This window comes from Bacillus sp. CD3-5 (assembly GCF_006349665.1).
GTDB lineage: Bacteria > Bacillota > Bacilli > Bacillales > Bacillaceae_G > Bacillus_A > Bacillus_A paranthracis.
On sequence record NZ_VEPX01000006.1, the window covers coordinates 1 to 57,118 of the forward strand.

The 57,118-nt window shown below is 36.2% G+C and carries 64 protein-coding genes, 1 pseudogene, 2 riboswitches and 1 other annotated feature (1 of these 68 cut by a window edge); of the genes and pseudogenes, 22 read left to right on the top strand and 43 right to left on the bottom strand.

The annotated features are described in order from the left end of the window. Positions 1-98: 98 nt before the first annotated feature. From FH036_RS13260 to spoIIM, 5 genes are all read right to left on the bottom strand, one after another. Complete coding sequence (locus FH036_RS13260) at positions 99-842, bottom strand: FixH family protein (protein ID WP_001993299.1); 744 nt, start codon at positions 840-842, stop codon at positions 99-101. Positions 843-985: 143 nt separating this feature from the next. Next, positions 986-1,876: a site-specific tyrosine recombinase XerD gene (xerD, locus tag FH036_RS13265; RefSeq protein WP_000390084.1), complete on the bottom strand. Its 891-nt coding sequence runs from the start codon at positions 1,874-1,876 to the stop codon at positions 986-988. 6 nt (positions 1,877-1,882) lie between these two features. Then, the gene (locus FH036_RS13270; RefSeq protein ID WP_001250432.1) at positions 1,883-2,113 is read right to left on the bottom strand and encodes a YqzK family protein; all 231 of its coding nucleotides are present in this window, start codon (positions 2,111-2,113) and stop codon (positions 1,883-1,885) included. Between the two features lie 103 nt (positions 2,114-2,216). Further along, the gene (gene fur / locus FH036_RS13275) at positions 2,217-2,672 is read right to left on the bottom strand and encodes a ferric iron uptake transcriptional regulator (RefSeq protein WP_000392655.1); all 456 of its coding nucleotides are present in this window, start codon (positions 2,670-2,672) and stop codon (positions 2,217-2,219) included. Between the two features lie 106 nt (positions 2,673-2,778). Then, complete coding sequence (spoIIM, locus tag FH036_RS13280; RefSeq protein WP_223290733.1) at positions 2,779-3,396, bottom strand: stage II sporulation protein M; 618 nt, start codon at positions 3,394-3,396, stop codon at positions 2,779-2,781. 155 nt (positions 3,397-3,551) lie between these two features. Here spoIIM and FH036_RS13285 point away from each other — a divergent pair, with 155 nt between their 5' ends. Then, the gene (locus tag FH036_RS13285) at positions 3,552-4,103 is read left to right on the top strand and encodes a GNAT family N-acetyltransferase (protein WP_000803491.1); all 552 of its coding nucleotides are present in this window, start codon (positions 3,552-3,554) and stop codon (positions 4,101-4,103) included. 23 nt (positions 4,104-4,126) lie between these two features. Here the strand turns inward: FH036_RS13285 and FH036_RS13290 are convergent, their stop codons facing one another. After that, entirely contained in the window at positions 4,127-4,666 is a 540-nt protein-coding gene (locus tag FH036_RS13290) for an NUDIX hydrolase (RefSeq protein ID WP_000067038.1), read from the bottom strand. Positions 4,667-4,740: 74 nt separating this feature from the next. On the opposite strand from FH036_RS13290, the gene mciZ reads away from it, so the two are divergent. Together mciZ and FH036_RS13300 are read left to right on the top strand one after the other, a co-directional pair. Continuing rightward, positions 4,741-4,869, top strand: a complete 129-nt coding sequence (gene mciZ / locus FH036_RS13295; RefSeq protein WP_000870299.1) for a Z-ring formation inhibitor MciZ — start codon at positions 4,741-4,743, stop codon at positions 4,867-4,869. A 65-nt stretch (positions 4,870-4,934) separates the two neighbouring features. Further along, positions 4,935-5,849, top strand: a complete 915-nt coding sequence (locus tag FH036_RS13300; protein ID WP_139895859.1) for an aldo/keto reductase — start codon at positions 4,935-4,937, stop codon at positions 5,847-5,849. Between the two features lie 29 nt (positions 5,850-5,878). Here the strand turns inward: FH036_RS13300 and FH036_RS13305 are convergent, their stop codons facing one another. The 3 genes from FH036_RS13305 to FH036_RS13315 form a co-directional block, all read right to left on the bottom strand. Further along, positions 5,879-6,706, bottom strand: coding sequence for an aldo/keto reductase (locus FH036_RS13305; protein WP_139895860.1), 828 nt, complete (start codon positions 6,704-6,706; stop codon positions 5,879-5,881). A gap of 137 nt (positions 6,707-6,843) precedes the next feature. Continuing rightward, positions 6,844-7,359, bottom strand: coding sequence for a GrpB family protein (locus tag FH036_RS13310; RefSeq protein WP_139895861.1), 516 nt, complete (start codon positions 7,357-7,359; stop codon positions 6,844-6,846). Between the two features lie 68 nt (positions 7,360-7,427). Further along, positions 7,428-7,691 (bottom strand): YqkE family protein, encoded by a 264-nt coding sequence (locus tag FH036_RS13315; protein ID WP_000727551.1) that lies wholly within the window; start codon positions 7,689-7,691, stop codon positions 7,428-7,430. Positions 7,692-7,892: 201 nt separating this feature from the next. Here FH036_RS13315 and FH036_RS13320 point away from each other — a divergent pair, with 201 nt between their 5' ends. Beyond that, a complete protein-coding gene (locus tag FH036_RS13320; protein ID WP_139895862.1) occupies positions 7,893-9,482 on the top strand; it encodes a bifunctional metallophosphatase/5'-nucleotidase in 1,590 nt (529 codons plus the stop codon). Positions 9,483-9,605: 123 nt separating this feature from the next. Here the strand turns inward: FH036_RS13320 and FH036_RS13325 are convergent, their stop codons facing one another. Continuing rightward, a complete protein-coding gene (locus tag FH036_RS13325; protein WP_000151910.1) occupies positions 9,606-10,082 on the bottom strand; it encodes a ribbon-helix-helix domain-containing protein in 477 nt (158 codons plus the stop codon). A gap of 121 nt (positions 10,083-10,203) precedes the next feature. Between FH036_RS13325 and FH036_RS13330 the strand changes: the two genes are divergently transcribed. Then, complete coding sequence (locus FH036_RS13330; RefSeq protein WP_139895863.1) at positions 10,204-11,202, top strand: alpha/beta fold hydrolase; 999 nt, start codon at positions 10,204-10,206, stop codon at positions 11,200-11,202. 131 nt (positions 11,203-11,333) lie between these two features. Continuing rightward, on the top strand, positions 11,334-12,653 hold the full coding sequence (locus FH036_RS13335; RefSeq protein ID WP_000994774.1) for a Na+/H+ antiporter family protein: 1,320 nt from the start codon (positions 11,334-11,336) through the stop codon (positions 12,651-12,653). 23 nt (positions 12,654-12,676) lie between these two features. On the opposite strand, the gene FH036_RS13340 is transcribed toward FH036_RS13335, so the two are convergent. Both FH036_RS13340 and FH036_RS13345 read right to left on the bottom strand, forming a co-directional pair. Then, positions 12,677-13,540 (bottom strand): LacI family DNA-binding transcriptional regulator, encoded by an 864-nt coding sequence (locus tag FH036_RS13340; RefSeq protein ID WP_139895864.1) that lies wholly within the window; start codon positions 13,538-13,540, stop codon positions 12,677-12,679. A gap of 102 nt (positions 13,541-13,642) precedes the next feature. Then, entirely contained in the window at positions 13,643-14,122 is a 480-nt protein-coding gene (locus FH036_RS13345; protein ID WP_139895865.1) for a GNAT family N-acetyltransferase, read from the bottom strand. An 81-nt stretch (positions 14,123-14,203) separates the two neighbouring features. Here FH036_RS13345 and FH036_RS13350 point away from each other — a divergent pair, with 81 nt between their 5' ends. After that, complete coding sequence (locus tag FH036_RS13350) at positions 14,204-15,127, top strand: alpha/beta hydrolase (protein WP_000819218.1); 924 nt, start codon at positions 14,204-14,206, stop codon at positions 15,125-15,127. Between the two features lie 10 nt (positions 15,128-15,137). On the opposite strand, the gene FH036_RS13355 is transcribed toward FH036_RS13350, so the two are convergent. Then, positions 15,138-15,383, bottom strand: a complete 246-nt coding sequence (locus FH036_RS13355; RefSeq protein ID WP_000360809.1) for a YqkC family protein — start codon at positions 15,381-15,383, stop codon at positions 15,138-15,140. Positions 15,384-15,522: 139 nt separating this feature from the next. Between FH036_RS13355 and FH036_RS13360 the strand changes: the two genes are divergently transcribed. The 5 genes from FH036_RS13360 to ribH all read left to right on the top strand — a co-directional run bounded on the left by FH036_RS13360 (position 15,523) and on the right by ribH (position 19,796). Continuing rightward, positions 15,523-15,729 carry a CDGSH iron-sulfur domain-containing protein gene (locus tag FH036_RS13360; protein ID WP_001151582.1) on the top strand — a complete coding sequence of 69 codons (207 nt, stop codon included), beginning with the start codon at positions 15,523-15,525 and terminating at the stop codon, positions 15,727-15,729. A gap of 189 nt (positions 15,730-15,918) precedes the next feature. After that, a riboswitch (FMN riboswitch) is annotated at positions 15,919-16,062 on the top strand. Between the two features lie 309 nt (positions 16,063-16,371). Continuing rightward, the gene (gene ribD / locus FH036_RS13365) at positions 16,372-17,484 is read left to right on the top strand and encodes a bifunctional diaminohydroxyphosphoribosylaminopyrimidine deaminase/5-amino-6-(5-phosphoribosylamino)uracil reductase RibD (protein ID WP_139895866.1); all 1,113 of its coding nucleotides are present in this window, start codon (positions 16,372-16,374) and stop codon (positions 17,482-17,484) included. After that, complete coding sequence (ribE, locus tag FH036_RS13370; RefSeq protein WP_139895867.1) at positions 17,466-18,110, top strand: riboflavin synthase; 645 nt, start codon at positions 17,466-17,468, stop codon at positions 18,108-18,110. The genes ribD and ribE overlap by 19 nt, the downstream gene beginning before the upstream one ends. 12 nt (positions 18,111-18,122) lie before the next feature. After that, complete coding sequence (ribBA, locus tag FH036_RS13375; protein WP_139895868.1) at positions 18,123-19,316, top strand: bifunctional 3,4-dihydroxy-2-butanone 4-phosphate synthase/GTP cyclohydrolase II; 1,194 nt, start codon at positions 18,123-18,125, stop codon at positions 19,314-19,316. 18 nt (positions 19,317-19,334) lie between these two features. After that, positions 19,335-19,796, top strand: a complete 462-nt coding sequence (gene ribH / locus FH036_RS13380) for a 6,7-dimethyl-8-ribityllumazine synthase (protein ID WP_000230900.1) — start codon at positions 19,335-19,337, stop codon at positions 19,794-19,796. A gap of 23 nt (positions 19,797-19,819) precedes the next feature. Here ribH and FH036_RS13385 read toward each other — a convergent pair whose 3' ends face one another. From FH036_RS13385 to FH036_RS13420, 8 genes are all read right to left on the bottom strand, one after another. Then, positions 19,820-20,140: a hypothetical protein gene (locus FH036_RS13385; protein WP_000549778.1), complete on the bottom strand. Its 321-nt coding sequence runs from the start codon at positions 20,138-20,140 to the stop codon at positions 19,820-19,822. 331 nt (positions 20,141-20,471) lie between these two features. After that, entirely contained in the window at positions 20,472-21,470 is a 999-nt protein-coding gene (bioB, locus tag FH036_RS13390; RefSeq protein WP_000815866.1) for a biotin synthase, read from the bottom strand. 1 nt (position 21,471) lies between these two features. Then, positions 21,472-22,281, bottom strand: coding sequence for a malonyl-ACP O-methyltransferase BioC (gene bioC, locus FH036_RS13395; RefSeq protein ID WP_000608938.1), 810 nt, complete (start codon positions 22,279-22,281; stop codon positions 21,472-21,474). Beyond that, entirely contained in the window at positions 22,247-22,987 is a 741-nt protein-coding gene (locus FH036_RS13400; protein ID WP_000661274.1) for an alpha/beta fold hydrolase, read from the bottom strand. The genes bioC and FH036_RS13400 overlap by 35 nt, the downstream gene beginning before the upstream one ends. After that, entirely contained in the window at positions 22,984-24,171 is a 1,188-nt protein-coding gene (gene bioF, locus FH036_RS13405; protein WP_139895869.1) for an 8-amino-7-oxononanoate synthase, read from the bottom strand. Before bioF ends, FH036_RS13400 begins: the two co-directional genes overlap by 4 nt. Then, complete coding sequence (gene bioD, locus FH036_RS13410; protein ID WP_044793845.1) at positions 24,137-24,865, bottom strand: ATP-dependent dethiobiotin synthetase BioD; 729 nt, start codon at positions 24,863-24,865, stop codon at positions 24,137-24,139. The genes bioF and bioD overlap by 35 nt, the downstream gene beginning before the upstream one ends. Further along, positions 24,865-26,253: an adenosylmethionine--8-amino-7-oxononanoate transaminase gene (gene bioA / locus FH036_RS13415; protein ID WP_139895870.1), complete on the bottom strand. Its 1,389-nt coding sequence runs from the start codon at positions 26,251-26,253 to the stop codon at positions 24,865-24,867. The genes bioD and bioA overlap by 1 nt, the downstream gene beginning before the upstream one ends. Before the next feature lie 122 nt (positions 26,254-26,375). Next, positions 26,376-26,732 (bottom strand): hypothetical protein, encoded by a 357-nt coding sequence (locus FH036_RS13420; protein WP_139895871.1) that lies wholly within the window; start codon positions 26,730-26,732, stop codon positions 26,376-26,378. A gap of 140 nt (positions 26,733-26,872) precedes the next feature. Next, positions 26,873-27,092 (top strand) — a binding site (T-box leader). 277 nt (positions 27,093-27,369) lie between these two features. Between FH036_RS13420 and nhaC the strand changes: the two genes are divergently transcribed. Next, positions 27,370-28,743 carry a Na+/H+ antiporter NhaC gene (nhaC, locus tag FH036_RS13425; protein ID WP_139895872.1) on the top strand — a complete coding sequence of 458 codons (1,374 nt, stop codon included), beginning with the start codon at positions 27,370-27,372 and terminating at the stop codon, positions 28,741-28,743. A 49-nt stretch (positions 28,744-28,792) separates the two neighbouring features. On the opposite strand, the gene cpdB is transcribed toward nhaC, so the two are convergent. Then, positions 28,793-31,135 carry a bifunctional 2',3'-cyclic-nucleotide 2'-phosphodiesterase/3'-nucleotidase gene (cpdB, locus tag FH036_RS13430; RefSeq protein WP_139895873.1) on the bottom strand — a complete coding sequence of 781 codons (2,343 nt, stop codon included), beginning with the start codon at positions 31,133-31,135 and terminating at the stop codon, positions 28,793-28,795. Between the two features lie 356 nt (positions 31,136-31,491). Between cpdB and FH036_RS13435 the strand changes: the two genes are divergently transcribed. Further along, entirely contained in the window at positions 31,492-32,271 is a 780-nt protein-coding gene (locus FH036_RS13435) for a GDSL-type esterase/lipase family protein (RefSeq protein ID WP_044793842.1), read from the top strand. A gap of 72 nt (positions 32,272-32,343) precedes the next feature. Continuing rightward, a complete protein-coding gene (locus tag FH036_RS13440) occupies positions 32,344-32,790 on the top strand; it encodes a MarR family winged helix-turn-helix transcriptional regulator (RefSeq protein WP_000445817.1) in 447 nt (148 codons plus the stop codon). Between the two features lie 24 nt (positions 32,791-32,814). Here FH036_RS13440 and FH036_RS13445 read toward each other — a convergent pair whose 3' ends face one another. From FH036_RS13445 to argC, 7 genes are all read right to left on the bottom strand, one after another. Next, positions 32,815-33,012, bottom strand: a complete 198-nt coding sequence (locus FH036_RS13445; RefSeq protein WP_000291952.1) for a hypothetical protein — start codon at positions 33,010-33,012, stop codon at positions 32,815-32,817. Between the two features lie 58 nt (positions 33,013-33,070). Beyond that, the gene (locus FH036_RS13450; RefSeq protein ID WP_002028428.1) at positions 33,071-33,631 is read right to left on the bottom strand and encodes a DUF2062 domain-containing protein; all 561 of its coding nucleotides are present in this window, start codon (positions 33,629-33,631) and stop codon (positions 33,071-33,073) included. 177 nt (positions 33,632-33,808) lie between these two features. Then, the gene (gene argF, locus FH036_RS13455; protein WP_139895874.1) at positions 33,809-34,759 is read right to left on the bottom strand and encodes an ornithine carbamoyltransferase; all 951 of its coding nucleotides are present in this window, start codon (positions 34,757-34,759) and stop codon (positions 33,809-33,811) included. Positions 34,760-34,771: 12 nt separating this feature from the next. After that, a complete protein-coding gene (gene argD / locus FH036_RS13460; protein WP_139895875.1) occupies positions 34,772-35,932 on the bottom strand; it encodes an acetylornithine transaminase in 1,161 nt (386 codons plus the stop codon). Further along, entirely contained in the window at positions 35,929-36,696 is a 768-nt protein-coding gene (gene argB, locus FH036_RS13465) for an acetylglutamate kinase (protein WP_001286781.1), read from the bottom strand. Before argB ends, argD begins: the two co-directional genes overlap by 4 nt. Before the next feature lie 11 nt (positions 36,697-36,707). Continuing rightward, a complete protein-coding gene (argJ, locus tag FH036_RS13470; RefSeq protein WP_138321130.1) occupies positions 36,708-37,931 on the bottom strand; it encodes a bifunctional glutamate N-acetyltransferase/amino-acid acetyltransferase ArgJ in 1,224 nt (407 codons plus the stop codon). A 10-nt stretch (positions 37,932-37,941) separates the two neighbouring features. Then, positions 37,942-38,979 (bottom strand): N-acetyl-gamma-glutamyl-phosphate reductase, encoded by a 1,038-nt coding sequence (gene argC / locus FH036_RS13475; RefSeq protein WP_139895876.1) that lies wholly within the window; start codon positions 38,977-38,979, stop codon positions 37,942-37,944. A 224-nt stretch (positions 38,980-39,203) separates the two neighbouring features. On the opposite strand from argC, the gene FH036_RS13480 reads away from it, so the two are divergent. After that, positions 39,204-39,389: a YqzH family protein gene (locus FH036_RS13480; protein WP_001003230.1), complete on the top strand. Its 186-nt coding sequence runs from the start codon at positions 39,204-39,206 to the stop codon at positions 39,387-39,389. A gap of 183 nt (positions 39,390-39,572) precedes the next feature. On the opposite strand, the gene FH036_RS13485 is transcribed toward FH036_RS13480, so the two are convergent. Both FH036_RS13485 and FH036_RS13490 read right to left on the bottom strand, forming a co-directional pair. Beyond that, positions 39,573-40,367: an SDR family NAD(P)-dependent oxidoreductase gene (locus tag FH036_RS13485; protein ID WP_000147803.1), complete on the bottom strand. Its 795-nt coding sequence runs from the start codon at positions 40,365-40,367 to the stop codon at positions 39,573-39,575. 9 nt (positions 40,368-40,376) lie between these two features. Then, positions 40,377-41,330, bottom strand: a complete 954-nt coding sequence (locus FH036_RS13490) for an MBL fold metallo-hydrolase (protein ID WP_000125138.1) — start codon at positions 41,328-41,330, stop codon at positions 40,377-40,379. Positions 41,331-41,495: 165 nt separating this feature from the next. On the opposite strand from FH036_RS13490, the gene proI reads away from it, so the two are divergent. Next, the gene (gene proI / locus FH036_RS13495; RefSeq protein ID WP_138321128.1) at positions 41,496-42,335 is read left to right on the top strand and encodes a pyrroline-5-carboxylate reductase ProI; all 840 of its coding nucleotides are present in this window, start codon (positions 41,496-41,498) and stop codon (positions 42,333-42,335) included. Positions 42,336-42,385: 50 nt separating this feature from the next. Here proI and sdaAA read toward each other — a convergent pair whose 3' ends face one another. The 4 genes from sdaAA to rnz all read right to left on the bottom strand — a co-directional run bounded on the left by sdaAA (position 42,386) and on the right by rnz (position 45,609). Continuing rightward, a complete protein-coding gene (gene sdaAA, locus FH036_RS13500) occupies positions 42,386-43,264 on the bottom strand; it encodes an L-serine ammonia-lyase, iron-sulfur-dependent, subunit alpha (protein ID WP_000489463.1) in 879 nt (292 codons plus the stop codon). 18 nt (positions 43,265-43,282) lie between these two features. After that, complete coding sequence (sdaAB, locus tag FH036_RS13505) at positions 43,283-43,942, bottom strand: L-serine ammonia-lyase, iron-sulfur-dependent subunit beta (RefSeq protein WP_000877446.1); 660 nt, start codon at positions 43,940-43,942, stop codon at positions 43,283-43,285. A gap of 45 nt (positions 43,943-43,987) precedes the next feature. Beyond that, complete coding sequence (locus FH036_RS27120) at positions 43,988-44,134, bottom strand: hypothetical protein (protein WP_001998205.1); 147 nt, start codon at positions 44,132-44,134, stop codon at positions 43,988-43,990. Between the two features lie 551 nt (positions 44,135-44,685). Further along, complete coding sequence (rnz, locus tag FH036_RS13515) at positions 44,686-45,609, bottom strand: ribonuclease Z (RefSeq protein WP_000397444.1); 924 nt, start codon at positions 45,607-45,609, stop codon at positions 44,686-44,688. 189 nt (positions 45,610-45,798) lie between these two features. Between rnz and FH036_RS13520 the strand changes: the two genes are divergently transcribed. The 3 genes and pseudogenes from FH036_RS13520 to FH036_RS13530 all read left to right on the top strand — a co-directional run bounded on the left by FH036_RS13520 (position 45,799) and on the right by FH036_RS13530 (position 50,212). After that, positions 45,799-46,050, top strand: a complete 252-nt coding sequence (locus FH036_RS13520) for a DUF3932 family protein (protein WP_000656494.1) — start codon at positions 45,799-45,801, stop codon at positions 46,048-46,050. A gap of 182 nt (positions 46,051-46,232) precedes the next feature. Continuing rightward, a riboswitch (M-box (ykoK) riboswitch) is annotated at positions 46,233-46,400 on the top strand. Positions 46,401-46,730: 330 nt separating this feature from the next. Further along, positions 46,731-49,435, top strand: a pseudogene (gene mgtA / locus FH036_RS13525) (magnesium-translocating P-type ATPase). Positions 49,436-49,510: 75 nt separating this feature from the next. After that, positions 49,511-50,212, top strand: a complete 702-nt coding sequence (locus FH036_RS13530) for an MgtC/SapB family protein (RefSeq protein WP_000262358.1) — start codon at positions 49,511-49,513, stop codon at positions 50,210-50,212. Between the two features lie 41 nt (positions 50,213-50,253). Here the strand turns inward: FH036_RS13530 and FH036_RS13535 are convergent, their stop codons facing one another. Next, positions 50,254-51,492, bottom strand: a complete 1,239-nt coding sequence (locus FH036_RS13535; RefSeq protein ID WP_139895877.1) for a DNA polymerase IV — start codon at positions 51,490-51,492, stop codon at positions 50,254-50,256. A 145-nt stretch (positions 51,493-51,637) separates the two neighbouring features. Between FH036_RS13535 and FH036_RS13540 the strand changes: the two genes are divergently transcribed. Continuing rightward, entirely contained in the window at positions 51,638-51,838 is a 201-nt protein-coding gene (locus FH036_RS13540; RefSeq protein ID WP_000842873.1) for a hypothetical protein, read from the top strand. A gap of 44 nt (positions 51,839-51,882) precedes the next feature. Here FH036_RS13540 and FH036_RS13545 read toward each other — a convergent pair whose 3' ends face one another. Next, positions 51,883-53,001 carry a tripeptidase T gene (locus FH036_RS13545; RefSeq protein WP_139895878.1) on the bottom strand — a complete coding sequence of 373 codons (1,119 nt, stop codon included), beginning with the start codon at positions 52,999-53,001 and terminating at the stop codon, positions 51,883-51,885. 127 nt (positions 53,002-53,128) lie between these two features. Continuing rightward, positions 53,129-53,674, bottom strand: a complete 546-nt coding sequence (locus FH036_RS13550; RefSeq protein WP_001993297.1) for a GNAT family N-acetyltransferase — start codon at positions 53,672-53,674, stop codon at positions 53,129-53,131. 190 nt (positions 53,675-53,864) lie between these two features. On the opposite strand from FH036_RS13550, the gene prli42 reads away from it, so the two are divergent. Continuing rightward, a complete protein-coding gene (gene prli42 / locus FH036_RS27125; protein WP_000549038.1) occupies positions 53,865-53,957 on the top strand; it encodes a stressosome-associated protein Prli42 in 93 nt (30 codons plus the stop codon). A gap of 73 nt (positions 53,958-54,030) precedes the next feature. Here prli42 and FH036_RS13555 read toward each other — a convergent pair whose 3' ends face one another. The 5 genes from FH036_RS13555 to FH036_RS13575 form a co-directional block, all read right to left on the bottom strand. Further along, on the bottom strand, positions 54,031-54,270 hold the full coding sequence (locus FH036_RS13555) for a DUF3894 domain-containing protein (protein ID WP_000281163.1): 240 nt from the start codon (positions 54,268-54,270) through the stop codon (positions 54,031-54,033). A 66-nt stretch (positions 54,271-54,336) separates the two neighbouring features. Beyond that, positions 54,337-54,897, bottom strand: a complete 561-nt coding sequence (locus FH036_RS13560) for a L,D-transpeptidase (protein WP_001146556.1) — start codon at positions 54,895-54,897, stop codon at positions 54,337-54,339. A 16-nt stretch (positions 54,898-54,913) separates the two neighbouring features. Then, a complete protein-coding gene (locus FH036_RS13565) occupies positions 54,914-55,882 on the bottom strand; it encodes an aromatic acid exporter family protein (RefSeq protein ID WP_000472677.1) in 969 nt (322 codons plus the stop codon). Positions 55,883-55,982: 100 nt separating this feature from the next. Then, on the bottom strand, positions 55,983-56,705 hold the full coding sequence (locus tag FH036_RS13570; RefSeq protein WP_044793835.1) for an amino acid ABC transporter ATP-binding protein: 723 nt from the start codon (positions 56,703-56,705) through the stop codon (positions 55,983-55,985). Further along, positions 56,698-57,118, bottom strand: partial view of an amino acid ABC transporter permease gene (locus FH036_RS13575; RefSeq protein ID WP_001046919.1) — the 3' portion only. 239 nt of this gene lie beyond the right edge of the window; 421 of the gene's 660 nt are visible here — the last part of the coding sequence; the start codon falls outside the window, past its right edge; its stop codon occupies positions 56,698-56,700. Before FH036_RS13575 ends, FH036_RS13570 begins: the two co-directional genes overlap by 8 nt.

Consider the following 57,118-nt stretch of genomic DNA (forward strand, 5'->3'; position numbering starts at 1 on the left):
TTTTTATCAGTGTTGACACATAAAAAGAGGTTCAGACACAAAAACAGGCTGTGGAAAAGACTTTCTCCACAGCCTGATAGCTCTAAAGAGCTACTTTTTTATTTTACTTCTACTGTTTCTTCTTTATGTTCATGCAATTCGCCTTTTTTAACATGAACTTTCACTTTGTAAGAACCCTTTTCTTTGAAAGTATGTTTCGTTTCATACTCCCCTTTATTTCCTTCTTTTGCTGGAATGAATTCGTGTTTTTCCACACCATCTTTCCAAATCTCAAGTTGTACTTCAGCACCAGTTAAAGCTTCTTCTTTTTGTTTTAAATGAACTTTCATTGTTGATTCAGCATTTGCTTTTATGTCACCAGCCATAAGGTGAATCATTGTATCGCTTTTATGATCGCCATGTCCTGCACCATGATCACTATTTTCTTTTTTCGCATCTTCTACTTTCGCATTTCCTACAGCCACTTTTACTTCTGGCATAACATGCATTTCACGCGCATTTGTGTGAGCGATAATATGGTATACGCCATCCGTCTCGAACGTTTTCTCTACAGCATAAACACCTTTTCCTTTATGCTTACCTTCTAGCATCTCGTGCTTTTCGTCGCCAGCTTTCCAAATTTCAAACTTTACATCATCAGCATCTGTTACCTTTTCTTTTCCTTGTGTAACAAGTGCCTGTACTTCTGTTTTTTCACCAGGTTTAATTTCTTTCGGATTTGTTTGAACTGCTACTTTTACAGCTTCTAGTTTCTGTTCTTTTTTCGGTTCTTCTTTGTTTGTATTACAGCCAGCCAATGCTAGCATCGCGATAAATAAAGTCATAATAAGTTTTTTCATCATCATTTCCTCCTTCATACTTTATTTAGTATAGAGGAAATACATTGTAATATTCTAGTCTTCTGCTGAAAACAATGTACGAAATGTTTGTGAAGTTTCTGTGAAGTGCTATAGCCTTTTGAATCTATGAAAAAAGAGCATAGTACCTATGCTCTCGGATGAAACTGTTTATATACATCTTTTAATCTAGTTTTTGAAACATGCGTATAAATTTGTGTCGTCGAAATATCTGCATGTCCAAGCATTTCTTGCACAGCACGTAAGTCTGCTCCATTTTCTAATAAATGCGTAGCAAAAGAATGACGCAATGTATGAGGTGTAAGCTCTTTTTCAATATTTGCTTCTTTCGCTAATCGTTTTAAAATTTTCCAAAATCCTTGTCTTGATAATCGATTGCCATGATGGTTTAAAAAGAGTGCATCTACTACTTTTTTCCCCATCAATTCTCTTCTTCCCTTTTCAATATACTTTTGAATCGCTTCCGTCGCTAAACTTCCTAGTGGAATAATTCTTTCTTTATTCCCTTTCCCTATGCATCGAACAAATCCCATCGTTAAATGTACATCTTCTAAATTTAATGCAATTAATTCCGAAACACGAAGTCCTGTTGCATACAATAACTCTAGCATCGCTTTATCACGAACCCCAAAAGCGCTCGTCATTTTTGGTGTCTGCAGTAACGCCTCTACTTCATCAACTGACAATACTTTCGGTAATTTCCGTTCTCCTTGCGGCGTTTCAATATGTACGGATGGATCGTGCTCTACCGCTCGTTCACGAAGTAAAAATTGGTGAAACGAACGAATCGATGCAATATGACGAGCTAATGTTTTCGAAGATTTTCCGTTTTCTTTTAAGTGCTGCAGAAAGTTAACAATGTGCAAGCGTGTCACTTCGTGAAAGCTTTTCGCTTGTTCTACATTTTGCAAATACTTTACATAACTTTTTAAATCACGTTCATAAGATACTACTGTATTTTTCGCTAGTCCTTTTTCAACAACCATATAATGAATAAAATCTTTTAATTGATCTTCCAATCTACACTACTCCCCATTTTCATAGAAAAACATCATTCTATTTACGAAAGCATCCTTTGCCGGCTCTTCATTCCCTGATACTTTTTCTACAGTCTCTTCTTTTGGCTTTTCATAACGATGATAGCTTTCATATTCTTCATTTATCCATAGTATAGCGAAATAAAACAAAATCGTACAACTTGTAAATAATAAAAATACTTTTATCCCATCAAAAGTTAATTTTAAAGCTCGGCGCATTGTAAATTCCTCCAAAATATAAGTTATTACAACATATGCCAAGCTTTCACCAATTTATACCTTATTCAAATAAAAAACCTCTTCCTAGTTAAATAGGAAAAGGTTATTTTTCATCCGTTTCATTTTCTTGACAATTTTTACAAATCCCATGGAATGTTAAACGATGATCCTTCACCTTAAAGCTCCAGTCATGTTCTACTTTCCTTTCCACTTCACCAAGTAAATCTTCTTGTATTTCTTGTACAGCACCACATTGTGTACAAATCAAATGATGGTGGAAACGCTGCGCACCTTCTTGGCGTAAGTCATAGCGTGAAACACCGTCTCCGAAGTTAATCTTATCGACAACTTTTAACTCAGATAATAGTTCTAAAGTTCGATAGACGGTTGCTAATCCGATCTCTGGCGACTTTTCTTTTACAAGGAGGTAAACATCTTCTGCGCTTAAATGATCTTCTTCATTTTCTAGCAGCACACGAACTGTTGCTTCACGTTGCGGTGTTAATTTGTAGCTCGCTGCATGTAATTGCTTCTTAATTCGTTCAATTCTTTCTTCCATTCGGTACTACTCCCTCCTCGCCACTCTTACACCATTATATCAGAAGAAGGGCTTCTGTCAAAAGAAAAACAATAAAAACAAATTGATAATTATTCTCATAAAGTATTTATTGTTTATTAATAGCCTCAACGACTTCTTTCATTAAAACTGGTGATGCATAAGCCTCTACACTTGAAGCAAGAGCTAACACCGCTCCAATTACAAGAAAGAAGCATGTATAACGGATCAATAATGGTAATAGCGGCTCAGTTATTTTTCGGATAAATTGATGCCTAATCATGCGTAAGGAAAAACTTGCGGCAATTGTTGTCATAACGAGAAATACTGGGATGATAATGAGATTTTGTGGCAATACAGAAACGAATGCTAATAATAATCCATTCCATCCATGCTGACTTACTAAGAAACCTACTGTAAATCCGACAACTACTCCTTTTGCAAATAATAAAATAAAAATGAGTGGCAATCCAATAATTGAAATCCCTAAAATCCAAATAAATCCAATGTATTTTAATTGTGAAAAGTAACTTTCTCGAAACATTTCGCCTGCAATAGCAAATTCTCCTTTAGAAACTTGTCCAAAAAAACGTTGCAAATAAAATGATAAATCTTGTTTTTGATTTAATTGTAAACTATTTACAAGAATCGCTCCAAATATTACTCCCATCAATAACAAAACAGCGTTAAATATATATAATGAAGAGTTTTCCTGTATGTGAGACATTACACGGTCTTGCCAAGTTTTTCTCCACATTTTTCTTCCCTCCGTTCACACTCTTACTAAAAATGTATGAAAGAAAGAAAAAAGTATGACGAATTAACATTGAAATTCCGCTCTACTTTGCTAAACTAAAAAGTAGAGAATAGGAGGGATTTCTCTTGAAACCATTATTATTAGATTTTCCAACATTATTTCAAACTGAACGCTTACAGGTTCGTAAGCCATTTCCAGGTGATGGTGCAGAAGTGTATGAAGCAATACAAGCTTCTCTAGAAGACTTAGTACCGTGGATGCCAATTAACGCTGAAACAGAAGAAAGTGCTGAAGAAATCGTTCGTAACGCTCACGGACAGTTTTTACTTCGTGAAACACTTGATTTTCACTTATACGATAAAGTATCTGGTACATTCATCGGAGCTATAACGCTCAAGCCTGAAAACTGGGATATTCCAAAGTTTTCACTTCACTTCTGGCTACATAGCGCTTATACAAAACAAGGCTATATGACCGAAGCTGTGAAAGGTGCCATTCAATTTGCCTTTGATAAGCTAAGCGCTCGAAGAATTGAAATTCGTATTGATGCAACAAATACAAATGCATGTAACTTAGCAGAACGTTTAGAATTTATTCTAGAAGGTACAATGGAAAATGATTTCATAGCACCAGATGGTAGCTTACGTGATGCACGCGTATATGCAAAAATTAATTAAAAACACTCGCCTTTGGCGAGTGTTTATTTTTGTAGTTGTAAATATTGTACTGCAAACATCGTCTTCGCATCGTGAATACGAAGATCTTTCATAAGAGTAGTTGCTTCTTCTAATGATACTTCCATTAATTCCACAAACTCATCTTCATCTAACGCAGCTTTATTTTCTTTTTTCGTCAAACCTGTCGCTTTATATACATATAAAATTTCATCTGCAAATCCTGGAGATGTATAGAAAGAAGTAATAAGCTCCATATTTTCACATACATAACCTGTTTCCTCTTCTAATTCACGAACTGCTGTCACCTCAGGTTTTTCACCTGGCTCTAACTTGCCAGCTGGAATTTCTATAATCGCCTTTTCAAGCGCTTTACGATACTGCTCAACAAGCACAATTTTCCCCTCATCAGTAATAGCAATAATAGCAACTGCACCAGGGTGATTTACAATTTCACGTTTACTCATTGCTCCATTTGGTAATACTACATCATCAACACGAACTTTTATAACTCTACCATCAAAAATCGGCTCAGTTTTTACTGTTCTCTCTGCAAGATTACTCATACTACTTCATCTCCCTGTTCTATTTCCTATTCTTTCCTCATACATTTTACCACATTGAAAGGAGCGTGATAGAAATGAAAGTTTATATTTTACCAAATCGCGTCACTTTAGTCGGAAAAGCATGGCAAATTCGCCATAAGCTAAAACAATATGGCAAAGAGTATACAACTGTACAAGAATGGATTACAGCAACTAAAAAGTAAACGTTTGTCAACCTCTTTTCCCTTGCGTACAATAAGAATAAGGAGAAGGAGAAGGAGGTTGAACTATGAAAAAACGTCAATTAGGAAACTCAGATTTATTTGTGACAGAAATGGGACTTGGCTGTATGTCCCTCGGTACATCTGAAAAAGAAGCCCTGCGTATTATTCATGAAGCAATCGATTTAGGAATCAATTTTTTTGATACAGCGGATTTATATGATTATGGATTAAACGAAGAATTTGTTGGAAAAGCCTTAAAAGGAAAACGAGACCAAATTATCCTTACAACGAAGGTTGGGAATCGATGGACAGAAGAAAAAAACGGCTGGTCTTGGGATCCTTCTAAAAATTACATAAAGGCTGAAGTGAAAGAAAGTTTACGTAGACTTCAAACTGATTATATTGATCTTTATCAACTTCACGGCGGGACGATTGAAGATCCTGTAGATGAAGTAATTGAAGCCTTTGAAGAATTGAAAAAAGAAGGTATCATACGCCATTACGGTATTTCTTCTATACGTCCAAATGTCATCCGTGAATATGCACAGCGTTCAAATATCGTTAGTGTTCTAATGGAATATAGCCTTTTGAATCGTCGCCCTGAAGAATGGTTCCAGCTTCTTAATGAACATCAAATTAGCGTCATTGCTCGCGGACCACTTGCGAAAGGAATATTAACTGATAACAATACAAGAAAGATAGAAAGAGTAAAAGAAAAAGATTACCTTTCTTATTCTTACGATGAATTATATGCGACGCTTGCGAATGTAAAAGAAATAATTGGAGAAAACTCCTTAACTGGAACAGCTATTCAATATTGCTTACATAACGAAACTGTTGCAGCTGTTATACCTGGTGCAAGCTCTATTGGGCAATTACGAGAAAATGCACAAGCTAGTAAACAAACACAGTTAACAACAGCAGAATATACACAGCTTCAGCAAATTGTGAAATGTAATACGTACGCATTACACCGATAAAAAGACGCTACCATACTGGTAGCGTCTTTTTATAACGTATCATATTTATCAGGATTCGTTCCTACATGTAAATTACGATTTAACGTATTAATTTGAGTCATCTCTTCTTCTGTTAATGAAAAATCAAAGATAGAAAAATTCTCCTGAATGCGAGATGGTGTAACAGACTTAGGAATCGTCACAATCCCGCTTTGAATATCCCACCTTAATATAACTTGCGCAGGTGTTTTTTCATATTTAGTAGCAATGGCCTGAATAATCGGGTGCTGAAATACTTCTCCGCCCCTCATTAATGGACTCCATGCTTCCATTTGAATTTGCTCACCTTGACAGAAATTACGCAATTCAAATTGTGTTAACATGGGATGAAGTTCCACTTGGTTTACCATCGGCTTTACTTTGCAATTTGGTAATAGCAGTTCTAAATGATGTTTATGGAAGTTAGAAACACCAATCGCGCGCACTTTACCTTCTTCATACAGTTTTTCTAATGCTCGGTACGTATCAACATACTTCCCTCTTATTGGCCAATGTATTAAATATAAATCTACATAGTCCATTTGTAATTTTTTTAAGCTTTTCTCAAACGCCTCAAGTGTTTCCTCGTATCCTTGATCATCGTTCCAAACTTTTGTTGTAATAAAGATGTCTTCTCTCGGAATCCCTGATTCACGAACTGCTTCTCCGACACCGCTTTCATTTTCATATACAGTTGCTGTATCAATCGAACGGTATCCAACTTCTAACGCTGTTTTTACTGCTTGTTTTACTTCGTCGCCTTCTTTCGCTTTATAAACGCCTAAACCAATCATCGGCATTTTTACGCCATTATGAAGTGTAGTTGTTGGAATGTGCACAGTCGTCTCCCTTTCATCATTACATTTTTTTATAAGCCACCACTTTATTTGAACAAGATTCAACCAAAAAGTCAAAACATATGTACAGTTTACATAATAAACTTATATACTTTCTAAAATAATGCGAACTCATTCATTCACTTATTTTCCATCCATTTCTTCGCTTTTTCATCAACATTACGTACAAACTCAGTTTTCCCTTCCGAATATAACTCACCATCATATGTATACTTTTCAGCTAATTCTTTCTTTAAAGTTGCATATGCCTCAGCTTCTTCACAATGAGCCATCATATAATCACGAAATGCTAAATGCCTTACTATCTCAGGGTTTCCTTTTTCAAACACATGTAAGTGATACGAGCGTTTTTCCTCCGTTCCATGAATAAAATAACGGCGTCTTGAAATACCATTCTCCCCTTTTACGATATAGCCAAGCTCTTCAAAACGTTCATTCCACCTATCTACTCTGTCGATACTCTCTACTTCCATAATCATATCTATAATTGGTTTCGCTGCCAGTCCTGGCACCGACGTACTTCCAATATGATGGACCTTCACCTTTTCTGGCATCGCCGCTTTTAATCTTTCAGCCTCCATTTGAAATTTTTCACCCCAATGATTTTCATGCGGAACAACTACAATTTTTCTCATTCTAACTCCCCTTTTCTTACAAGCTCGTCAAAAAAATGATCAGCGTTATTCACTGATCATTTTCGTTATTATTTAAAGTCTTTCCAAGTAAGGTTACTTTCACTTAACAGTTCTTCAAATGATTTATTCTTTTCACGTTCTTTTTGTTCTTGACGCTTTCTTTCCAGTTCTGCTGCCTCTTTTTTCTCTTCTCTCACTTGCAACTCTTTCTTCTTATTTTTTAATTGCTGCATGAGTGAATCGTTTAATTGATCACCTAATGTAAGCGATTCTTTCTTTGGTTGATTCATTTGCGATTGTCTTTGCATTTGTCTTTGTTTCTTTTTCTTCATGCTGCTCACCTTTTACTTTTTTCTCCATTATAGTAGATACACCATGAAATCGACAACAAAAAAGGAGCGTTACTCTATTATTCACTTTTTGTAAATATGTTAATTTTTCGAAAAAACCATTTTTTTGTCTAGATATAATCCTATGAATCTATTAAAATTATGTCGTATGATGTCAGATTATAAAAAAAGGAGAATTAGATTATGTGGAAAAAAATCATTCCTGCTGTTGCCGTTTTAAGCACCATTACTTTTTCAACCGTATTTGCTGCTCCCCCATCCCAGACTCCAGCTGAACAAAACCGCTACATAGACGTACAAATGCTTGGTATTAATGATTTCCATGGACAACTAGATACTGTTAAAAAAATTAATAACAAAGAAGCTGGTGGCGCTGATTACTTAGCTACTTATTTAAAAGAACGTAAAAAGCAAAACCCGAATACACTTCTCGTACACGCTGGCGATATTGTCGGAGCTAGTCCACCAGTTTCAGCATTGTTACAAGACGAACCAACGATTGAATTTTTAAATGACTTAAAATTTGATGTTGGTACAATCGGAAACCACGAATTTGATGAAAGTATTGATGAAATGAAACGTCTCATTTACGGTGGCTATCACGAAAAAACAGGGAATTTCAAAGGTGCAAATTTCCCTTATGTCGCTGCAAACTTCTATAATAAATCCACTGGCCGCTTATTTTTACCGCCATTTACTGTAAAAATGGTAAATGGTGTGCCTGTAGGATTCATTGGCGTAGTTACAACTGATACACCAAATGTCGTGATGCCTACTATGCTTAAAAATGTAGAAATCACTGACGAAGTAGAAGCAATTAATAAATCAACGCAGCAATTAAAGCGTCTTGGCGTTAAATCCATTGTCGTCCTTGCTCATGTCGGTGGAACAACAGATGAGTCTGGTGTGACAAATGGAGACCTTACTCGAATTGCAAATGAAACAGATCCGGAAGTTGATGTTATTTTTGGTGGGCATAGTCACACGTATGTAAATGGTACTGTAAATAATAAACTAATCGTCCAAGCGAACTCTTACGGAATGGCTTTCTCAGATGTAGATGTAACAATTGATCGTAAAACAAAAGATATTGTAAAGAAAAAAGCTGAAGTTGTTACAACATACCATGAAGGTGTAGAACCTGATAAACAAGTAAAGAAAAAACTAGATCAATATAAAGAAAAAATTGCACCGCTTGTAAATGAAGTTGTCGGAAAATCTACAGCACCTATCGACCGTAAACAAAATGATGCTGGTGAGTCCACTCTTGGAAATTTAGTTGCCGATGCCCAGCGCCAAACGATGCAAACTCAAATCGCACTTATGAATCCGGGCGGCATTCGTAATGACTTAGATGCTGGCGATATTACATGGGGCGAATTATACGGCATTCAGCCTTTTGGAAACCAATTAATTAAAGTAGATTTAACAGGTCAAGATATTCGCGACATTTTAAATCAACAATGGCAAAAAGGAACGACGAGAATGCTTCAAATTTCAGGTATTCAATATACGTGGGATGCAAATAAACCAAACGGTCAAAAAGTTACAAATATACGTTTAACAAACGGTGAAGAATTATCTCCATCTAAAACGTATAGCGTAGTGGCAAATGCCTTTTTAGCTTCTGGCGGTGATGGATTTGTATCATTTAAAAATGGTAAAAATCCAGAGACTGGTCCAAACGACTTTGAAGCGCTAGTCGATTACGTAAAACAATTAAAAGAACCTATTCAGCCAATTATCGATGGTAGAATTCAAAAAACAAATTAAGTACACTCATAATAAACAATCTTAATTTTTCATCGTAAAAGATACACATAAACCTTTTATCCGTCATATATGTGAAACCTAAAAAGGATACTCGTTCTTACAATGAACATAGTATCCTTTTCTTTATTTATCAATATGTGATGTGTTGTTAAAATCATATTGTTGTAAAAATTGTTGTAACGCCTCTTCTACAAGTTTAGATTTTTGAATTCCTTTCGATTCTGATATAACGTCTAGTTTTGCTAATATTTCTTTATTAATAGAAAAGGTACGTTTCTTTTTTTCTGTACTTATATTCATCATGGGCGCAATTACTTCTTCTTTCTTTCTTAATAACTCATAAATACTTTGTAATTGTTCATAAATTAATAGTTGATAATCCGTTTTCGCATATTGAAGGGCTGTCGCTTCTTGGAGTTGTAAGTGACGCGGTTCTTCTCCATCTCCTACAAAAATACGCTTTTTCTGTTCTCCATCATATTCGTATCCAATCAATCTTAATTTCTTCGATAATGTATACGGGCTTATTTCAAGACGTTTTGCTATAATAGCGATGGATTCACGCCTATTTAAACAATCGATAATTTCTCCAATCGTCACAATTTCCCTCCTCCCATATTGAAATGACACTAGTATGGTATGTTACAATGATTTTCTAACAGTATATGCAAAACGAATAGCCTGTGCGATTCATACGATTTTAGAAAAGGAGGTTTTCAATATGCTTTTTCGTAGCAATACCCCGCAGTTCTATAATGAAAATAAAAAACTCATTCCTAATAGTATCGCTACGATGGAAAGCGTTATGATTAACAACCGAAAACAAACTCTCCTTATGCGCGGGCAAAACGTAGAGCAGCCTATTTTATTATGCTGTCACGGTGGACCAGGCATGGCACAAATCGGATTTATTCGTCATTTTCAAAAAGAATTGGAGAAACACTTCATCGTAATTAATTGGGATCAGCGCGGGGCAGGTAAATCCTTTTCAATGAAAGATTTCGGAGCAAATTTTACAATCGAACAATTCATTTCCGATGCAAAAGAAGTGATTCAATATGTACTTAAAAAATTCAATAAACAGAAACTATTTCTCGCTGGTCATTCTTGGGGAAGTATTATCGGGCTTAACATAGCACACTATTATCCACAATATATCGAGGCTTATATCGGTATTGGGCAAATTGTACATATGAAACAAAACGAGGAATTACTATATCAGCATTTAATTCGTTCTGCAAAAAAATATAATCATAAAAAAGCATTAGCGTCCCTTTTAAAATTAGGAAAACCGCCATTTTTAGATACGAGACGCCTTATTATTCAAAGAAAATGGCTTGGCACATTCGGAGGTGCAATCCAAAACGGATCTTCCTTTTCTTTCATACGAAAAGGCTTCTTTTCTCCCGAATATACACTATTAGATTGGTTCAAGTTTCTCGCAGGAAATTTAAAATCTGGCGTTTTATGGGAAGAAATGTTGACAGTCGATTTCTTTTCTTCTATTACGAGTTTATCTACTCCAGTTTATTTTTGTTCTGGTCGCTATGATTATCAAACTCCTTATGCACTCGTTCAGGAATATTGTGATGTAATAGAAGCACCGATAAAAAAGATGATTTGGTTCCCAAATTCAGCACATTCTCCCGATTTAGAAGAGCCAGAATTATTCGCTCGTTCTTTACAATCCATTAAACAAGAGCTAGCTTTTCACCATTAGTAATAAAAGGCTCTTTTACATTTCATAAAAAACATTTTATAATAATATGTCGCAACTATGTATAAATCTAGCAAGGTGATTCATATTTCCTTGCCTTAACACAATAAAATTTTGGGGAGATTACATTTATTATGAATGCTGTACTCATTGCAGTAGCAGTTATGCTATTGCTTAGTTTGTTACGTGTCCAGGTCATTGTCGCCATCATTGTTGGAGCTTTAACAGGCGGACTTATCGGTGGACTCGGTATTTCAGAAACGATTAACACTTTTACAACTGGTCTTGGAAACAGTGCTCCAATCGCTTTAAGTTATGCAATGCTTGGTGGTTTCGCTATTTCTCTTTCCAAAACCGGACTTCCAGATGCTATGATTCAAACTGCATTAAAGTGGATTGGCAATGAACAAGACACGAAAAAACAAGTTTACTCTAAAATACTTATTCTATTTATCATTTTAACGATGGCTTGTTTCTCACAAAATGTGATTCCTGTTCACATCGCTTTCATCCCCATCTTAATCCCAGCACTTTTAAAAGTATTAAATGAGCTGAAAGTGGATCGCAGACTTGTTACATGTATTATTACATTCGGATTGATTACTCCTTATATGTGGATTCCAGCAGGATTCGGAAAAATTTATCATGACGTATTACAAACAAATGCTGCGCAAAGCGGTCTTACATTTGATGTCGCACTTATTCCAAAAGCAATGACCATTCCAGCAATCGGTATGATTATCGGATTATGTGTGGCAGTATTTATTACATACCGAAAACCTCGTACGTATGAAACAGAACAAATTCATACTACTGAAAATGAAATCGTTCCCTATACAAAACGAAGCATTACTTTCGGGCTAGTATCTATCTTAGCTACATTAACTGTTCAATTAGCAACAGAATCAATGATTTTCGGCGCTCTAGCGGGGATTATCGTTTTATCAGTTAGTGGTAGTCTACCTCTTAAAGAAGCTGATGCAATTTTAACAAGCGGAATGCGTATGATGTCCTTTATCGGATTTGTTATGATTTCTGCCGCTGGGTTCGGAGCTGTTCTTCGAAAAACAGGACATGTTGAATCTCTTGTACAAACGAGTGCACATATAATTGGGAATAACAAACCACTCGCTGCATTTCTTATGCTTGTAATTGGACTGCTCGTTACGATGGGGATTGGATCATCTTTTTCAACCATCCCTATTTTAACAACAATTTTTGTACCTCTCTGTATTCAGCTTGGATTTAGTCCAATGGCCACCATTGCAATTATCGGTACAGCCGGAGCGCTAGGAGACGCAGGATCTCCAGCATCAGATAGTACACTTGGACCAACATCCGGTTTAAATGCTGATGGTCAACACCATCATATATGGGATACGTGTGTACCAACTTTTTTACATTACAATATACCGTTACTTATATTCGGCTTTATTGCCGCAATTACATTATAAAAGGTGCGTTTTATACGCACCTTTTACTTTTTTATTTTTCCCTTTAATTGTTGCAATGCTATTTTCCCATTTTCTTCGATACAACTTTCCATTTGCATAAATGACGGACCTGCCCACTCACTGTCTATACTCCCGTTCAGTCCAATAATTTTCAATTTATCCGGTATACGGATATTTAATTTTTTTGCTGCTCGAATTAACTCAAAGGTAATCTTATCACTTGAAGTTACAATTCCATCTATATACGGATAAGTTTGCAATAATGTAACAAACTGTTTATTCGTATACCCTTGTACACATTCTTCTCGATAAGAGATTCCTTCCTCCCAAACAGCGTCTAAAAATCCTGATATGTACTCTTCCATTTCTTCACTATCTTCGCCCTCACCGAAATAAGCAAGAAAGTGACAATCTTTTTCTTTTAATAAAGAGACCGCTCTTTGGCCACTTTCATAATAATTTGCATGAGATTTTTCTTCATCAATCACAACAAACGGAAGTGGGATTTCTCCTATACTTTTAAAAACGGATCTTGTCAAAATAACACCTGCAACGTTATTTTCCTTCAACATATGTATGTATCTATCTTTATTCTCTATATTACAAACAATAATTTGATATCCTTCTTTATACGCTATTTCCTCAATACAATGTAGCAAAGTGATGTTTGATGGGTCATATAGATTATCTACAAGTAATGCAATTATCGTTGAATTCTCTTTAAATAGTGGCTTTGCTACACTATTTGGCCTATAACGTAATTCCTCAATTGCTTCCTTTACTTGTTTTACTGTGTCCTCATGAACGTATCCTTTTTCATTTATAACTCGTGAAACGGTTGCGACTGAAACACCTGCCAATTTTGCAACATCACGTATAGTTGCCACATCGTCACCCCTTAATATGGTAATAGATTACAATTTTACGGTAACCTAAATTACAATATTCGTCAAGGTTAATAATTTATATTTCTGAAAATTGTTACATCATTACACTAAACTATATTCTAATTGAATTTCATGTAAAATCGGGATATTATCATACCCAATGCGCGGAATTTCTTTCTTTATTTTTCGTGCCTCTTCCACCGCATTTACATATAAATTCGTCATCAAAAAATTACGTTTTTGGTAAAAACGTAACGCATTTATATTATCATTTGTTGTTATAAGCCAAACCTTCCTGCACCGTTCTTCTTCTGCAACTCGTAATACACAATCCACAAGTTTTGTCCCTATTCCTTTTCTTTCTTCAAAGCTATCTAACGATACAATTTCGCACATATTTCTGATCAATTCATACGTTACAATTCCGATTATTCTGTCTTCTGAGAGTGCAACAAATCCTGGCAACTCTTCTAACTGATGTCCCTTACCACGTGAAACCATCAATGAACTCCCCCAGTTCTCACACATGAACATTCGAATTGTTTCTTTCATCGCTGGCGTAATTTTTTGTATATGCACCATTTCCTATTTCTCCCCTTTTCTATCCTTGTGATACAATATAAGTGTATCACATGTAACGGTATTTGGAGGATGAGGTAAAGTATGAAACGTTTTTTTGCAGCATTGTTTACTATACTAGGTGCGATAACTGCCCTTGGGATTTTCTTTACAAATAAGGTGATGTACTTAAAGAAAAAAACAGAGGAGGAAATACTCGAAAGAGAAACGAAAAAACATTTTCGTATAGAGGATTTTGAAGCTCTTCATAAAGAAGAAATTCATATTCCTTCGCAATTCGGATATGATCTTCACGGATATTACATTCCTGCTGGTCATTCCAATAAGTTTATGATTTTCTGTCACGGCGTAACTGTAAATAAAATGAACTCTGTAAAATATGCAAGGTTATTTTTAAACAGAGGATATAATGTCGTTATTTATGATCATCGTCGTCATGGTAAAACTGGCGGAAAAACAACAAGCTATGGATACTATGAAAAGCATGATTTAAAATCTGTAGTTGACTGGCTAAAAGATCGTTTTGGAACAAATATAACACTCGGTATTCATGGTGAATCGATGGGCGCTGCAACACTTCTTCAGTACGCAGGACTTGTAGAAGATGGTGCTGACTTCTATATTGCAGATTGTCCTTTCTCTGATTTCTACGGACAATTACAGCACCGTTTAAAGGTTGAATTCCATTTACCGAAATGGCCTTTATTACCTTTAGCAAATGCTTTCTTAAAAGTGCGTGACGGTTATACGATTCGCGAAGTTTCACCAATCGATTGTATAAAAAACATTAACAATCCCGTTCTCTTTATTCATAGTAAAGATGACGATTATATTTTAGCTGATATGACAAAAGCGTTATATGAAGCAAAAGAGAATAATAAACAACTTTATATTGCAGAACACGGCGCACACGCTTGCTCTTATAACGAAAATAAAGAAGAGTATGAAGCAGCCATTGATCAATTTTTAAACTCATATGTAAAAGAAACAAAAAACAGGCTTGCATAAGCCTGTTTTTTTATTGCGCTAAAACGTCTGTAACTTGTTCCATATTTTCAGAAATCCACTTTATTGCATCATCTAACGTTGGAAATTCTGTCGTTTGAAATGTTACCTCATCTTGCAGTAACCAAACATCCTTTGACTCTTGTCCTACACCAGCAATGGACCAGTGTAACAAACTATATGGATGATTATCATTCAAAAATGATGCCCACGTGCGCTCATTTGCAATATTTCGTAATGTACGTAATTGTTTATCCATCTTTCGTCACCTTACTCTAGTCAGTTATAAAAAACATTATAACACTCTCTTCTCTTCCAAAGAAAGTGCTCTTTTCATATTGTCAAGTACTTCTCTTGATTATATGATGAAATTAAGCGTTTGGGAAGGAGGGATAGCGTTGGCTAAAGTACAAATTAAAGTAAATGATAATGGCTCTTTTCGCGTTACAGGGGACGTGGAATTAGTTGATTCACAAGGGAATGTATTCCCAGCAAAACCGGCATTTTCTTTATGCCGTTGTGGTTTATCAAAAAATATGCCTTATTGCGATGCTTCGCATAAAGGTAAATTCGAATCTGTTGTTAGAGCACCAGAGGCAGAATAATTTCACATGTGACATGCACATTTTTTTGTGCATGTTTTTCTTTTTTACAACTCCGTTACATCCCTTCTCCTTACAACATTTTTCATACTTTTGTCTCCATGCCAGACCGCCTGTATTTTCACACAATTCTTCACATTCGAATATTTTTCACTAGCCTTTTTTCTTTTTTGTGCTATAATTTGAGCAAACAACATCCTTCGGGGTCGGGTGAAATTCCCAACCGGCGGTGATGAGGTGCAAACTTCTAAGTCCGTGACCCGTTTTCAACTCGAAAACGGTGGATCTAGTGAAACTCTAGGGCCGACAGTATAGTCTGGATGGGAGAAGGATATGTTTTCTAGTAATTTTATATAGCGAATACACTTTTATTTCAGTATGCATATTTTTATAGATTCAATTCAAATCTATATATATGTTTTATTTTGTATACTTTTCTTTCTATACTGGAATAAAAAGAGACGACTAGCGCTTGAAAAATTTGATATTTTGCTAGGTTTTTTCCTTATGCAAAAATATCAATCATCGTTAGGTTTCTTTCCTATACTTTCGTATTCGAACTATATTTCTAGAAATCACGTCTCCCAAACCTCAAGGATATTAAGTCCTTGAGGTTTTTTGATTTTTTCAGGAGAGGTGAAAAGAATGACAGATCAAGAATATATGAGGATTGCCCTGCAGTTAGCAGAAGGAACATCTGGGCAAACAAGTCCAAATCCTATGGTTGGTGCTGTTGTTGTAAAAGACGGAAACATCGTCGGTATGGGAGCTCATTTACGTGCTGGTGAAGAACACGCAGAAGTTCATGCTCTTCATATGGCTGGTGACAAAGCAAAAGGAGCTACCGTGTATGTAACACTTGAACCATGTAGCCATTTTGGAAAAACACCACCTTGCTGTGAATTGCTCATCAAAAAAGAAGTCAAACGGGTTGTAATTGCTGCTCTTGATTGCAATCCGCTCGTTTCTGGTAACGGAAAAAGAAAATTAGAGGAAGCTGGCATCGAAGTAACTACCGGTGTTCTGGAAGCAGAAGCAGTTTTATTAAATCGCTACTTTTTTCACTACATGAAAACGAAACGTCCATTTGTAACAATAAAAACAGCGATGAGCTTAGACGGAAAAACAGCAACCGTTACTGGTGAAAGTAAGTGGATTACAGGTGAAGAAGCACGAGCTGATGTTCACCAATACCGCCATACACATGATGCTATTCTCGTTGGAGTGAATACAGTTATAGCTGATAATCCGCATTTAACAACAAGAATTCCTAACGGGGGTAAACATCCTATACGCGTTATTTTAGATACTCATTTACGAACGCCACCATCTTCTCATGTCATAACAGATGGTTTAGCACCGACATGGATTTTTGTTGGTAAGGATGTAAATAAAGAGAAAATAGCTTCTTATGAATCTGAAAATATAGTGATATTCCAAATGAAAACGAAGCAAATTGAAATACAAGATATTTTAGATTTACTCGGCGAAAAACAAATCCTATCTCTTTTCGTTGAGGGTGGGCAAACAGTTCATGCAAGGTTCTTACAAACAAACAATTTCAATGAAATTGTAACTTATATAAGCCCAAAATTAATTGGCGGGAAAGATGCCCCTACTTTATTTGGCGGCAATGGTTTTTCAACATTACAAGATGCACTTTCCTTGAAAATTCAAGAGATGAAACAAATTGGCGACGATATAAAGATTGTTGCTCATGCCCAAAGTGAGGTGACGGAATGTTTACAGGAATTGTAGAAGAATTAGGAACGATTGCAAACATGCAACAAAGCGGAGAAGCGATGAAGTTAACAATCCATGCAAATACAATTTTATCAGATGTTCACTTAGGTGATAGTATCGCGGTGAACGGTATTTGCTTAACTGTAACGAGTTTCACAACAACTTCATTCACAGTAGACGCAATGCCTGAAACGATGCAATCAACATCACTTCGCATGCTTAAACCGCAATGTAAAGTAAATTTAGAACGTGCAATGGCGGCAAACGGACGATTTGGTGGACATTTCGTTTCAGGGCATATTGATGGCATTGGGACGATTTTAAGCAAAAAACAACACTATAATGCCGTCTATTACAAAATAACTATTGCTGATGAATTATTACGCTATTGTTTGCATAAAGGATCCGTTGCTGTTGATGGAACGAGTTTAACAATATTTGATATAGACGAATCTTCCATTACCATTTCACTCATCCCGCACACAGTAAGCGAATCTGTTATCGGAGAAAAGAACGCCGGTGACATCGTAAACATTGAGTGCGACATGATTGGTAAATATATTGAACGCTTTATTTCTAAACCTGTAAAACGAACAAATTCAATGACCGAAAGCTTTTTACAAGAAAACGGATTTCTATAAGGGGGAAGCATGATGTTTCATCGTATTGAAGAAGCTCTAGAAGATTTAAAACAAGGAAAAGTCGTTATCGTATGTGATGATGAAAACCGCGAAAATGAAGGCGACTTTATCGCTTTAGCAGAGTATATTACGCCAGAAACAATTAACTTTATGATTACACATGGGCGTGGCCTCGTTTGTGTACCAATTACGGAAGAGTACGCAGAACGTCTACAATTAGAACCAATGGTAGCTCATAATACAGATTCGCATCATACTGCATTTACAGTGAGCATTGATCATGTTTCTACAACAACTGGGATTAGTGCCCACGAACGTGCAACTACAATAAAAGAATTGTTAAATCCTGCATCAAAAGGTGCTGATTTCAATCGTCCGGGACATATCTTTCCATTAATTGCGAAAGAAGGCGGTGTCCTGCGCCGTGCTGGTCATACAGAAGCTGCTGTCGATTTAGCACAGCTTTGCGGAGCGGAACCAGCTGGCGTCATTTGCGAAATTATTAATGAGGACGGTACGATGGCACGCGTACCTGATTTACTACAGTGTGCAAAACAATTTGATATAAAAATGATTACAATAGAAGATTTAATTGCTTATCGCCGCCACCATGAAACATTAGTGACGCGAGAAGTGGAAATTACATTACCTACAGATTTCGGTACTTTCCATGCAATTGGCTATTCTAATTCATTAGACTCGAAAGAGCATATCGCACTCGTAAAAGGTGATATTTCAACAGGAGAGCCTGTACTTGTACGCGTTCATTCAGAGTGCTTAACAGGAGATGTATTTGGCTCGTGCCGCTGTGATTGCGGACCACAACTCCATGCTGCCCTTGCTCAAATTGAGCGTGAAGGAAAAGGCGTTCTTCTTTATATGAGACAAGAAGGACGAGGTATTGGGCTTCTAAATAAGCTTCGCGCTTATAAGTTACAAGAAGAAGGGTTCGATACTGTAGAAGCAAATGAAAAGCTTGGATTCCCAGCGGATTTGCGTGATTATGGTATCGGTGCTCAAATTTTGAAAGATTTAGGTTTACAACATTTACGATTATTAACGAATAATCCACGAAAAATTGCTGGCTTACAAGGTTACGATTTAGAAGTAATCGAGCGTGTACCGTTACAAATGCCAACAAAAGAAGAAAATAAAACGTATTTACAAACGAAAGTAAACAAATTAGGACATTTACTAAATTTATAATTAAAGGAGAGATTTATTATGGTATTCGAAGGTCATTTAGTTGGTACAGGATTAAAAGTTGGGGTTGTTGTTGGACGTTTTAATGAATTTATTACAAGTAAGTTACTTGGCGGAGCTTTAGACGGATTAAAGCGTCACGGTGTAGAAGAAACTGATATTGATGTTGCTTGGGTGCCTGGCGCATTCGAAATTCCTTTAATCGCTAAAAAGATGGCGAATAGCGGGAAATATGATGCTGTTATTACGTTAGGCACTGTCATTCGTGGTGCTACAACACATTACGATTACGTTTGTAATGAAGTAGCAAAAGGTGTTGCATCTTTATCACTACAAACAGACATCCCCGTTATTTTCGGTGTATTGACGACTGAAACGATCGAGCAAGCGATTGAACGCGCGGGCACGAAAGCTGGTAATAAAGGTTATGAATCCGCCGTTGCTGCAATTGAAATGGCTCACTTATCAAAACAATGGGCATAATAAAAAGAGGCTGCGGCCTCTTTTTATTTTTTTACTTTTTTCCGTACATCTTTTATTAATTCATCCATTGTTTTTCCTTCTGTTTGTATACGAAGTGTTTGTGCTGTTCTCCATACATTCTCTCTTTTCTTCGCTTCTTCTATAATAGTAATTTCTTTTCGTACTTCCTTTAAATCTTTCCCTTCTGTTTTCAATCCAAAATGTTCAGCTTTCGTTCGAAAATGTTGTTCAATTCGTTGTTGCATCTCTTTTTGTTCAGGATTTTCGGCGGCCTTAACTGGATCAGCACTTATCGCTTTTAGTAAAATGAGACAAGTCATAATCGCTAATATATATTTGTGCATGTAAAATCCTCCAACCCAATATAAAGTGAAACTTTAATCAGTGGGGGGGGCTTCATCCCCCACTGATTATTAGTTGAACCAATCGGACTTTTATGGGCAGTTGATCCCCCACCTAACTTCTTTGCTTTCGCTGCTTTTTGAGGTGTGGGTCTTACTGCCCATTAAAGTCGGATAAATTACATATTTACTATGTACAATTGGTGCTTGGAAAATTCGTCCACCAAAATTCTTTTTTTCGCTCAAAAGTCACTAGTATCAAGCGTTCACAACTATTTATTACATTTTATTTACAAAAAAAGCAAACTCTTTTACAAGTTTGCTTTTTTCCATCTTATAATGCACATTCCTCAATCTCAAACCCTAAATCTTCAATCATACCCCAGTCTGCAGTCGGTTCTTGTCCAGCTGTCGTTAAGTAGTCTCCAACAAAAATAGAGTTCGCTGCAAATAAACCGATTGGCTGTACAGAACGTAAATTGATTTCACGCCCTCCTGAAATGCGAATTTCTTTTGTTGGGTTTACAAAACGCATCATTGCCAGCACTTTTAAACATTCTACTGGCGTTAACTCCTTTTGTCCTTCAAGCGGTGTACCCTTCACAGCAACAAGGAAATTACATGGAATGGAATCTGCATCTATACGTTGTAATTCGAATGCAATTTCAGCGCGTTCTTCTATTGTCTCTCCCATTCCAAAGATTGCCCCAGAACATGGTGAAATACCCGCTTGTTTCGCTTTTTGAACTGTATCAACACGATCGTCATACGTATGAGTGGAGCAAATACTTTCGTAATTATTCGCATGTGTATTTAAGTTGTGGTTATAACGGTGTACACCCGCTTCCGCTAAACGTCCTGCTTGATCTTCGTTTAAGAAACCTAAACAACAACAAATCTTTAAATCTGTCGTTTCACGAATCTCCTTAACGGCTCCAATTACGTGATTTACCTCTTTATCAGTCGGACGACGACCAGATGCCACAATACAATACGTACCCGCTTTACGGCGAATTGCTTCGTGTGCTCCTTCTACAATCTTTTCCTGCGTTAGCCATGCATATTTATCAATCGGTGCTTCTGAAATAATAGACTGTGAACAATATCCGCAATCTTCAGGGCATAATCCAGACTTCGTATTAATAATCATATTTAATTTTACTTTCTTACCAAAGTGATGGTGGCGAATGATATACGCAGCATTCATAATTTCTAAAATCTCTGTATCGTCAGCCTCTAATATCGCTATTGCATCTTCTTTCGTAATCACTTTCTCTTCTACGACGTCGTATGCAAGTTTTTTCCAATCCCTTTTTGTTTGTACTTGTTTCATTTCATCTCTTCCCCTCTTTTGTTATATGCACAAATAAAGCATGATACGTTGCCATTATCCCTTCATTTCCCGTGAAGTCTCTTTCGTATATGCGAAGCATCGCACGAAAGAGTGAGGGACTTTGACAATATGATTCTTCATTACTATTGGTCGCTCCTACTTTACGAATAGAATGTAGAAACTCCCTAACTTCTGTAAATCTCTCTATGTAACACGTTTCAGAAACATGTACATCCCCTGTTTCTATCTCACATATATGGCGCAACTGATTTTTCGAATAAAAACGTTGCCCAATCGATGTTTCATTTTGTATATTTTTTTCTTCTTTCGCTCGCTGGAACGAAGCATGCAATTCTTGAAATGTTTCCTGTCCAAATGTTGAAAAGAGTAATATCCCATCTATAGACAAATGATGAAATAAATTTCTTATCACTTGTTTTAAATCATTTAGCCATTGAAATGTGGCATTTGAAATAATGACATCATACGTTTCTTCTAGTCGTAATCTTTCGATATCCTCACAATAAAATGTTACATTGTTTACATTTTGTCTAGTTTTGGCAACTGTGATCATACTTTCAGCAAAATCAATAGCTGTAATATGTGCTTTCGGAAATAAGTTTGATAATTGCTCTGTAACATATCCTGTCCCGCATCCAAGTTCTAAAATACGTATCGATGCATTTACACTATATCGCCGATTCAATGTAGAAAGTAATGAATGTGCCATCTTTTTTTGTACATTTGCATATTGATCGTAGGATACAGCTGCTACATTAAACCGTTTTTGTAGTAACGTTTTGTTGATCATGTCGTATCCCCTCTACAAATTGAATTATCTCATTTACACAATATTCAAAATTCGTTACGCATAATGCGTGCCCAGCCTCATTTACTACCTTGAGCGTAGCAGTCTCATTCTCAGCCATACTACGCGCTGCAGACAATGGACATATTACATCCTGCTCTCCATGAATAAGCAGTATAGGTACTTTTATTTCTTTCAATTCTTCTCTCATATCTGTTTCTATTAAATAATCCAAACCGAATTGTAAAGACTGAATAGAATCACCTTTAAAATGTTTTACGATGTCTTCAAAACTTTTATTTTCTTTCAACTCATCTTTCGTAAACATATTTTCATAGAATCGCTTGAGCGTATCTTCTTTCCTTCTCGCCAAATTTCTTTTCAGCCGTTCTACATGCAAAGCATTCCAACCATTACTATAGTCACTTGCATTTGTAAATTTAGCAGTACCACCAATTAGTACGATACCCTTTGCCTTAATTTTTTTATAAGCTTGAATTGCCGCTAACGCTCCTAGTGACCATCCAACTAAAATTACATTTTCATCCTTTGCTACATCTATTATTCGCCCTGCAAATTCACTTTGTTCTTTCACGTTACGCCAATCAATGCATTGAACAAAATATCCTTTAAAATGCGGAAGTACTAAATCCCAAATATTTTCTTCCATTCCCCATCCAGGGATAAAAATGATCTTCAGCTCTTTCATACGAAAAGCTCCTCTTCTTTCGCAATGTGGGTAATTCGGTCAATAGCCCATTTTAAATCAGCTATTGTATGTTCAGATGTAACTGCAAAGCGAATTCGAGAACTATGGACCGGTACAGTGGGCGGACGAATTGCAATAGCTGCAATACCTGCCTCTTGTAACCTTTTACTAAACCGTAAAGTATTTTCATTTGAACCGACTACGATCGGTACAATATGAGTTGAGCTATTTCCTATATCAAAACCAGCTTCTCGTAAATGGTTTCTGAAATATGCTCCATTCTCTCTAAGCCTCTCTCTTCTTTCATTATCTTCTTTTACAATTTCAATTGCTTTTTGTACCGCTCCTAATGTTCCTGGCGGTAATGCAGTAGTAAAAATAAAGCTTCTCATTGTATTTCGTAAATACTCTATATAAATTGCATCGCCTGTCAAATACGCACCATAACACCCTAAAGCCTTGCTAAACGTCCCCATATGTATATCTATTTTTTGAGCAAGATCTTCTTCTATATGAGATAATCCAGCTCCGCCGATTCCATATATTCCACTCGCATGCGCTTCATCCACTACAATAATTGCCCCGTATTTCTCTTTCAGCTCCACTAACTCCCTCAAATACGCAGTATCACCATCCATACTAAAAACAGTATCTGTTACGATTAATTTCCGCTTTTCAGGAGATGCTGTTTTTAACAACGTCTCCAGATGATTGAAATCATTATGACGATACCTTTTATGCTCTGCCCCACTTAATATAATTCCATCAACAATGCTTGCGTGATTTAATTTGTCACTAAACACAATATCGTGACGACTCACTAATGAAGAGATCACTCCAATATTTGCGGTATATCCACTATTCACAACTAAGGCCTTTTCAGTGCCTTTCCAATCGCATATACTTCTCTCAACCTCTTCATACAGTGAATAGTTTCCTACCACGAGCCTTGATGCTGTCGCCCCAGTTCCATATTTTCTTGTACATGCGATAGCAGCTTCTTTTAACCTTTCATCTCCAGCTAACCCTAAATAATTATTTGATGCTAAATTTAGCATCCTTTTCTCATCTCGAATAAGCCATGTCTCTTCTGCTTGTTCTGTTACATGCAAATTACGATACTGCTCTCGCTCATGTAATTGTTGCAATTTAGATTGAAGATGTGTGCGCCACGTTTGATTCATTTCGGATAAGCTCCTCTAATTTTGAAATCATTATATATTCTTTAGCAGATTCCAAGACTTCTTCTCTTGTAAACTCACCTGCTAAGAATGGTAATAAACCTAAAACCGGTACCCCACTTAGCTCTTCAATCATTTCTTTATTTTCTTGCACTCTTTCTATTTCGCATTCTTTGCAGCCAGATAAAATTACACCTGCTACTGTTAAACCATGTGCCTTTGCATAAGCAATCGTTAAAACTGTATGATTTACTGTTCCTAATGTAGGGCGTGCTACTACAATAAGTGGAAGTTGTAATTCTTTTGCGAAATCAATTACTAAAGCGTCCTCTGTATACGGAACAGCTAATCCACCTGCTCCTTCTACAAGCAGACTATTAAACTCTTTCAATCGTTCATTATAGTGATGAATAATGTCTTTTAACGTTACTGTCCTTCCAGCTCTTTTCATAGCAAGTCTCGGAGCAAGCGGCTCTTCAATAGAATATGGGCAAATTTCATCTTCTTTTGTCGGTACACCTGATAATGCCTTTAACCTTGCTGCATCTCCCTCTGGATTTGATGCAACATGTCCACTTTGCAACGGTTTATATACCCCGATGTTATATCCCAATTCTCTAAATACACCTGCTAATGCACCGGCAACGACAGTTTTTCCCACTTCAGTATCCGTTGCTGTTATAAAAAAACCGCTCATTATTCTCCCTCCGTAACATCCGAGATTGCTTTATACAAAATACGTAACATATCATCAATCTCATCAATTGTAGAAGCAAGAGGTGGCATAAAGACAATCGTATTACCGAGCGGTCGGATAATCATGCCTAGTTCTCTTGAGCGTTTACATACTTGAACACCGACTCTCTCTGTCCATTCAAACGCTTCTTTCGTTTCCTTATCCTTCACAAGTTCAATTCCAACCATTAACCCGCACTGACGAATATCCCCTACATGTTTATATGCAAAGAGTTCTTCTAATTGCGTCGCCACATATTCTGTTTTACGTGCCACCTCTTCTATTAAATTTGTTTTCTCATATAGTTCTAAATTTGCAATTGCTACCGCACACCCTAACGGATTCCCTGTATAACTATGACCGTGGAAAAACGTTTTTTGTGCTTCGTAGCCTCCTAAAAAGGCATTATAAATTTCATCTGTCGTTACGGTGATTGCAACTGGTAAATATCCGCCCGTTAAACCTTTTCCGGCTGTTAAAATGTCCGGCGTTACATTTTCATGTTCACATGCAAACATTTTCCCGGTACGCCCAAATCCAGTCGCTACCTCATCTGTAATAAATAAAACGTTATATTTTGTACATAAATTACGTAGCCCTTTTAAGTATCCTTTTGGCATTGTAATCATACCGCCAGCACCTTGCATTAAAGGTTCTACAATTATCGCTGCAATTTCTTCATGTTTGTCTTTCAGCAGCTCTTCCATTTCTTCTAAATGTTTTTTTACAATTTCCTCCTTATTATTTCCATAAGGAGAACGATATGTATATGGATAAGGCATTTTAATTGCCTCAAATAAAAGTGAACTATACACTTGGTGAAACAAGTCTATTGCTCCTACTGAAACAGCCCCAATTGTATCACCGTGATACGCTTCTTTTAATGTTACAAATCTTTGTTTCTTCGGTTTTCCTTTATGCTGCCAATATTGAAATGCCATCTTAATTGCAATTTCAACAGCGCTAGAACCGGAGTCGGAATAGAATACTTTCTTCAAACCTTCTGGTACAACTTCAATTATTTTTTCTGCTAATAAAATAGATGGAACGTTAGCAAGTCCTAGCATAGTAGAATGGGCAATTTTATTTAATTGTTTACGAATTGCCTCATCTAGTTCCGGCACTTGATGCCCATGAACATTTAACCAAATAGACGAAACACCGTCCCAATATTCATTTCCATTTACATCGTATAGCTTTCTTCCCTCTCCACGTTCAATAATGACAGGATCTTCTTCTAAATAATCTTTCATTTGTGTAAATGGGTGCCATACGTAGGCTTTGTTTTTCTCCGATAATTCTTCATATGTATAAGATGGTTTGTCAGTCGTACTCTTACTAAAAGTCACAATTGTCACCCCTAATGTTAACTAGTTTATAAATATAGTTAACATTAAAACTAAATGACTGTCAATTATTTTTAAATCAAGTAGTTCTTAAAAAAGAACAACCTATCATAAGATAAGTTGTTCTACTTTCCATGTTGTATCTTTCCGATTTCTAAAATAATCTCTTCATCCTTTTTTCCTTCTGTATCAATTCCAAGTTGCTTCGCATGCTTAATTAATAAATCATGACGCTGCTCAAATCTAGCCTTATTTACTTCTTTCGTGATTTCTTCTTTTGTTTTTCCATCAGTAGAAACTCCTAGTTTCGTAGCTGCTTTCTCCATCGACTTCTTCTCTTCAGTTTCTTTCGCTTTCTTCACTTCTGACTGCTGCATTTGCTTTTGCTTCGCCTGCTCTGATTCAGCTGCAAAAGCTGTGTAAATTCCAGCACTTCCGCCAATGACTAGTAAGGTGGTAAAAAGAATTATTTTTTTCTTCACTCTTTCCTCCCCTTTCAAATTCATTATAACGCACATTTTTCGGTGTTAAAACCTATCTCCTTTATTTCCCTAAAAAAATATTACACATTTTCATTGACATGTATGATGAATATATGATAAAAATTTAACTAACATCATATGAATCGGCATTGATAGGATTTAGTAGTATTTCGATTTCTGATTTCAGAGAGCTGGTGGTCGGTGCGAACCAGTACAGAGCGAATATGAATTACCCCCTGGAGCTTCTTTTGCGAAACGTAAGGAGTAGTGAAAGACGGTTATAGACCGTTATATCTAAAGAGTGGTGAAACGATACTGTTTCACAATTTAGGGTGGTACCGCGAACTTTTCGTCCCTGCATATATTGCAGGGGCGTTTTTATTTTATTAGCGCATATCATACGACCCTTTATTTTGTGATACATTCATTTCACAAGCTAGGGTGGTACCGCGATTTCTTCGTCCCTGCATATTTATATGCAGGGACGTTTTTTTATCCAAACATTTCCGTATCATATTGAAGGATTAACAATTACCGGTAATTTGTCACAAAATTCTAAATTTTAGAAGGAAATAAACAATATTGGCGAATTTTATATAAAAAAGAGCTATTTTAGATTACTTAGGAGGGAAAAACAATGGTTTCAAAAATTGAATCTGTTCTATTAACATTTTTTATCTTTTTCTGCATTGGCTTTAGTGTTATCAAATTAGAAGTTTCACCACACATCCCAATTTTATTTGGCATCGTTCTTTTATTAGCATTTGGATTTATAAAAAAAATCTCTTGGTCTACGATGGAAAAAGGGATGATTAGTAGTATTTCAGCTGGTATTCCATCTATTTTTATTTTCTTACTTGTAGGCGTATTAATTAGTGTTTGGATCGCCGCTGGAACAATCCCAACTTTAATGGTATACGGCTTCCAACTTGTATCTCCTAAAATTTTCATTCCAACTGTTTTCGTTGTTTGTGCAATTGTTGGAACGAGTATCGGTAGTGCTTTTACAACTGCCGCAACTGTAGGACTTGCCTTTATGGGTATGGGTAGTGCTCTCGGATACGATCCAGCTCTAATCGCTGGCGCAATTATTTCTGGTGCATTCTTTGGAGATAAAATGTCTCCTTTATCTGATACAACAAACTTAGCTCCTGCTGTAACAGGTGTAGATCTATTTGAGCATATTCGTAACATGCTTTGGACAACAGTTCCAGCATTCATTATTGCTTTTATCGCCTTTTTCATTTTAGGAGGAGGTACGAGTGGAGACGTTGACTTCACAAACTTTATTAGTACATTAGAGAAAAATACAACGATTTCTATCGTTACACTAATCCCAATTTTATTACTGTTCCTATTCGCATTTAAAAAAGTCCCAGCAGTACCAACATTGCTTGCAGGAATCGTGGTAGGAATTATTATTCTCTTTATTTTTAAACCTAGCACTTCTTTAGCTGATTTAATGAAAATTATGCAAGACGGATACGTTTCTAAAACTGGTATGAAAGACATTGATAGTTTACTATCTCGCGGTGGTCTACAAAGTATGATGATGTCGATTGCCCTTATTTTCCTAGCTCTTTGTATGGGAGGATTATTACAAGGAATGGGTATTATTACGCAGCTAATGAATATCATCTCTAGCTTCGTTAAAAATAGCACACGCTTAATTATTTCTACTGCTTCAACTGCAATTGGTGTAAACTTCTTACTTGGGGAGCAATACTTATCCATCGTTTTAACGGGACAAGCATTTGCTAATAAATACGATGAAGTCGGTTTAGAACGTCGTAATTTATCACGCGTACTAGAAGATGCAGGTACAGTTATTAACCCGCTCGTACCATGGGGAGTAAGTGGTGTATTCTTATCGAACGTCCTTGGCGTTCCGACATTTGATTACCTTCCATTCGCAATTTTCTGTTTAGCTTGCCCAGTCTTAACAATTATTGTTGGTTTCACAGGATTTGGCCTTTCATGGAAGAAAGAAAAAGCAGTAACAATTTCATAATATACGAAAAAGGATTACCTGAATCGGTAATCCTTTTTATATTTCTCCACTATCTATTTGCTTTCTTTCTTCTAAATAACAGAAGGAATCCTGCTCCAACAAACGCCAAACCTGCTCCAATTGTAGAAACAACACTTGTACCTGTTTTCGGTAAATCACGTTCTTCTTTCTTTTCACTTACAGTTGTTGTTTCTTTTGCGTTTTGATTATCCGTTGTAGTTTGTCCAGATCCTGTATTATTACCTTCATCTATTGGTGGTGTCGTTGGATTTTCTCCATTATTTCCTTCACCTGTTGGTGGTGTCGTTGGATTTTCTCCATTATTTCCTTCACCTGTTGGCGGTGTTGTTGGATTTTCTCCATTATTTCCTTCACCTGTTGGCGGTGTTGTCGGGTTCTCTCCACCAGTTTCTTTATCATCATCGTTCTTCTTCGTTATATCAATTGCATATTTAGCAAATTCATTTTCAGATGGTCCAACATATGATATGTTTCCATCTTTCTTTATATACTTTTGTGCATTCGGTGAAGAATCGAATGTTGTATGTAATTTATCGGCAACAATCGGTTTAAACGTCCAATTTTTATCTGCTGCTGGATCAATAACTGGCGTTTCTTGCATATACTTCACAATGATTTGACGCGTTTCATCTTGTGATTGGTATACAACCTCCCCTTTGCTTACACCCGGGAACGTTTGGCTGCTTCCGCGATAGTTATTTGTAGCGACGATAAACTCTTGATTGTCAGCTACTGGCTTCCCTTCATATGTCATATTTACAATACGATTCGTATTAGCATTTACAACTTTTCCATCTTTATCGTATTTCGCCGGTTGTGTTACATCAATTTCGTATTTTAAGCCATCTAAAATATCGAAGTTATATGTAGGATAACCTATATTTACTAACGGCTGTTCTTCTGTTTTCTTTGGATCAATTTGATTAAACTGACCTGCAGACATTTCAAGCCATTCTTTTACTTGTGCCCCATTTACTTTTACAGCATATAACGTATTTGGATATACATATAAATCTGCCACGTTTTTAATTGCTAACGTTCCAGCTGGAATATCGGTATAATATGTAGCACCGTTTCGGCCACCTGCTTTAAATGGTGCTCCTGCAGATAAAACTGGAATTCCTTTATATTTGCTGTACTGCCCATTTTCAGCAAATAACTTTTCTACATACCATTTCTGTGCATTTGTCACAAGTTGTACAGAAGGATCATCTTGTACTAATGAGAAATAACTATTAATTGGCGCTGTCGTTTTTCCTACAGCTGTATTCACATAATCAATTGTCGCTTGATGATCATCTTTAATTTCATTAACTAAATTTTGATCAGATTGTACGAGTGGGTTTCCTTTACTATCAGCAATCGGACGAAGTTGCGGCTTCGATTGCTCTTTTTGTACTTCCCATTTTCCATTTACTTTTTTCAATTGCATATCAATAATACCTAAGTTACTTCCAAAGACACCAGGCATTACAACTGGAACACCATTAAATACATCCTTCACTTCAGTATGTGAATGTCCCATTAATACCGCATCTACACCAGGAACTTCTGTTAAATAATACGATGCGTTTTCCATGCCAACGTTGTATCCACTCTTATCAACACCTGAATGCGCTAGTGCAACGATAACATCGGCACCTTCTGCTTTCATTTTTGGCACCATTTTTTTCGCTGTTTCAACTATATCTTTTGCTTTCACTTTTCCTTCTAGATTTGCTTTATCCCAGTTCATAACTTGAGGTGGAACAAATCCCATTACGCCAATTTTCACTTTTTGTTTTTGACCTGATTCATCTTCTACTTCTTTTTCAAAAACATGATATGGTTTAAAGTAATTTTGATCATTCTCTTCATTATTATCTTTATCATCTTTATAGACGTTCGAGTTAATAACCGGGAATTCTGTTTTACTAATTACTTTGTTTAAATAATCTAAACCGTAGTTAAATTCATGATTCCCAAGAGAGATGACGTCATACTTCATTAAATTCATTAAACGATATAATGGGTGCGTATAACTAGGATCCACAGGCTTCTTCGGATCATTTATTTTATTCGCTACATAATCTCCAAGCGGTGTCCCTTGTAATGCATCCCCATCATCAAACAGGACAGAGTTCTTCGCTTCTTCACGTGCTTTATTCACAAGTGTTGCAGTTTGCACGAGACCTACTTTATTATCGGTTTTCGTTTGATAATAATCGTAATTCATTAAGTTAACGTGAATATCTGATGTTTCTAGAATTCGTAAGTTAACCGTACTCTCCCCAGTTTGCTCATCCGCATGAGCTGTTGCTGGCAATACTTGCGGCGCTATAACACCAATAGCAAGAGTTGCTCCAGCTAGCATTTTTTTTGACTTTTTCACAAAAAATCCCCCTTATACAATTACCAAAAATAATGAAATGAATCTGTCTCTAATCACATACCTTTTTTCTTCTATTGGAGATAAGATTTTCATTTCATCCTGCGTTAATGAGTAGTCCTCTTAAACGCTCGATTGGTGAGATTTTACTCATCGGGAAATAAAGCCCTACTAATTAAAATTTCACCTTATCTGACATTATCATATATAATGTACTTTCATATCGTCAATATTTTTTGACATACTTCTACAAATTTTCTGTAAAGTTATTGTAAACTTTTCATAAACATATAATATGCCCTTACATTGTTAATACTGCTGAATATGATACAATTACCAATTACAAGGAGGATGAATTTATGAAAAAAGTCATCTTAACAATTGTTTGTCTCCTCCTTCTAATCATTTCTTATTCTTATTTTGAAAAGAACGATGAGACAAAACAAAATGAACCCGAAGAAAAAACAGAAAAAACATCTACTCCAAGTTGGATTGATAAGCAAACAAACGATTCCTTTTATCATCTCGTACTAGGTGATTCGCTCGCCAAAGGATATGGATCGACACAAGGTGGATTTGCTGAATTAGCCTCTAAACAAATAGAAGCACAAATTCATAAACCAATTACTGTAGAAAACCTTGGGATAAACGGTCTTACAACCGATCGTCTCGCTAAAAAGGTTGACTCAGAAGATGTAAAGCAAAAAATTAGAGCAGCCAATATTATTACAATTAACATTGGGGGAAATAATTTGTTTCGCTTAAATCGTGATGTCGGTGTTATAGACGGTATTAAAATGTTAAATAAAGAAAAAGCTCATTTTGAAGCGGATGTAAAAAATATTGTAAAGACAGTCCGAGATCAAAATCCGGATGCTTTACTCATTCTTTCTGAACTCTATAACCCGTTACAACTCGATGACTCCATCGCAAGTTATGCAGATATGTTTTTAGACGGATGGAATGAATCCGTTTATTCCATTGCAAAAGCAAATCAACCATCTATCGTTTTACCAATCCGCAAATTAATATCGAATGATAAGAAAGATTTACTCTTTGACCAAGTACACCCAAATGATAAAGGCTATTCTATTATTGCCGATTCCTTTACAAAAAAAGTGTTGGCCTACAAATATTAAAATTCGCATGAAACAATTCTATTTTTATAACATGTCTTTTTTGTTACAATGAGAGTGGAAGGGGGCCTTTATATGGAATCACGCGAGTGGGAACGTATTGTTGATCATCTTCTTTCGCTAGTGCCTCTTTTTTATCGCAAATTTATGCTTCCTGGAGAATTTTCTTCTCAAAGACATATGCCGCCATCACATACACAAGTATTACTGCTTCTGCATGAAAATGGCACATTAGCAGTTTCCGAAATCGGCAAGCGGCTAGCGATTTCACGGCCTAACATGACACCTCTATTAAACAAACTGATCCAAGAAGAACTAATAGAGCGTCATTATAGCGAAAAAGATCGACGGGTCATTTTAATTTCCCTGACAGCTGAAGGGAAATTGTTAGTAAATCAGTATCAACAATTCATTTTAGACAAATTAAAAGAAAATTTCCAAACGTTATCTGAGGAAGAACGTGAAAAACTCATTCACTCTCTTCAAACCATTCAAAATTTAATTTTGAAAACAAACGCATAAAGCTGCTTCTAAATAGAAGCAGCTTTATGATTCGTAATAATTACCATAGTATACATTTGAATATGGCCATGTCGTTAAATATGGTTTTTGATCTTGCGTAGGTTGTTGCGATGGTATTTGCGGTAGTTGTTGTTGTCGATATAATTCATATTGCCTACTCGTATCATAAACCGGATAATAATTTACATATGGATATACTTGCGGTACGTAATAATAATACATTCATTCTCTCCTCCTTTTTCTTAAACATATTCAAAGGAGAAAATGAGTGTGACACTCTTTATATTTGCATGAGTGGTTCTCTCACTCTTTTCTTTCTGTTCTTCAAACGTAACTTACGGTTCTTTTCATATAAATAATGCACAACGAAATATGAAACTACACCAAACACAACCCCTAAAATCGTCATTCCAATTAACACATACACTTCACTCTGTAATAAGCTCTTTAATATCGTAAAAATGTGACTTGAAAACAAGTCCGATATCGTAAAGGGTTCATGATGTATTTTTTGCACATGAAATGGATAAATCATTTTCCCTAGCGCATACGCAAGCGGAAATAAAACTACTGGGAGAAACGATATTTTTCCAATAATATTGCCAATCACCGCTGCAGGAAAAGATCCCTTTGCTAACCTGACGATTGGATAAAATATTAAATAGACGAGCGATGCTGTATATATAACCAACATCTCTAAACCAAAACCAATCGCAAAACCTAACGATACTTTCTTCGCTCCTTCTGGTGATCGAAGCAACTTATAATATTGAAACTTTAATATTCTCCACATCCGCTGAAAAAACGAATATGTTTTCTTAGTTGTTTTCACTCTCATCATCTCTTTAACTATATTTTTATACCTAGTATGCCCTTACCCACTCCGAAAAACAAATTTCATTTTCTCTTTTATTATAGATGATATCGAAATGGTTAACTAAATATACATATGACATTTCAATAAAAAAAATACACCTCCAATTGTTATTTGTGTCTCACAACTGGAGGTGTACATCATTTAGGAAAGTTCTTCTACATTTTTAAATAAACTTACTAATAATGCTTTTTGCGCATGCAATCGATTACCGGCTTGCTCAAATACGATAGATTTTGGCCCATCTATAATTTCGCCTGTTACTTCTTCTTCACGATGGGCAGGTAAACAGTGCAAGAAACGATATGTTTGCTTCGCATGCGTAACAAGTTCTTTATTAATTTGGTATGGTTGAAATAAAGTATATTTCTCTTCTTCTCCCTCTTGCCCCATACTCATCCAAACGTCAGTATAAATGAAATCTGCTTCATTCACCGCTAGTTCAGGGTTATGCAAAATTTCAATTTTCGCTCCTGTTTCTTCAGCAATCGTTAACGCTTTTTTTACAATTTCCTCATTCGGTTCATACCCTACAGGTGTTGCAACAGTCATATACATTCCAACTTTTGCACTCGCTAACAACAATGAATGACATACATTATTTCCGTCACCTACGTAAGCCAATTTTATTCCTTTAAATGTATTTGTTTCTTCGTATATTGTCATTAAGTCTGCCAATGCTTGACAAGGATGATGATCGTCAGTTAAACCGTTAATAACAGGAATGCTCGATTCTTTTGCAAGCTCTTCTACATCCGCGTGTGAGAATGTACGTATCATGATCCCGTCAATATACTGCGATAATACTTTCGCAGTATCTGAAACAGTTTCTCCTCTGCCCATTTGCATCTCTTTTCCACTTAAAAACATACCATGTCCCCCGAGCTGTACCATTCCTGCTTCAAAAGATACACGAGTACGAGTCGAGTGCTTATCAAAGATAAGGCCTAATATTTTCCCTTGTAGTAAAGGCTCTTGCTTATTATTTTTTAAATATATAGCGAACTCAATTAAAGAAATAATTTCTTCTTGCGTTAGTTCTTCTAATGTTAAAAGATCTTTCGTATTTAATTTCGGTACTTGTACAGTTGACATGAAACTTCCCCCTTATATAATTGATACGTTTTTTGTACAAACTACTTTTTTTATCATATATACTGCCTGTTCTAACTCTTCATTCGTTACAATGAGTGGCGGTAATAGTCTTATAACATTAGGCCCTGCTTGTAATACGAGAAGTCCCTCTTTTTCTAGTTGTTCTATACAACTTGCAACTTCATGCGTACATTCAATTCCAACCATAAGCCCCTTACCACGTATATTTTGAATACATTCGACATGTTGTAATTCCTCTTGCAACTTCTGTAATACGTACTCGCCCTTTTCCTTTACTTCTTTTAAAAACGATGGTTTCTTAGTTATTTGCAATACTTCTTTCGCCGCAGCCATTGCAATATAATTTCCACCAAACGTTGAACCATGTGACCCTGCAGGAAACGATATTCCAAGTTCTTTCCGGCCAATCATTGCTCCAACTGGAATTCCATTTCCAAGCGCCTTAGCAGTAGTAACGATATGAGGTGTTATTCCCATTTGTTCGTAAGCAAATAATGTCCCTGTTCTTCCGATTCCTGTTTGGACTTCGTCTATAATAAATAAGGACCCGAACTTCTTACATAATGCTTCAATCGCTTTCAAAAAAGATAGATCAGCAGGTATGACTCCTCCCTCTCCTTGAACAACTTCTATCATTACTGCCGCAACTTCTTCATTCATTACTTCCTCTAATGCCTTTATATCGTTAAAAGGCGTATGTAAAAAAGAGGGAAGGAGCGGACCAAATCCTTCTTTCACTTTATTTTGTCCCGTCGCACTCATCGTTCCGAATGTTCTACCGTGAAAAGATTGCTCGCATGTTACGACGAGAGATTTTTCAGTATGCTTACGGGCTAGCTTCAAAGCAGCTTCATTCGCCTCTGCCCCGCTATTACAGAAGAACACATAATCTAATACTATGTTTTCTGTTAATAATGACGCGACTTCTTCTTGTAAGCTGTTTGTAAACAGGTTAGATATATGCCATATTTCATGCAGTTGCTCTTGTACAGCTTTCATAACAGTAGGATGACAATGTCCTAAATTACATACACCAATTCCTGATGTGAAATCTAAATATTGCTTACTGTTATTATCAATGACTTTCGTTCCTTTCCCCTTTACAAACTCAATCTTTCTTCTCCCATACGTTTGAAAAAGATGACTTATCATGCAATACTCACGCCCCTCGTTACCGTTGTTCCAATACACTCACCTGTAACCTCGGTAAAATCCTTCGTCCCATTTACGATACTAACCTTTTGCACTCCCATTTTTAATGATGCTAGTGCTGCCTGTACTTTCGGAATCATCCCACCGGTAATAACACCGTTTTCTATAAAATTAACAATCTCAAATTCGTCGGTTTTCTTTACTAACTTTCCTTCATGTAATACCCCATCTACATCTGTAATAAAAATGAGTTCTTTTGCAGATAATGCGGCTGCAATTCCAGCTGCGGCGGTATCTGCATTTATGTTATAAATCTCATTATCATTTATGCCGACCGGAGCAATAACAGGAATATAATTCATATTTATTAATCCTTTTAGTAAGGCCGTTTCGACATAACTTACTTCTCCCACATATCCTATCTCCTCGCTGACAGGTTGAACTTGAAGTAGATTGCCGTCACATCCTGAACAACCTACTGCAAGTAAATTATGCTTTTGTAAATTCATTACGAGTTTTTTATTCGTACTTCCGCATAGCACCATTTGAACAACATCCATAACTTCTTTTGGTGTTACTCGTAATCCATCTCTTTTTTCTGCGTTGATGTTACAATCTTTTAATTGGGCATCAATTTCTGGGCCACCGCCATGGACAATCACTACTTTATACTTCTGTTGCAATTTCTTTATGCAATCAAAAAACACATCATTTAATTGATCCAACATACTACCGCCGCATTTCACTACAATATAATCACTCATCTTCCCTCTCCTTATGTACGATAACAAGCGTTTATTTTCACATATTCATAGCTTAAGTCACAGCCCCAAGCTGATCCGGTCTCTTCTCCTAAATGTAAATACACATCAATCATAATTTCATGTTCTTGTAACCTCATTTTCATTTCCTCTTCAGAAAACATTTGAGGTTCACTATTTTTCAGCACCGCAATAGATTGAAGAGTAATATCAATTGTATTTGGGTTAATCGCGACTTCACTTTGTCCAATGGTACTAATAATTCGCCCCCAGTTTGGATCTTCACCATGTATTGCTGTTTTCACAAGACTCGAACCGACTATTTGCTTTGCAATTTTCTTTGCCTCTTCATTCGTTCGAGCTCCTAACACATTTACTTCTATTAACTTCGTAGCACCTTCACCATCTTGTGCAATTTTTTTCGCTAAATCTTCACATACCTTCTGTAAAGCAACTACGAAAGTTTCCCAATCTGCATGTTCCATATCAATTGGTTTCGTTTCTGATAATCCACTTGCCATAACGATGACCATATCATTCGTAGAAGTATCTCCATCTACCGTAATTTGATTGAATGTATGATTCGTGATTTGTGATAATGCTGTTTGTAATACGTCATGCTCTATATGAGCGTCTGTCGTAATAAAACTTAGCATCGTTGCCATATTTGGATGAATCATCCCTGAACCTTTCGCAACACCAGCAATCAGCACTTTCTTCCCATCAATCACCATTTCATAACAAGTTTCTTTCGTTATAAGATCCGTCGTTAAGATCGCTTCAGAAAAAGAATGAGCTTCCCTTTCTTCCTTCGCCGGGATAAGAGTAGCAATCCCATTTCGGATTATATCCATCGGCAGCGGAACACCAATTACACCTGTTGAAGCTACTGCAACGTAATTGTCTTTCATTCCAAAATGTTTCGCCCCTAATGCACGCATCTCATAAGCATCTTGTAATCCTTTCATTCCCGTACAAGCATTTGCATTTCCACTATTGACGATAATAGCTTGTAATTTCCCCTCAGTCGTTATACTATCCTTCGTTACTTGCAAGGGAGCTGCTTGTATTTGATTTGTTGTATAAACAGCAGCACATGATGCTGGTGTATCACAAACGATTGCCCCTAAATCCTTTTTCTCTTTTTTCAAACCAATTGCAGTGCCAATGGCCGAGAAACCTTTTGGAGTTACAATCGAACCATTTTCTACTTTTGTAATAGACGCTACTTTAATCATCATGTCCCCCTTATAGATAAAGCGGCATATGTTGTAAACCTGTTGTTTCTTCTAGTCCCGCTATTATGTTTGCATTTTGAATTGCTTGCCCAGCCGCACCTTTCACCATATTGTCTATAACAGAAACGACTGTCACTCTTCCTGTTCTTTCATCGTAAGCTATCCCCATATCACAATAATTTGAGCCCCTCACTTCTTTCGGACTTGGAAACTCTCCTTGCAGACGAATTCGAATGAAAGCTGATTGTTCATACGTTTCTTCATATAATTTTTGAAGTTGTTCTATTTCCATTTCTCGTTTTACTGTCGCATAAAGTGTAACCATAATCCCCCGTGATATCGGTATTAAATGTGTACTAAACGTGATTGGCTTCGTTTTCCTATTCCACTCCGCAAGCATTTGCTCAATCTCAGGAACGTGTTGATGCTCATTTACTTTATAAATACGCAAGTTATCGTATAACTCAGGAAAGTGAGCCATCGTTGTTGGCGTTTTTCCTGCTCCAGATACTCCTGATTTCGCATCAATAATAATCGAATCTTCTTCAATTATGCCGCTACGAACTAACGGTAATATCGCTAATAATGCAGCTGTAGCAAAACATCCTGGATTTGCAATTAAATTTGCCTTTTGAATTTCGGACCTTTTCCATTCACTTAACCCATATACAGCTTCCCTAAGGACTCCTTCTTTTGCAGCTGCCCTTTTATACCACTGTTCATATATGAAAGGATCTTTCATACGAAAGTCTCCAGATAGGTCAATTACTTTTAAGCCTACTGCTAATAATTTGGGAGTTAACTCTGCTGATACTCCTGCCGGGGTTGCTAAAAATACAATTTCTGCTTCCTTCTCTATTTCCTCCACATCAATTTCTTGTAACGTATGAACAAGAACATTTTGAAAATGCGGATATACATTTGTTATACACTCGCCAACTTGTGAAAAAGAATGGAGAGATGCTATCGAAAAATATGGATGTTGCTCTAATAACCGAATTAATTCAATACCTCCATACCCAGTTGCTCCAATAATCGCGACCTTCATATGCTCCTCCTCATATCGATTCTTTAAATTAAGTATGATTATAATATTGTATATTTATAGAGTCAATTAAATATTTATAAATTTTTATAAACTTAAAAAACTTAATTTTACTAGAAAAATAATATGCGCAACCGAATTTTTATACATAAATATTGCATAGTAGTTTTTTCATTTCACTTCAAGTACAATAAAACAATACATACGTACATACAGGCGGGGAAAACATGAATGAAAAATTAATTGAGAAAATGATTATAAAAAGTTTTCAGCAATATCAATGTAGTCCTATGTCAAATGAGGATCAGGAAATGCTTGTTAAACATATTCAAACGATTATTCATTCAAATACTAAAATTGATGTATACGAGGCAGTTGAGGATATCGTTTACGATTATGTGACTGGAAAATAAAGTGAAACTTTAATCAGTGGGGGTTTTCTTCATCACCCACTGATTATCAGCCCTCACCAATCGGACTTTAATGGGCAGCCCGACCCCCACCTAACTTCTTTGCTTTCGCTGCATTTTGAGGTGGGGGTCTTACTGCCCATTAAAGCGGGATAAAAAAATAGGAGATTTCCATATGGAAATCTCCTATTTTTTACTTAATGATTTACCTGCTACGCGCTCAAATAAACCTGGGAATAAAGCATACAGTTTCGGACCAATGCCCATCCATTTCGGTAAGTTTACTTCACGCTTTTTCGTTTGCATCGATTTTACAATTTGCTCTGCTACATATGTTGGTTTTAACATGTATCGTCCCATATTTTTCACATATGTACCGGATTGATCAGCTATTTCAAAAAAGTTTGTATCTATCGGACCTGGATTAATCGCTGTTACGAAAACATTCGTACTAGACAACTCCATGCGTAAACTATTCGTAAATCCTAGTACTGCATGTTTCGTCGCTGCATACGCACTCGATTTCGGCGTTGCAATTTTCCCAGCAAGTGATGCAATATTAATAATATGTCCTTCGTTTCTTTTTACCATATAAGGTAGTACTGCTTTCGTACAAGCTACTAATCCAAATACATTTACTTGAAACATATCTTTCACTTCATCCATTGACGCATCTTCAAACGTTTTAAAAATACCAAATCCCGCATTGTTTACTAATATATCAATACGTCCTACCTCTTGTAACACTTTTGAAAAAACAGATTTTACCCCCATCTCTTCACTTACATCTAATACATAATAATAGCAAGGCGTATTATAAGTTTCTTTAATTTTGTCTGCTAGCGCTTTTAATTTCTCTTCTGTTCTAGCCATTAATACTGGAGTCGCTCCCTGCTCTGCAACTTGCATTGCAACTTGCTCTCCAATTCCACTAGAAGCACCTGTAATGACGATTACTTTATTTTGTAAACGTCCCGTCATTGCTGTCACCTACTTTGCATAATAAATCAATTGTTGCGAAGATTCATCAATCATCACTTGTTGATTATATGCTAAAAAGTCTAATTGTCCAACCGTTTCTGAAATAGTAAGCGGTAATTGTTCCTTATATAATACCGGAAATAGTTTTACACATACTTCAAATGCTGTCATTGGTTTTTCCTTTAATAACTCAAGCACTTTAAATGCACGTGTTTCTTGCTTTTGTAATCTCGTTTCAATAAGTTGTTTCACATTTAGAACATCTTCTCCATGTCCTGATAAAATGCGTGAAATATTCATTTCACTTAAACGCTTTAACGTTTGATTATATTGTAATAACGGGCGCGCCCTTTCTGTTTGTCCTTCATATGGTGGTTCTAATATTGGATTCGAAGAAATATGACTAATGAGAGCATCCCCTCCAATTAGTATTCCATCAGATTCTCTATATAATGAAATATGAGTGGAAGCATGACCCGGTGTTTCAATTACTGTAAAACCAGGCATTGAATCAATACGATCTCCCTCTCTCACAGTATGCGTTAACGATCTATTACAAGAATATTTCAATGTCCTTGTCGTCAATAACGCCTCGTCTTTCAAAAATGCTGCTGGAACACCAAATTGTAAAGCCGTCTCTCTAAAAAAATCATGATATCGCTTTAAAAATTCTGGATTTTGCGTGATCCACGGCTCATTCCAAGGGTGTCCAATAATGTTCGTCTTCTCAGAAAATATATTTAAAAGCCCACAATGATCTGCATGATGATGCGTAATAACTACTGTTTTAATATCTTCTATCGTATATCCTAATGTACCTAACTGACTTTCTAACGCATTTCTTGCCTCTTCTGTATTCGTCCCTGTATCAATTAATGTTAATGTCTCCCCCTCAACTAAAAACACATTCACAGTTTCAACTGCAAATGGCACAGGAATCTCCATTCGGTGAATCGCCGTCATGCTTAGCCCCCCTGTCTCTTTCCGGTTCAAAAATGAATACTTCTTCAGTTTACAACTTCCTTATATATTTGTCATTATTTTCAGATAAAAAGAGGTGTTTCCTAGAAAAAAACGAATGTATGTACATTTATAAGAATTTCTAACCAAAATTAAAGGAGGAACATCATGTCTATTCAAAACATTTCCTTTCTCGGTGCGGGCTCTATTGCTGAAGCGATTATTGGTGGCTTGTTACATGCAAATGTTGTGAAAGGCGAACAAATTACTGTAAGTAATCGTTCTAATGAGACAAGGTTACAGGAGCTACATAACAAATACGGTGTCAAAGGTACACATAATAAAAAAGAACTACTTACTAATACAAATATTCTTTTTCTAGCAATGAAGCCAAAAGATGTTGCAGAAGCCCTTACCCCTTTTAAAGAAGACATACATAATAACCTGCTCATTATTTCGTTATTAGCAGGTGTTTCTACTCATTCAATTAGAAATCTACTGCAAAAGGACGTTCCGATTATTCGTGCCATGCCAAATACATCTGCAGCTATTTTAAAATCAGCTACTGCTATCTCGCCTTCTAAACATGCAACAAAAGAACATATTCAAACTGCCATAGCTTTATTTGAAACGATTGGTCTCGTCTCTGTTGTAGAGGAAGAAGATATGCATGCTGTCACTGCATTATCCGGAAGCGGGCCTGCTTATATTTATTACGTAGTAGAAGCGATGGAAGAAGCTGCAAAAAAAATCGGTTTAAAAGAAGATGTTGCAAAGTCACTTATTCTCCAAACGATGATTGGTGCTGCTGAAATGCTAAAAGCAAGTGAAAAACACCCGTCTATTTTGCGAAAGGAAATTACCTCTCCTGGTGGAACGACCGAAGCGGGCATTGAAATATTACAAGAACACCAATTTCAACAAGCGCTTATTTCCTGTATTACACAGGCAGCGCAACGATCACATAATCTTGGGAAAACGTTAGAACAATTAACAAAAGAAAAATAAAAAATGGAGCTCAATCTTACTTGAGCTCCATTTTTTATAAACATATATTTTTAGTTATTCGTCTTCCCAAAAATCTCTTCTTGTAGACGACGACCAGTCGGTGTTGCTGCAAGTCCACCTTCAGCTGTTTCACGAAGTGCTACTGGCATCGTTTGTCCGATTCTAAACATCGCCTCAATTACTTCATCACATGGAATAGTACTCGTTACACCAGCTAATGCTAAATCAGCTGAAATCATCGCATTTGCAGCTCCTGCTGCATTACGTTTTACGCAAGGTACTTCTACAAGTCCTGCAACAGGATCGCATACTAAACCAAGCATGTTCTTTAATGAAATTGCCATCGCTGTAGCTGCTTGTTCTTGTGTTCCACCAGCCATTTCAACTGCAGCTGCAGCTGCCATTCCACTTGCTGAACCAACTTCAGCTTGGCATCCTCCCGCTGCACCAGAAATACAAGCGTTATTTGCAACAACCATACCGAAAGCTCCCGCTGTAAATAAGAATTCAATCATTTCTTCACGTGTAGGCTGCAATTTTTCTCTTAGTGCAAATAGTACACCTGGCACTGTTCCAGCAGACCCTGCTGTTGGTGTTGCACAAATAATTCCCATCGCTGCGTTTACTTCATTTGTTGCAACAGCTTTACTCACTGCGTCCAAAATCGTATCTCCAGATAAGCCTTTTCCACTCTTCATATACGCCTGAACTTTTACAGCATCTCCACCAGTTAAACCAGTTGGTGATTTCACTCCGCGAATACCACGTTCTACCGCTTGCTCCATCACGACTAAGTTCTTTTCCATACCAGCAATTACTTCTTCACGTGAAATACTTCTTGTTTCCATTTCACATTGAATCATAATTTCTGCGATTTTTACATTTTGTTCTTTAGCTTGCGCCACTAGTTCCGCTGCGTTCCGAAACATGGTGTGTCCCCCCTGCAATTATTCCATAATAGTTACTTGACAAATATTTTGTTGCGCTTTTATTTCTTCAATCACTTCATCTGCTAATATTTCATCTGTTTCAATGACCATAAGCGCTCTTCTTCCTTTTTCCTTACGAGAAACACTCATTGTACTAATGTTAATCTCGTGTTTCGCAAGGATTGAAGCTACTGCTGCAATAGCACCGAAGCGATCGTTATTTACAATAAGTAGTGCTGGACTCGTGCCTGATAATTGAAGATCGAATCCGTTTAATTCTACAACTTCAATTTTACCGCCACCAATTGAGCAAGCAACAACTTCAATTTCTTCTTCACCTTTATACAAACGAATTCTCGCTGTATTTGGGTGAGGTGCATTGGCATCCTCTTCAATAAATTCCACTTCAATTTCGCGCTCTTTTGCTATCTCTAGCGCCTCTGGAATACGTAAGTCATCTGTTTCAAACCCTAATATCCCACCTATTAGCGCTACATCTGTACCATGCCCACGATACGTCTTTGCAAATGATCCATATAATGAAATGCTTACTCTTTCTGGTTCATGACGAAACAGCTGGCGAGCAACTTGCCCCATTCTTGCTGCGCCTGCTGTATGTGAACTTGATGGACCAATCATAACTGGACCGATAATATCAAATACTGAGCGATACTTCATCATAACTCCCCCTAAACCTCTATGAAAAAATTTTTTACTATTCTATTAAGCTACCAAATCGGTTGCTTTTCCAGTTGTACTACGAATTTGTTCCGCTATACGAATTGGATCGTTTTTGAATAACAGTGAAGCGATATATCCTGAAATAATACCAGTTATAATATGAAATAAGAAACTTAGCATTACCTTCATTTACACATAATATAAGATAATCTACAGTAAAGTCTTGTAGCAATCCAAAGTTTAACACAGAACCCCTTACAAGCATAGCATAAACAAGTGAAACACCCATTGCTTTCATACCTTTTGATGCCTTAAAGCTAAAAAGTGAAAAAGGCTTCATACAAATAATAGTAATGTCCTTCCTATTATAATTTCCATGTTGCTCTCTCACAATTTATTCAACTTCACTTGTTATGATAAACGTCTCAAACACATGTAGCCTACAGTAAATTATAATCTGTCCTCATTATAGCTTGTTTTTAATAAAACGCTTACTTTTAATAAATTTTAAAAGTTCTGAATAAAAATCCATTTTTGCTATTTGTACTACTTGTATGTCGTCCGACTTATATAACAGTTTTTCTAAACACTCGATACTATGTAGTTTCATCTTATATCTTTACATCATTAAAATTTTCTGTTTCATCCTATATAAGCATAAAATGATAACAGTTTTATTTTTATTTTTTTTTAGAAATAAAAAAATGGCAACCTTTCGTCACCATTTTTTCACAACATTATTATCTGTCCACTGGAAATGATTTTAAATCTGTAGCTATTTCTGTATTAGAAAATAGCTCTCTTGCCTCTTTCAATAATTCCTTATATGTATCTCCTTGATAACGAGAACTAATATGAGTCAATATTAATCGTTTTACATTTGCCTGAAGTGCAATACTTGCAGCTTGCTTAGATGTGGAATGAAAATAATCATAAGCTTGTTGTTCATCTTCTGCTGCAAAAGTTGCTTCATGAACAAGTACGTCAGCGTCTTGTGCTAGCTTTCTACTCGCTTCACAATATCTCGTATCACCTAAAATGGTAATAATTCTTCCCTTTTGAGGTGGGCCGATAAAATCTTTTCCGTTTAGTATCGTACCATTTTCCAATTCAACCACTTCTCCATCTTTTAAACGTTTAAAGAGTGGACCTGGTTTCACGCCCATCTCCAGCAATTTATCAACTAAAAGGGCGCCTTGTATATCTTTCTCTATAATCCGATATCCAAAACATTCAATACCGTGTGACAACCTTTTCGTTTCCACATGAAATTCATTATCTTCAAACACAGTACCTTCTTCTGTTATCTCAACAATTTCAAGCGGGTATTTTACATGTGTCGTGCTTACTGATAATGCGACTTCAATAAACTGTTTAATTCCTTTTGGTCCATACACTGTTAAAGGTGTAGTCCCTCCTTGAAACGAACGACTTCCTAATAAACCAGGCAAACCAAAAATATGATCCCCATGTAAATGCGTAATAAATATTTTTTCAATGCGGCGTGGACGTACTGATGTATGTAATATTTGATGTTGCGTCGCCTCACCACAATCAAATAACCAAGTCTGTCCTCGTTCTTCTAACAATTGCAAAGCAATTGCCGAAACATTCCTTCCTTTTGAAGGAACACCTGCACCAGTTCCTAAAAATACAAATTCCACTTTCTTTCCTCCAGCTCTTTATATAATCTATCTTTCATCTTACGGAATGTTATTTCAAATGGCAAATCGAATTTACATAACCAATCATCTAGACAACTATATATCACGAACGTTATACTTAAAAAACTTAGCAATCGTTCGTGTTTTATGTTAAAATGATTATACTACATTTTAAGGGAGCGTTTTATTATGAAAGAAGCATTTCGTTTACAAACTGATTTTTCATCTTCATTTGATCGCTGGGTAAGTTCTTTCGTGTCTGATCACCCAGCACAATTAGAATGGACGACTTTGAAAGAATTAATCCATGAATATACAACAACACATACAAATGATTCGTTACCAACATATATTTCTTCAGCTTTAACATATTATGCACAACGTGTTTCAACAACAAATCGTTCAGAAATTGTTATTTTTGAAAATGTTACAATCTCATAATCTATAAAAAAAGCACTGTAATCAGTGCTTTTTTTATGTTTATTACGGTATTTATTTTCCAAACTTATTTCCAAAAACCCCCTCTTATTTCCTACTATATAGCCAAGATAAATCTATTTGAGTTTTCAAAAAATATATTGACACTACAAAATTTCAGTGCTAACATTCAACGTGTAATTGAATATGGTCTCTGTTAGGTGAGGCTCCTGTATAGAGAAACGCTGCTGCCCAAAAATGTCGAGAGACGCCAATGGGTCAACAGGAAAGGTCGGAATGAAGGCCTTTTTTAACGTAGCTGGTTTCAGTACCTATGCTATACAGTGCTAAAACTCAACGAGGGAGAGGTGCGTATATTTTGTCATACACAAAACTGTTTTAATCTATATTTACTAACAGTCTTTGTCGTGGACTCTTTTAACTACGAATTCAGACCTTTACTCGTTTTGAGTAAAGGTCTTTTTACGTATATATGCACCTTACTATGAAACAAACATAGCATATTCAGAAACTACTAAATTGTACGGAGGTGAGGAACAGTTGGCAATTGATGATTCGGCCCAGATACCCATATGTTTTACGTTAATATTTCATCATGTAGGTAGGAAAGAAACTGTTCCTCCTAATTTTAAATAGTCGAGTAACAGCTTGTTTCCTCCTTCATGAAAAAGGAGGAACTACCGATGTTAAATTTACAAAAACAAGAAACGAAACATTCATACGATCAAGATTGTATGAAAACAAATCACAAATTATTAGTGGAAGTCGCAACGCAGGATGCAAACAAAGCGTTACGACTTTTAGAAACAACAGAAAATGGACTCTCTAAAGAAGAAGCGTCTCGTAGACTTTCTTTATATGGCCTTAATGAAATAGCTCATAATAAAACATCACCGTGGTACATTCAATTTCTGCTGGCATTTAAAAATCCATTTATTTTTGTTTTATTAGCTCTCGGCGCACTTTCTTTTTTCACAGATGACATACAAGGAACGATTGTCGTATCTGTAATGGTAATGCTAAGTGCAACGATTCGCTTTTTACAAGAATTTCGTTCTCAAAAAGCTGCAGAGCAGTTAAAGGCTATGGTTCGAACAACGGCGAGTGTCTTTAGAATAGATGGATTTGTACACGAAACAAAAAATGTAAAAATTTTAAAGCAAACTGATACAACGGAAATTCCAATTGAGGAACTTGTACCTGGCGATATTATTTCACTTTCAGCCGGAGACATTGTTCCAGCTGATGTGCGTATTTTATCGGCTAAAGATTTATTTGTGAACCAATCTTCTTTAACAGGAGAAGCACTTCCTGTAGAAAAATACGAAAACTGCTACCATACAGAAAATAAACATCTATTACCGAAAAGCACGAAAAAAAATTACAATCCACTCGATATGGAAAATCTTTGCTTCATGGGGACAAATATTGTAAGTGGTAGTGCAAGAGCGGTTGTCATCTCCACAAGTACCGATACGTATTTTGGCTCTTTAGCAAATAAAGTAATCGGTAAGCGCGTAGAAACAAGCTTTGATAAAGGTGTAAACAAAGTAAGCTGGCTTTTAATTACATTCATGCTTATTATGGCACCTATCGTTCTTCTCATTAACGGATTCACAAAAGGGGATTGGCAAGAAGCTTTCTTCTTCGCTATTGCAATCGCAGTTGGTCTAACACCTGAAATGTTACCAATGATTGTGACTGCTAATTTAGCTAAAGGTGCCGTTAACATGTCTAAACAGAAAGTAATTGTAAAACAGCTGAATTCTATTCAAAACTTAGGTGCTATGAACATTCTTTGTACCGATAAAACAGGAACTTTAACAGAAGATAAAGTTGTACTTGTTCGCCACTTAGATCCTAATGGTAATACATGTAATCGTGTATTACACTTTGCCTATTTAAATAGCTTCTATCAAACAGGATTGAAAAATTTAATAGATAAAGCCGTTATAAAACATACAGAAGAAAATCAAAAATTTGATCCATCTGTTTTTCAAAAGCTAGATGAAATTCCATTTGACTTTGCTCGTCGGCGTATGTCCGTCATTGTAAAAAACAATTCAGGTGAACATACAATGGTCTGTAAAGGGGCTGTAGAAGAAATTTTATCTATTTGCAACTACACTGAAATAGATGGCAAAATTGCTTCTCTTACCGATGACATGCGCTTACATGTAAAACAACTAAGTGAAACTTTGAATAGTGAAGGTATGCGCGTTATTGCTGTAGCTTATAAAAAAATAGATCAACAAATAATAAAGAGTACGCCGTACAAGATGAAAATGATATGATTCTCGCTGGATATATTGGCTTTTTAGATCCGCCGAAACCATCTGCCGCTACTGCCATTCAAGCATTACAAAAACATGGTGTACAAGTAAAAATTTTAACTGGTGATAACGAAATCGTGACAAAAAAGGTATGTAAAGAAGTTGGATTAAATATTGGCGAGCCTATCCTTGGTTACGAAATCGATGCTTTACCTGATAAAGCATTAGCAAAGCTAGCCGAAGAAACAACTGTTTTTGCTAAACTAAATCCAATGCAAAAATCCCGCATTATACGAGTATTACAAGGAAACGGACACACTGTAGGTTATATGGGAGATGGCATTAACGACGCCGTAGCGTTACGGGAAGCTGACGTTGGCATATGTGTTGATACTGCAACTGATATTGCAAAAGAGTCTTCCGATATTATTCTACTTGAAAAAAGTTTAATGATATTAGAAGCAGGTATTTTAGAAGGACGCACTACATTCGGTAATATTTTGAAATACATTAAAATGACAGCGAGCTCTAACTTCGGAAATGTATTTAGTGTGTTAGTAGCAAGTGCCTTCATTCCTTTCTTGCCGATGCTTGCCATTCACCTTTTAATTCAAAACTTACTTTATGATATTTCACAACTGTCTATCCCATGGGACAAAATGGATAAAGAGTTTTTAGAAAAACCAAGAAAATGGGATACTGCAAATTTACGGAACTTCATTATTTGCATCGGTCCCATTAGTTCCATATTTGATATCATCACCTATGTGGTCATGTGGAACGTCTTCGGTGCAAATACAGCTAGCGAACAATCATTATTCCAATCTGGTTGGTTTGTCGTTGGATTGCTAACACAAACTTTAATTGTTCACATGATAAGAACACAGAAGATTCCATTTATTCAAAGTACCGCATCAGTACCGGTTCTTTTATTAACCGCTTGTATTATGATAATCGGAATTTATATTCCATTCTCACCACTTGGAGCAGCCGTTGGATTACAAGCATTACCACTTAGCTATTTCCCTTGGTTAGTAGGAATACTATTAGGCTATGCTTTCTTAACACAATTCCTGAAAAATCTTTATATTAAAAAGTTTCATAGCTGGTTATAAAAATGAGAATGAGCGGGTGCTTCCCGCTCATTCTCAAAAACATAACTTGGACTTATATGTATGGAGGTGACCATGATGGTATGGTATGACATTGTACTAAGATTATTTATTGCAATTATTGTAGGTGCTTGCATCGGAATGGAACGACAATGGAGACATAGGATGGCTGGGCTACGGACAAATGCTCTCGTATCACTTGGTGCCTGTATATTTGTTTTATTATCCGTCATGATTGATCACGATGCTAGCCCTTCACGTATTGCCTCTCAAGTCGTCAGTGGGATTGGTTTTTTAGGAGGCGGCGTTATTATCCGCGATGGTTTTAGTATTAGGGGGCTTAATACTGCGGCTACCCTATGGTGCGCAGCTGCTGTTGGTACTCTTACAGGCGCTGGTTTCCTCATTGCAGCTATATTAGGTGCAGCTGGTGTTTTACTAGCAAACATACTACTTCGCCCAATCGCTCTCTTTATGAATCAGAAATCAAAAGAAGAATCACCTGAACAAACGAACTACTTACTTTCTCTCACTTGTTCAGAAGAACATGAAGCCCATATTCGTTTTTTACTTATGCATATGGTAAGTTCTGAAGGCATTGGTTTAAAAGAATTGTATAGTGAGGACGTAGATTCTAATCAAAAAGTGTGTATACAAGCGACATTACACTGCAGCACAAATACAGCAGTCTTAATTGAAAAAATAGTGAGCAGAATGCTATTAGAATCTGGCGTTACTGCAGCTGGTTGGAAAACTTCATTAGATTTAGAAGCAAGTTAAAAATGAAAGGTGTCATGATATGTACAGCTTCATGACACCTTCTACATAAACTTACTTTCTAATTTTTGCTGAAAAGACTTTTCTTGCTTACGTAATAATTGACTACCTCGTTGTAAAAGCGGCATTCCATACTTATCATTAATTTGATCAATAACAGCAAGTAGCGGCTCTTCTTTCGCATCTTCTTCAAATGAAAACAAATCTAATTGTTTCACCGATTCAGTCTTCCACTCTATTTCAGTAGCTGTAACACCTAATAAACGAACGGAATCACCGTCCCAATGTTGCTTCCATAAACGAGAGGCTGCTTGAAAAATATCTCGTTCTTCCCAAATGGCATTTTTCAATTGCTTACTCCTCGTTACTGTCCGCCTATCATGATATTTAATCATAATTTGAATATTATAACTGACAAGAGTTCGCTTTTGTAATCTTTTACTCACTGATTTTGATAGCCTTTCTAACATATCAAGTAATTCTTTCTCTTCATCCATATCCTTTGAAAAAGTCATCGAATTACCAATGCTTTTATGTTGACCCATTTGACTCGGATCAACTTGCCTATCATCCATACCTTTTGCCCGCCTTTGTAAATCAACACCATGCTTTCCAATTTTAGCGCGAATGATATGTTCATTTCCTTTTGCTAACTGTTCAATTGTTTGTATATGAATATCTTTTAATTTCTCAACTGTTTTTTCTCCAATTCCATGCATCGCTCCAACCGGAAGCGGCCAAATCATTTTTGGAATATCTCGTTTTCGGAGCACGGTAATACCGAGAGGCTTTTTCATATCAGAAGCTGTTTTTGCTAGGAAAAGGTTTGGAGCAATTCCGATGCTACACGGCAACTGTAACTCTGTTAATAACGCTTGCTGAATCATCTTTGCTATTTCAAGAGGCGAACCGAGTGCGTAACAATCTGTAATATCTAAATATCCCTCATCTATTGATACTGGTTGTATTTTTTCCGTAAAACGGGAAAGGATTTGAAACATTTGAAATGAAGCTTCACGATATAATGTAAAATTAGGACGCCTTACAACTAATTGTGGACATAACCTTTTCGCTTCCCAAAGTGGCATCGTTGTACGTATTCCATATTCTCTCGCCTCATAACTACATGTGATGATAATTCCTTTTCTTTCTTTTTCATTTCCAGCAACTGCTAACGGCTTCCCCTGTAATGATGGGTCATGAGCAATTTCAACAGATGCGAAAAAACAATTCATATCTACATGTAAAATAACACGACCTTTTTTGGGATACATTTCTCGCATAGTACTCACCCCCCTAATCAGAACGTTCGTTCTTTTATTATATCAAATTTTGCACAATAATTATAATTATTACTTGTTCTTTTCTATCATATTGATTGCTATAATTTAAACAAAGTGGATATATTTGTAATCAGGGGTGATTATTATGAAATCGACTGATAAACTCAATTATACGTTTCTCGTAATTATACTAATCGTCGCAATCAATTATTTACTTCTTCCTATTTTTGATATGAACATAGCTGGTTTTCTCCCTCGCCTAGTCCATGTAGTAACAACTTACATACTGCCATGGATTTTCTTGTATTGGCTTATCCGCCTTGTAAAAGCAATCGAATCAAAATAAAAAGCGTGTAAATCAGTTGTGATTTACACGCTTTTTCTATTACATTACTTCGCTACTTCTTCAATAATTGCAACAACTAATTCTGCTGTTTTTGCTAATTCTTCAACAGGAATCTTTTCGTTTGTTGTATGAATTTCTTCATAACCAACTGCTAAGTTAACTGTTGGAATACCGTGTCCTGCAATTACGTTTGCATCACTTCCGCCACCACTTTGGTGAAGAGAAGGTGTACGACCAATTTTTTCAGCTGCACGTTTTGCAACTTCTACAACGTGATCGCCATCAGCAAATTTAAATCCTGGATACATAACGTTTACTTCAACGTCTGCATGACCGCCCATTTCTTTTGCAGTTGTTTCAAATGCTTCTTTCATTTTCGTAACTTGCGCTTCCATTTTTTCATTGATTAAAGAACGCGCTTCTGCAAAGATTTGTACGTGATCGCAAACGATATTCGTTTGTGTACCACCTTCAAAACGTCCAATATTTGCAGTTGTTTCAGAATCAATACGGCCAAGTGGCATTTTCGCAATTGCTTTCGCTGCGATAGTAATTGCAGATACACCTTTTTCTGGTGCTACACCAGCATGAGCTGTTTTCCCGCGAATAATCGCATTCACTTTCGCTTGTGTTGGAGCTGCAACAACGATTTCACCAACTTTTCCATCGCTATCTAATGCATAACCGTATTTCGCAGTAATGCGCTCACGATCTAATGCTTTTGCACCAACAAGACCAGATTCTTCTCCAACTGTAATAATAAATTCAATTGTACCATGAGGGATATTCTTCTCTTTTAAAACACGGATTGCTTCGAACATGGATGCTAATCCTGCTTTATCATCTGCACCTAAAATCGTAGTACCATCTGATACGATATATCCATCTTTAATAGAAGGCTTAATTCCATTACCAGGAACTACTGTATCCATATGAGAAGTAAAGTAAATTGTATCAACACCATCTTTTGTTGCTGGTAATGTACAAATTAAGTTACCTGCACCATGCCCAGTAACAGCCATTGTGTCATCTTCAAATACTTCTACACCTAAATCTGTAAATTTCTTTGTTAATACTTTGCAAATTTCTGCTTCAAATTTCGTTTCAGAATCTACTTGTACTAACTCCATAAATTCGTTTACTAAACGTTCTTGATTAATCATAAGACTGCGCCTCCTGCACTACCATTATGTATGTAACACTATTAATTATAACAGAATTTCGCAAAAGTTTCGAAATACAAGACAAAAAACAGACGGTTTATATGTCTAGATAACCATCTGTTTTCTATTACTCATTTAACAATACCCAGCGCATATGATCTTCCCACACTCCATTAACCATTAACATCTTCCTAGACACGCCCTCATACTGAAAACCTATCTTCGTCACGACTTGTATAGATGCTAAATTTCGTGGCATAATCGGTGCTTCTATACGATGTAATTGAAATTCCTCAAAAGCAACTTGAATCGCTTTTCTAAGCGCTTCTGTCGTATAACCTTTGTTTAACTCTTCCTTATCTAATTTATAGCCGAGTACACAAGATTGGTAAATTCCACGAACAATTAAATTAAATGAAATACATCCAATTATTTTCGTATCATCACCTTTTTTAAAAATCCAAAGCCTGATGATTTTACCTTCTGCGATCTCTTTTCTATCCTTTTGTAACTTTTTCTTTTGATAATCTAACGTAAAAAAATCATCCGGTCTATACTCTTCCCAGGCTTTTAAAAATTCACGATTTCTGTCGTAATATTGAAGAACTTTTTCAGCATACGACTCATCAATTTCCCTTAAATGTAAACGATTTGTTTCATATATTTTCATCATCGTATCTCCATTCTTCAGCTTGCATAACAAAAAACTTATACCCTATCATTCTTATATATTCTCTACGTACATACAAATTTCCTGTTATACTTTACACACACTTCTCGAATTTTGTCATTTCTCTCCCCCTTGTCCACAATATCATTTCTCGTTACAATGATATTGTACTGATTTGCAAGGAGGTTTAACGATGCATAAAAAAGCTCAAAAAGTTATGATTTATGTAATGCTAATTTCTATGCTTGTAACAACATTACTTGCTGGCGCAAGTATGTTTTGGTAAAAAGGACGATCTGTTCGTCCTTTTTTTTACTTTTTACACATAATAAAATAAACCATCTCGAAATCGAGATGGTTTATTTTATGTAAAGCACAATCGCTACAATACTAAAGAAAAATGACATTACAAGTGCTATCACAAAACTTGTATATTGTTTCTGCTGAAATGCCCCAATAACAAAAGTAAGATTAAGTAATGCCATACATACAATCGCTACAAGATAAGAACATATATTAAAAGTTGCCAATATGAATGTAATAATAAATAGAAATCCCATAAAAAACTGCATATACGAAAGTTTTGGATTCAAGTACATATGAGCAACTCCTTTATCTAATTTGATCTTTCTATACTCTCATTAACGCATGGTTATGTACACATGTCAAGACAACTTATTACAATAGAAAAAACCAACTTTTTCGTTGGCTTTTTCATATGCAATGGCTCCTTTTTCTTTTGCCAATTGCTGAAATGACTTTTTCGATTTTACAATCCACACTTTCGTTCCAATTGGAATACGATCAAATAAATACTCCACATCATTTTTCTTCATTCTTATACACCCTTGTGAAATATACTTTCCAATTGAACTCGGTTGGTTTGTTCCATGTATTCCATACTTACTCCCATCAGTTCCTCGTGCATTAAATCCCATCCACCTAGATCCAAGTGGATTTTTCGGTGATCCCCCTGGAATATCTTTTGCAATATAATACGGATCCTTTGCTTTCATTACAATATCAAAAGTTCCCTCTGGGGTTAATTCATTTGTTTTTCCTGTCGCGACTGGAAAAACCTTTTGAATCTTCCCATCGTCAATATAAGCTAGTTTATTCGTCGCTTTATTTACAATAATAAAAGGATCACCGGCACGTGGATTATCACCAAGGGGCCAAATAGGCGATAAAGAAAGACATAATAGGAAAGAGAGAAGATACGGCATAAATAATTCCTACCTTCTATATAAGTTCTTTTATATTATCCTTTCCCTTAAAACGACTTTTAATGAGTAAATATTGTTCCATTTCGTATACAAGTTGAACAAGTTTCGCACGTATCTCAAATTCTTCACGTGTAGCCGGCAATGGCATCTCTCTAAATAATTCTCTCATTTCTTGAAGCTGTCTTAAAGAAATAACCCCGGTACTCTGAGGGCTAATAGCATTACTAATGTTTTCAACCACATCCGCAATCATGTCAGCTTGTTCATATGTCCACGATAAAGAAGCTGCTAACGGAATCATTCGCTCTAAAATTTCGAATTGTTGCATGCGCATATTGAAATAGCGATAGTAATAGTCATCTTCTCGCATAAATGCATTCTCAAGTTTCTTAAACGATAAATCTCTAGCTTCATTTAGCATCTGTTCAGTTTCAATAAGTTCTGCCCCGCTCCAACTACTTTCTCGATTTCGTAAATACACAACCATTTCAAACAAAATCGTTTTAAAATTACTTTCTATTTTACCTTGATACTCTTTTAGCTTATTTTCACTACTTGGCATATACATATTCACTAAGAGAGCCACGCTAATCCCTATCGTTAATATCGCAATTTCATTTCCAACAATAAGCCATGTAATTTGTTTCAATGAATATAGATGCATCACAATAACTGAACTCGTGACAATACCTTCTTGAATTTTAAGCATAACTGCAGTCGGAATAAATGTAAGCAATAATAGGCTAATTGCTAGTGGTGTATATCCAATTGTTTCAAAAATACAAAATGCGAACACCATTGATAATACACAAGCTAAAAAACGATGTAACGATACTTGAAGTGATTTACGTTTCGTATTTTGTACACATAATATAACTAAAATACCCGCTGAACTATAAAATTCTAATCCTAATAACTGAGCAATAAAAACGGCTGCGCCTGTCCCTATTGCTGTTTTTACTGTACGGTATCCAATTTTGAACATAGCATTGCTCCTATATGTATAAACGTATTTACAGTTAGTATAAAAAAAGGATGACACAATGTCATCCTTTTCTACTTATTATTCACGTATCCTTTACATATTACAATATTTTTTGTAAAAATTGTTGCGCACGCTCACTTTTCGGTGCTGCAAAAAATTGTGCTGGCGCACTATCTTCTACAAGTTTTCCACCATCTAAAAAGAGAACACGATCTGCTACTTCTTTTGCAAATCCCATTTCATGTGTAACAATTGCCATTGTCATTCCTGTCGTAACTAATGATTTCATAACTTCTAACACTTCTTTTACCATCTCTGGATCTAGTGCTGATGTCGGTTCATCAAATAACATTACTTCTGGTTCCATTGCTAACGCTCTTGCAATTGCTACACGTTGCTTTTGTCCGCCAGAAAGACGATTCGGATACGTATCTTTTTTATCTAATAAACCGACCTTTTCTAAAAGTTTTTCGGCTTTCTTTTCAGCTTCTTGTTTCGTTACTCCTTTTACATTGATAGGAGCATACGTAATATTTTCTAATACAGTCATATGAGGAAATAGGTGGAAATGCTGAAATACCATTCCGACATTTTCACGGACGTGCATAATATTCGTTTTCGGATTCGTTACTTCTTCCGCTCCAATCCAAATGTGACCATTTGTCGGTGCTTCTAACACATTCATACAACGTAAAAATGTTGATTTCCCTGATCCAGACGGTCCAATAATTGCTACTACTTCCCCTTTTCCAATCGTTGTTGTAATTCCTTTTAATACTTCGTTTTTTCCAAATGATTTATGAAGGTTTTCAATTTTAATCACTTTTCTTCATTCTCCCTTCAATTGCCTTCCCGACTAATGTAAGAATAATGACTAGCATATAATAAATGAGTCCAACAAAAAGTAATGGTTCAAGATATTTAAATGTCTCCCCGCCTACGATGTAAGCACGGCGCATTAAATCCGTTGCGCCTATTACTGTTACTACAGCCGATTCTTTCGTAAGTGTCGCAAACTCGTTTACAAGTGCCGGTAATATATTTTTTAAAGCTTGAGGAAAAATGATATTTCGCATCATTTTTCCGTATGGAATTCCTAAAGCCATCGCCGCTTCTGTTTGTCCTTTATCAACCGCTTGAATGCCAGCACGGATTACTTCTGACATATATGCACCTGAATTTAAGCTAAATGCAAGTACAGCTGCTACGAATGCTGGTATTTCATAACCAATTATT

What these genes read in the sequence shown, in the direction of transcription:
- FH036_RS13400 (WP_000661274.1), bottom strand. Translation starts at nt 22,987, where the DNA reads ATGAAAGAGCTGAAGATCATTTTTATCCCTGGATGGGGAATGGAAGAA.
- spoIIM (WP_223290733.1), bottom strand. Translation starts at nt 3,396, where the DNA reads ATGTCTCACATACAGGAAAACTCTTCATTATATATATTTAACGCTGTT.
- argB (WP_001286781.1), bottom strand. Translation starts at nt 36,696, where the DNA reads ATGAGTGATTATATTGTAGTGAAATGCGGCGGTAGTATGTTGGATCAA.
- FH036_RS13350 (WP_000819218.1), top strand. Translation starts at nt 14,204, where the DNA reads ATGAAACGTTTTTTTGCAGCATTGTTTACTATACTAGGTGCGATAACT.
- FH036_RS13545 (WP_139895878.1), bottom strand. Translation starts at nt 53,001, where the DNA reads ATGATTAATCAAGAACGTTTAGTAAACGAATTTATGGAGTTAGTACAA.
- mciZ (WP_000870299.1), top strand. Translation starts at nt 4,741, where the DNA reads ATGAAAGTTTATATTTTACCAAATCGCGTCACTTTAGTCGGAAAAGCA.
- FH036_RS13310 (WP_139895861.1), bottom strand. Translation starts at nt 7,359, where the DNA reads ATGAGAAAAATTGTAGTTGTTCCGCATGAAAATCATTGGGGTGAAAAA.
- bioC (WP_000608938.1), bottom strand. Translation starts at nt 22,281, where the DNA reads ATGATCAACAAAACGTTACTACAAAAACGGTTTAATGTAGCAGCTGTA.
- prli42 (WP_000549038.1), top strand. Translation starts at nt 53,865, where the DNA reads ATGCATAAAAAAGCTCAAAAAGTTATGATTTATGTAATGCTAATTTCT.
- FH036_RS13480 (WP_001003230.1), top strand. Translation starts at nt 39,204, where the DNA reads ATGAATGAAAAATTAATTGAGAAAATGATTATAAAAAGTTTTCAGCAA.
- fur (WP_000392655.1), bottom strand. Translation starts at nt 2,672, where the DNA reads ATGGAAGAAAGAATTGAACGAATTAAGAAGCAATTACATGCAGCGAGC.
- FH036_RS13565 (WP_000472677.1), bottom strand. Translation starts at nt 55,882, where the DNA reads ATGTTCAAAATTGGATACCGTACAGTAAAAACAGCAATAGGGACAGGC.
- bioB (WP_000815866.1), bottom strand. Translation starts at nt 21,470, where the DNA reads ATGAAACAAGTACAAACAAAAAGGGATTGGAAAAAACTTGCATACGAC.
- FH036_RS13290 (WP_000067038.1), bottom strand. Translation starts at nt 4,666, where the DNA reads ATGAGTAATCTTGCAGAGAGAACAGTAAAAACTGAGCCGATTTTTGAT.
- FH036_RS13560 (WP_001146556.1), bottom strand. Translation starts at nt 54,897, where the DNA reads ATGCCGTATCTTCTCTCTTTCCTATTATGTCTTTCTTTATCGCCTATT.
- FH036_RS13450 (WP_002028428.1), bottom strand. Translation starts at nt 33,631, where the DNA reads ATGATGAGAGTGAAAACAACTAAGAAAACATATTCGTTTTTTCAGCGG.
- argF (WP_139895874.1), bottom strand. Translation starts at nt 34,759, where the DNA reads ATGTCAACTGTACAAGTACCGAAATTAAATACGAAAGATCTTTTAACA.
- FH036_RS13550 (WP_001993297.1), bottom strand. Translation starts at nt 53,674, where the DNA reads ATGATGAAAATATATGAAACAAATCGTTTACATTTAAGGGAAATTGAT.
- FH036_RS13345 (WP_139895865.1), bottom strand. Translation starts at nt 14,122, where the DNA reads ATGGTGCATATACAAAAAATTACGCCAGCGATGAAAGAAACAATTCGA.
- FH036_RS13320 (WP_139895862.1), top strand. Translation starts at nt 7,893, where the DNA reads ATGTGGAAAAAAATCATTCCTGCTGTTGCCGTTTTAAGCACCATTACT.
- bioF (WP_139895869.1), bottom strand. Translation starts at nt 24,171, where the DNA reads ATGAATCAAACGTGGCGCACACATCTTCAATCTAAATTGCAACAATTA.
- argD (WP_139895875.1), bottom strand. Translation starts at nt 35,932, where the DNA reads ATGATAAGTCATCTTTTTCAAACGTATGGGAGAAGAAAGATTGAGTTT.
- FH036_RS13355 (WP_000360809.1), bottom strand. Translation starts at nt 15,383, where the DNA reads ATGGATAAACAATTACGTACATTACGAAATATTGCAAATGAGCGCACG.
- ribE (WP_139895867.1), top strand. Translation starts at nt 17,466, where the DNA reads ATGTTTACAGGAATTGTAGAAGAATTAGGAACGATTGCAAACATGCAA.
- FH036_RS13315 (WP_000727551.1), bottom strand. Translation starts at nt 7,691, where the DNA reads ATGAAGAAAAAGAAACAAAGACAAATGCAAAGACAATCGCAAATGAAT.
- FH036_RS13385 (WP_000549778.1), bottom strand. Translation starts at nt 20,140, where the DNA reads ATGCACAAATATATATTAGCGATTATGACTTGTCTCATTTTACTAAAA.
- FH036_RS13445 (WP_000291952.1), bottom strand. Translation starts at nt 33,012, where the DNA reads ATGTATTATTATTACGTACCGCAAGTATATCCATATGTAAATTATTAT.
- FH036_RS13330 (WP_139895863.1), top strand. Translation starts at nt 10,204, where the DNA reads ATGCTTTTTCGTAGCAATACCCCGCAGTTCTATAATGAAAATAAAAAA.
- FH036_RS13440 (WP_000445817.1), top strand. Translation starts at nt 32,344, where the DNA reads ATGGAATCACGCGAGTGGGAACGTATTGTTGATCATCTTCTTTCGCTA.
- bioD (WP_044793845.1), bottom strand. Translation starts at nt 24,865, where the DNA reads ATGAGCGGTTTTTTTATAACAGCAACGGATACTGAAGTGGGAAAAACT.
- ribD (WP_139895866.1), top strand. Translation starts at nt 16,372, where the DNA reads ATGACAGATCAAGAATATATGAGGATTGCCCTGCAGTTAGCAGAAGGA.
- sdaAB (WP_000877446.1), bottom strand. Translation starts at nt 43,942, where the DNA reads ATGAAGTATCGCTCAGTATTTGATATTATCGGTCCAGTTATGATTGGT.
- FH036_RS13300 (WP_139895859.1), top strand. Translation starts at nt 4,935, where the DNA reads ATGAAAAAACGTCAATTAGGAAACTCAGATTTATTTGTGACAGAAATG.
- FH036_RS13335 (WP_000994774.1), top strand. Translation starts at nt 11,334, where the DNA reads ATGAATGCTGTACTCATTGCAGTAGCAGTTATGCTATTGCTTAGTTTG.
- FH036_RS13485 (WP_000147803.1), bottom strand. Translation starts at nt 40,367, where the DNA reads ATGACGGGACGTTTACAAAATAAAGTAATCGTCATTACAGGTGCTTCT.
- FH036_RS13535 (WP_139895877.1), bottom strand. Translation starts at nt 51,492, where the DNA reads ATGCGAGAAATGTATCCCAAAAAAGGTCGTGTTATTTTACATGTAGAT.
- FH036_RS27120 (WP_001998205.1), bottom strand. Translation starts at nt 44,134, where the DNA reads ATGAAGGTAATGCTAAGTTTCTTATTTCATATTATAACTGGTATTATT.
- argJ (WP_138321130.1), bottom strand. Translation starts at nt 37,931, where the DNA reads ATGATTAAAGTAGCGTCTATTACAAAAGTAGAAAATGGTTCGATTGTA.
- argC (WP_139895876.1), bottom strand. Translation starts at nt 38,979, where the DNA reads ATGAAGGTCGCGATTATTGGAGCAACTGGGTATGGAGGTATTGAATTA.
- FH036_RS13260 (WP_001993299.1), bottom strand. Translation starts at nt 842, where the DNA reads ATGATGAAAAAACTTATTATGACTTTATTTATCGCGATGCTAGCATTG.
- proI (WP_138321128.1), top strand. Translation starts at nt 41,496, where the DNA reads ATGTCTATTCAAAACATTTCCTTTCTCGGTGCGGGCTCTATTGCTGAA.
- FH036_RS13435 (WP_044793842.1), top strand. Translation starts at nt 31,492, where the DNA reads ATGAAAAAAGTCATCTTAACAATTGTTTGTCTCCTCCTTCTAATCATT.
- ribH (WP_000230900.1), top strand. Translation starts at nt 19,335, where the DNA reads ATGGTATTCGAAGGTCATTTAGTTGGTACAGGATTAAAAGTTGGGGTT.
- FH036_RS13490 (WP_000125138.1), bottom strand. Translation starts at nt 41,330, where the DNA reads ATGACGGCGATTCACCGAATGGAGATTCCTGTGCCATTTGCAGTTGAA.
- sdaAA (WP_000489463.1), bottom strand. Translation starts at nt 43,264, where the DNA reads ATGTTTCGGAACGCAGCGGAACTAGTGGCGCAAGCTAAAGAACAAAAT.
- FH036_RS13540 (WP_000842873.1), top strand. Translation starts at nt 51,638, where the DNA reads ATGAAATCGACTGATAAACTCAATTATACGTTTCTCGTAATTATACTA.
- FH036_RS13270 (WP_001250432.1), bottom strand. Translation starts at nt 2,113, where the DNA reads ATGCGCCGAGCTTTAAAATTAACTTTTGATGGGATAAAAGTATTTTTA.
- FH036_RS13520 (WP_000656494.1), top strand. Translation starts at nt 45,799, where the DNA reads ATGAAAGAAGCATTTCGTTTACAAACTGATTTTTCATCTTCATTTGAT.
- FH036_RS13555 (WP_000281163.1), bottom strand. Translation starts at nt 54,270, where the DNA reads ATGTACTTGAATCCAAAACTTTCGTATATGCAGTTTTTTATGGGATTT.
- FH036_RS13530 (WP_000262358.1), top strand. Translation starts at nt 49,511, where the DNA reads ATGGTATGGTATGACATTGTACTAAGATTATTTATTGCAATTATTGTA.
- ribBA (WP_139895868.1), top strand. Translation starts at nt 18,123, where the DNA reads ATGTTTCATCGTATTGAAGAAGCTCTAGAAGATTTAAAACAAGGAAAA.
- nhaC (WP_139895872.1), top strand. Translation starts at nt 27,370, where the DNA reads ATGGTTTCAAAAATTGAATCTGTTCTATTAACATTTTTTATCTTTTTC.